Genomic DNA, 57,671 nt, shown 5'->3' on the forward strand with positions numbered 1-57,671 from the left:
GAAACTGCTGGATTTTGTGGCCTTGTATGGCTTGCTTTTGATGCCGATGGGAGCGGTGATTTTTGCGGATTTCTATTTTTCCAAAAAGATGGGCTTCCAATACGAAGGGGCATTGAATTCCAAGTCTGATTTCAGTGTTCCTGCCTTGCTGAGCTGGGTTTTGACTTTGGTCTTCTGTTTGGGATTGAATTTCTTCTACGGGGTGGAAATCTTCTTTCTAGGGCTTCCTGGTTGGTTTGTGGCAGTTGCCATCTTTGTTGTTTTATCCAGAATGAAATATCCACTTGCCAAATCACTTGCGTAATGAAAAATCTGTTGAAAATAGGTTCGCTTTTAGGCTTACTGCTGACTATTGTACCCCCGATTATCTTTTTTATGGGGAATTCGGATTTGAGTCAAATGAAATGGACCATGGGTTTCGGTATGGTGCTTTGGTTTGTGACCGCTCCGTTTTGGATAAATAAAACCAGTCAGCAGTAGGCAGTCCCAGTCAGCAGTAGATAAAGCCAAAATGTAAATTACCAATTCTCAATGCCCATTGAATCGGAATACCTTGAAAATTGTCCCGATAACTACGTGATGAAGTTGATTATTGCTCATTTAACCAATAACTCAATAACCAATAACTCAATAACCCATTTCCAATAACCCATTACCAATAACCTAATTACTCATGCCTACCGACTTCCACCAAAAATCACTTCAGCTTCTTTCCGAGCAACTCGCAGAAAAGGGAATCGATGCCTCAAAATTGATTTCCCAGATATCCGCCTTTCAAATCGCGGTACCAAGCTGGGCGCTTGGGGCGGGTGGAACTAGGTTTGGTCGATTTTCGATCGGAGGCGAACCCAGAAATTTGGATGAAAAGCTGGAGGATATCGGGCTTTTGGCCAAGCTGACCAAACGGACGGATGCCGTTTCCCTCCATATTCCATGGGATATTCCGCAGGATGTACAAGCGATCAGGCAAAAGGCCGCCGATCTTCAGATCAGCTTCGATGCAATGAATTCAAATACCTTTCAGGACTATGGTCAGCCATTATCCTATAAAAAGGGTTCGCTGAGCAATGCCGATTCGGCAATCCGAAAGCAGGCAGTGGAGCATAATCTTCAGGTAATTGAGATTGGAAAAAGCCTGGGAAGTAAAGGGCTGACGGTTTGGCTTGCAGATGGAAGTAATTTTCCGGGACAGGCGCATATAAGAAAGGCATTGCAATGGACTACCGAATCCCTGCAGGAAATCTATGCCGGTTTGCCGGCTGATTGGAAGCTTTTACTGGAGTACAAGCCTTACGAGCCCAATTTTTATCACACGGTGATTCCGGACTGGGGCACCTCGGCCTTGATCTGTAAGCAACTCGGCGATCAGGCAAAAGTGCTGGTGGATTTGGGTCACCACCTTCCCAATACCAATATCGAGCAGATCGTGGCGACGCTGATGCATCAAAACCTGCTGGCAGGATTTCACTTCAATGACAGCAAATACGGAGATGATGACCTGAGTACCGGAAGCATCAAGCCGTATCAGTTGTTTTTGATCTTCTGCGAATTGATTGGTGGTGCTGAAGAAAGGGCACAGGCTTGGGAAAGTATTTCCTGGATGATCGATGCGAGTCATAACACCAAAGACCCACTGGAAGATTTGATTCAGGCTTTAGAAACCATTTCTCAGGCATATGCTAAAGCGCTGTTGGTGGACAGAAAGAAGTTAGCTCAATGTCAAAATGAAGGAGATGTAGTCGGAGCGCAGGAAGTGCTACAGGATGCATTTTTGACAGATGTGAGGACATTGGTTTGCGAGGCGAGAATCCAAAGTGGGGGAGAGGCCGATCCCTTGGCTTTTTACAGAAAAGAAAAAATCCGCGCTAAGCTTATCGCTCAACGCGGAAAAGATGCCCAAGCGAGTGGGTTGTAACTCATTGATATAGCTCGATTTGGTTCAAGTCTCCTGACTTGGACCAGACAAGTCTATTTATATAACTCAAAGAAATTCGCTGGTTTAATCACCTTGAAGCTTGAATTGGGATAGGTTTCGGAAAACTCTGCCGGAAACTTACCTGGAGCTCCTTCCGAATACTTGAACTCGAAGCAGGTCAGATGTCCGTCTTTTTCTTCGATGTAGTCAATCTCCTTTTGGTCATAAGTTCTCCAAAAATAAGTATTGACAAATCTTCGGTGGTTCTGGTTGAATTTGATCCTTTCAGTAATGCAAAAGTTTTCCCAAAGGCCTCCTACATCTGTTCTTAGGTTCATTTCATTGAAATTGCGGATCACTGCATTACGGATTCCCACGTCGTAGAAGTAGATTTTTTGACTTTTGGCAAGTTCTTTTCTTAGATTTCGGCTGAATGAGTTCAGTCGGAAAATCACAAAGGATTTCTCCAGCAGCTCCAGATAACGCTTGACCGTATGCACATTTGTTCCTGTGATTTGAGCGAGCTCATTCAGTGAGGACTCGCTTCCGGTCTGCAAGGCAATGGCAGCCAAAAGCTTGAACAGCAAGTTAGGCTTTTTGATTTGCTCAAACTGGAAAAGGTCTTTGTACAGGTAGTTGGAAGAAATCTCAGCGAGTTCTTCGATTTTTTCATCTCCAATACTGTTGAACACCTGCGGATAAAGTCCAAATCTCAGGAAGTTGGGCAGGTTGGCTTTGATCTGAATGGGGTTGAGTATCTGACCGATTTCTTCCAGGGAAAAAGGAAGCAGCAGAAACTGACGGGATCTTCCGGTCAGTGGTTCGGAGACCATTCCTGAAAGCTCAAAGCTGGAAGAACTAGTTGCAATAAACTGAACCTGTGGAAAGGTGTCAACAAGTACCTTTAACACCAAGCCGATATTCGAAATGTGTTGTGCTTCATCAAAAATAATCAGCTCACGATTTCCAATAAATTCTGCTAAAAGCCCCGAATTAGTCGTAGAAAGGGCGTCTTTGTATTCCTGAAGCTCACAGTTGATGTAGGCTGATTTTTCTGAAAACTTCGTCAGCAGGTGTTTTACCAAGGTTGTTTTCCCGGTTCGTCTGGCACCATATAGGATCAGAACTTTCCCTTTGAAAAGCTGGTATTCGAGTTGGGAGTTGATGGTTCGGGATACTTGCACGAGTTCGTTTGATCTAAATACATGAGTCTAACTTCACAAATTTACGCAAATTTATGAGCTCAACTTCACAAATTTAGCTAAATTTATGAAGTTGACTTCACAGATTTCAATGAATTTGTGAAGTTGTACCTATTAAGTTTTGCAATAAAGCCGCAATTCGGTCTTTTAAACGGAATGGATTATCTTCCTTTTTTCAAACCCAAAAGATCATGAAGCAATCCATTTACTTGGCTGTTTTTCTGCTTACAGCCTGCTCTGCTCCTAAAATTCAAGAGGAAGTTGAAACCTCCAAGTTTGAGACCATCGGTTCGGTCGAGCGACTTGATTCGGCTATTAATTCGCTGATTGCTGCAGATGCAAAAATTGAAGTGTTGACTTCGGGCTTTGAATGGGCAGAGGGTCCGCTTTGGCTGGAGGATCAAAAGGCGCTGATTTTTACGGATGTGCCTACCAACAAAATCTGGAAATGGACGGAGCAAGACAGCCTTTCGGTTTACTTGAGTCCTTCGGGCTACTTAGGTGATCGCACGGATAAGCGCGAACCCGGAGCAAATGGTTTGACTTTGGACTCTGAAGGAAATCTGATTCTTTGCCAGCATGGAGAGCGGCAAATTGGGAGAATGTTGGCATCGCTGGATTCCCCAAAATCAGAGTTTGAAACTTTAGTAGGCGAATATGAAGGCAAGCGATTCAACAGTCCCAATGACTTGGTCTTTAATTCCAAAGGGCAACTCTTTTTCACCGATCCGCCTTATGGGATGGATCCTTGGGATGAGAAGCAACTGGATTTTCAGGGCGTTTATCGTTTGGATCTTGACGGAAAAGTCAATTTGCTGGTGGACACCCTTTCGCGACCCAATGGAATCGCGCTGAGTCCGGATCAAAAGATACTCTATATCGCCCAGTCTGATCCGGAGAAAGCGCGCTATTATGCCTTTGATTTGGATGAAAATGGAAATGTGATTTCCGGAAAAGTGCTTTTTGATGCTACTTCAATTCAAGGTCCAAATCGAAAAGGTCTTCCTGACGGTTTAAAAGTGCATTCCAACGGAACCCTCTTCGCCACCGGGCCCGGTGGAGTTTTGGTCATCAGTTCGGATGGGAAACATTTAGGATCGATCCTTACTGAAAACGGGACGGCAAACTGTGCCTTTGATTCGGTTGAAAAGTACTTGTATATGACAGCGGATGGGTATTTGATGAGGATAGGGTTGAAGTAGGGAAGAAGGGAGGTATGGGAGTTGGTAAGTGGTAATGCGATGTCAGGCTGAGCGGAGTCGAAGCCGGATGGTATGGATTTTAAAACTTAAAATACAGGGTCATCCTGAGTCTTAAATATTCTGCGAACATACAAAATGGAAATGACAGGGTTTTGCACACCAAGTAAGTCAATAAATGTAAAACCACGTTTGATTTAGTCTGCGTAAACAAAACATCGATCGGAAGGGCGCGGTGGGAGGATTTGCCCCTGCCTGCAGCAGGCAGGAGCGAGCCAGCGTTCGGCCTTGTGCGTTGGGAGCTTTGGCAAATCTTGACCTTTTGGTTCTTTTGGGTTAAGCCAAAAGAACGAAGAAAACGAATAACCTAACCTAAATTTAAAACCAGAATTAACAGATTCCTGGCGAGAAATCACACTTCATGAAGTCGGAATATAATTTTGAATAATTAGAAAAAACAAAATTTAACACAATCTGTCATCGGTAGCGGAGTCGAAGGGTCCTCGAACCTTCAGACTCCCGTCTGTCGGGTACTCGGACTGACACAGCATTAATATCCTTTTTTAATTTCCGTCATTAATAATGGGGTCGAAGCCTAGATTTTCGGCAAAACCCAAGGTTTCCGATACTCCGGAAAGATCAATTCATTTGCTTCTTTATTTCCGACAAACTCTCGTTTAGCATCTTCCCAAATCAAGCTTTCTGCCCCAACTCTCGCGGCGATATTGGGAATGTGCGCATGGAGTGCAGCGATTCTTCCGGCTTCGGGTGGACAATTTGGCTGACTGCGCGTTTTGATGCATTCCACAAAGTTGGCAACATGTGCATTGTGGGATTCGGTGGTTCCTTCCAGTTTTTTCGCTTCGATTTTATTGGTTTTGGCTGTTGGGTCCCATTCCGGATAGATCTCATAGCCGCTTCGGTTGACGACCAAAGTGCCCAAATCTCCCACATAAGCGATTCCATAGGGCTTACCATAAGGTCCGGTCTGCAAGCCCCCATTCATGTCATAGTTGATCAGAAAGTCCTTTTTAGAGAATAGCACATTCATCGTATCAAAAGTGTCCCGATCCCGGTTTTCCATATTTACATTATTCGCATAGGTCATCACATGACCCGGTGCACTGGGATTATCCTCAACCCAAATCGCCATGTCCAGTAAATGCACGCCCCAGTCTGACATCAATCCTCCGCCGTAATCCCAAAAGTGCCGCCAACTTCCGTGAAAGCGGTTTGGATTAAACTCCCGCTTTGGGGCCGGACCCAACCAAAAGTCGTAATCCACTCCTTGAGGAACGGGGGTCGCGGGTTTAATTTCACTCCCCAAACCGTAATTGAAATTTGACCAGATATTCACTTTGCGGATTTTGCCCAAGTAGCCACTTTTCACCAAATCCCTAGACTCGATAAATGCCTGTCCTGCCCGCTGCTGCTGTCCCACTTGCATGATTCTATTGTATTTGCCGGAAGCCTGAGCCATGAGATCACATTCGCCGATGGAATTGGCCATGGGTTTTTCCACATAGACATCCTTTCCGGCTTGGCAGGCTGCCACGGCTATCAGGCAATGCCAATGATCCGGAGTTCCGATGATGACGGCATCGAGGTCTTTTAATTCGAGGAGCTTTCTGAAATCTGTAAATCGCTGGGGTTTCTTTCCTGTTGCAGTTTCCACCTCTGCGATTCGCTTGTCCAGGATGTTTTGATCCACATCGCAGATCGCGACGCATTCCACTTCCGGAAGGGCGATGTGATGACGTAGAATTCCGAAGCCCATATTGTTGCAGCCGATAAGTGCCACCCGAATGCGGGCGCTTGGAGCTATTTTTTGTTTTGCCTGAATTAGAGATGGAGCAAGCCAAAGGCCTCCTGCAATTAAACTTGATTGTTTTAGAAAGGATCTTCGATGAGTCATTTTGGGAGGAAGTCTTGATACGATGGATTTAAGTTAAGGGAAAAATCAAGGAAGGAAAATCAGCTGAAATAAATTAGCTGATGACAATCAGTTTTTTGATAAAAAATTCTGCAAAATGTTTATAACCTATGTAAAAATTGTGGAAATCTTGTGATTTCACCATCTTTAATTTGGGGAAAAATTGTGGAGAAAAAATAGATTAAAAAATTGGAATCTGTATGTAAATCAAGCAACTTTAAATCATCAAGTAAGAGATAAAAAGGCCGAAAATAAGATTTCGGACCGTTGTTTGAAAGGTTGAGATCGGGCGCAAAGGGGGATTTTTCTTTGGAAAAATTTCTGAGACGGGTAACCGCAGAAGTGCCAAAAACGATGAGCTGAGTTTGAGTTTCTCTTCGGAGTAATTCAAATTTCCGGGCATGAAGGAAAGGACAAGCAATTGACCTTTTGAGAGAGGCAACTCCAGAAATGCGACAAACGGATTAATCAGTGCTAAAATCCTTCGGGATGATGGCGCATATCATCTGGCACAAAGGAACGACTGCTTAAACGCAGGAGTTTGAGACGGACCACCGCAGAAGTGCATTTAAGATCGGCCCAAGATGGAGTCTTCGGACAAAATCAGGATACTGGGTATGAAGGAGCTTTTCGCAAGAAAGGTTTGAGACGGGCAACCGCAGAAATACAACAAGGTATCTGAAAACTGGGACATGCTCTTCGGAGCTACTTCAGACATTCGGTTTTGACCTGGGCAACTGGGAATAGCCTACTAACGGTAGCTTGAAGTGAATTGAGGACTATGGTTTTCAACTCATTAAACGGGAAGATTTTCGCAAGAATTTCTTCCCGTTTCTGTTTTTAGGCAACCTTATTTTTATCGGGGATCACATTTTTTGTCCCACTGAAACCATTCTTCCGGCGCTTTGGCTACAAATTTCCCTTGGGTAAATTTAATTCGATCAGGAGCATTGGGTTCACTTGAACTTTTAGATGAAAGAAAAAACTCCAATTCAAATACTCCGTGGATTTCTTTTTTGTCAGAATCATAATGCGTTAACTGGAAATAGCTTTCCCTTAATTCGGAATCCAATAGGTAAACTGTACTTATCGCATCATAACCTATCGTAGTGATGTAGCCGGGTCGTGGAGGTTGACCTACTGTATTTGCGAAATTTGGATTGTTTTGAGCTGTATTTTTGAGTAATTCTTGAGCTGACTGGATTTCAGTGGTGGGAAGAATAAAACCCAAATCTAATATCCGTTGAAAGTAACCACTTTCGTCATAAGCAGCAAAGCCGAATCCAAGCGGGATAATTGAATTACCAGGCGAACAGGTTATTTGTTTTTGCAAATAAAACCTTATTGGAGATTTCCATTCTTCTCCGTTGAAAAGCACGGTCATTTCTCCATTAAAGTTCCTGATATCAGGTTCACCGTCTTCTTGATTACAAGAAAAAAAGGCACCTGCTATGAATAGTACAATAATTAACTTTTTCATAATTAGTTTTTAATAAATCGCAGGTGAATAATTTCATTTAAGGAGTTTTGATAGCTGAATAAATATACTCCTGGTTTTAATTTATCGACAGAAAGCGTTATTTGTCGTTCATTTTGTGATTCAATACGGATTGTAGGGGTTACGATTGTTCCTTTTCTCTCACCGAAAATACTTGCCAAGGCTGGTAATGGAGGAACTTGAAAAATGATTTCCGAAATATTTTTCATTATTTTGACCTATTCAAAAGTTTGTTCAAATAATTTAAGATGGTTCTAGTTACATTTTTTTTTTTTCAAACCAAAAAATAAATTCTCTTTTCAAAAATTATCCTCCTCTGGATCAGCGGGTTTTAATTAATCATTTTATCTCCCTACTCCAATAATTCAACTAGTAAATCAATTTAAATTTATGATCATTGCGCCAAGTTGATCGTTTTAAAAACGTTCAAAGTTTTGTCGCTACAAAAAATGACTCCTGTGAGGATTTTTTTTATTGAAAAATCAGTGAGGCGGGCTGGTGTTTTGGCTTGTCTTTCCTAATTTCTGGAAAAATTCATTACTATGCCCGCTCGCTTACTGATAATCTTAATTCTTTTTGGAAGTATATCTTGCAAAAAAACAGAACAAAAATCGTTTGATCTGCCACCTAACGTGATTTTTATCCTTGCCGATGATTTAGGTTACGGAGATGTGGGTTTTCTGGGACAGCAGTATACCGAGACGCCAAACATAGATCAACTTGCCGCGGATGGAATGTTTTTCTCACATCATTATGCCGGTTCGACCGTATGTGCACCCTCCCGATCTGCACTGCTGACTGGTTTGCATACTGGTCATACGCCCATCCGAGGCAATAGCGAAGTTCAGCCAGAGGGACAATTTCCCATGGCTGATACGCTGATGACACTTAGTAAAGTGTTTCAGGAGGCAGGCTATTCCACTGGTGCTTTTGGCAAATGGGGTTTGGGGATGAATGAAACATCCGGCCATCCTTCCAAGCAGGGCTTCGATACATTTTATGGATATTTATGTCAGCGCTATGCACATCGCTATTATCCAGCTTACCTCTGGGAAAATCAGGAAAAAGTGGCCCTTCCAGGTAATGATTGGACAAATAAAGTAACCTATGCGCCTGATGTGATTCAAACAAAAACACTCGAATTCATTGATCAGAATCAGTCGAAGCCGTTCTTTCTCTTTATGCCCATTGTGCTGCCTCATGCGGAATTGGCAGCTCCGGATGATGAGATCTTTCAGAAATACCGAAATAAATTTGGTGATGAAATACCGCACCTAGGCTCAAAGGGCGCCGATTATGGTCCGGAAATGAATATTCCCGCTTATCAATCCCAACGGTATCCTCATGCCACACATGCCGCAATGGTGGAGCGAATTGATGAAATAGTGGGGGAGGTTGTGGCCAAATTGGAAGCTTTGGGGCTGACTGAGAATACGCTGATTATATTTTCCTCCGACAATGGCCCTCATCGGGAAGGTGGGGCGGATCCTGATTTTTTTGACAGCAATGGGATCTTCCGTGGATACAAAAGAGACCTTTATGAGGGGGGTATTCGGGTTCCGACTATTGTCAAATGGCCGGGAAAAGTAAAGGCAGGTAGCACATCCAATCATGTTTCAGCTTTTTGGGATTGGTTGCCGACTTTTGCTGACTTGGTAGGGAAAATCGGGCCTTCAGAGATTGACGGGATATCGCTCTTGCCTACGCTTATGGGAGAAAAAGAGCAATCTAAACACGATCATCTGTACTGGGAATTCCATGAATTGGGAGGAAGGCAAGCGGTGCAGAAGGAGGGTTGGAAACTGGTCAAATATCAAATCAAAGACACTGAAAAAATGACAGTTGAACTCTTTAATCTTTCAGTAGATCCTGGAGAAACCAAAAATCTTTCAGCGGAAAATCCTGAGAAGGTGAAGGAGTTGGAGGAATTGATCCGAAAAGCGCATCGGCCTAATCCGGTCTTTAGGCTTTTCGAAAACTAAAAAACGGGAATCCGCAGATCCCCGTTCTCATTACCCAATCATTTTACTTATTTACCCTATAAGTTTCAGAAAATTACAATCTTGATTAGGCCTCACTATCCTTCTCTGACCTGCTTTTATCAAAGCTCCAATCGAGTAGGACGATTGCCCACGTTTGAGTGGCGTCCTCAAACTCATGAATTATCCGAAACCCAACCCGCTCATGTGCTTTTAATGAGCGAATATTAGTCAGGGCTATCTCAGTAATAGCGAAATCATACCGTCCGGAAAACGTACTTCGATAGATTCCATACATTTTGTCAAAAATCCCCTGACCCCGATAGGCTTTGTCCACGCAGATTTGACCGATGACCATATAGTCATAGGCGGAGAGTAATTTTTCTACATAAATCAAACGATCGAACTGCTCAAACATCGGAACCAATACCGGAACCAAGTCCCTGGATTCCTTTGTCATGGCCAAAATGTAACCGATTACCTTGCCCCCTTCTTTGGCGACCACATGAGGTTCAAGGTTATGCATCAGTCTGAGTTGATCCAGACTATGTTGGACAGTGACAAATCCCTGTTCTGATTTCTCAGAATCAGAAAGCTCACTCAATAAGTTTATCTTTTGAAGCTCAAGAATTCCCTGAAGCTCAGATTCCGTTTCAGTCAATTTGATTTGAATCATCCAAATGAAAGTAGAAGTGGTTTGGTGCCGAAAATACTACGAAATTCTGTTCAAAAACTTCTTCCTGACCATTTATCCCAAGCCTGATGGATTGATTTTGAAATTGCTTAGTTTTAAAGCAATCAACCCGAAAGATCTATGAAATTCAACAAATTCTATTTTGGCCTATGGCTGATTCTTTTTGCGCTCTTCGCCTATTGGCAATTTAATGATCCTGATCCTGAAGTTTGGGTAAGTATCTATGCGGCAGCGATGATTTTCTGTTTATTCGGAATCCGTGGAATTTTCCCGAAAATCCCGCTGACGGTGGTCGTGATTCTATGTGTTTTGGGAGCCATATACATGTTTCCAGGTGGTGTTGGAGATTGGATAGCAGACGAGTGGGCCCAAAAAGACCTGACTATGAAAACACCTCAAATGGAGGAGAATCGGGAGACCTTCGGGCTTTTGACCATTGCTTTGGCATTGAGTCCAGCGCTTTATAAGGCCTGGAAAAAATAATATCATGTACAGAAATACCATAGAAATAAGACAGAAATACACCTCGATACGCTTGGTGAACTAGACTTCGAAAATTATTTCAATTGTATTTCAACCTCTGCAGGAGGTTATATTTCGACCGTATTTCAATTAAACATCAATTAACATCAAACCCTTAAACCTTATGAAGAACCTATTAACATTTCTTGTAGCTATGCTAATTTCTGCAGGCCTGTTTGCCCAGCAGGGTATCAAATCCAAGTATTTTGAAATGCGGACTTATACAGCTGCTGAAGGGAAAATGCCCGACTTGATCAAGCGCTTTGAAAATCATACACTTAAACTTTTCAAGAAGCACAAAATCGAAAACGTTGCCTATTTCATCAATGAAGAGCATCCAGATCATCAATTGACTTTTATCCTCGGCTATCCGGACGAGGCTTCAAGAGATGTACTTTGGAATAAGTTTGCGAATGATCCGGAGTGGATCACCGCCAAAAATGCCTCTGAGGCAAAGGGTTCCTTGGTATCGAAGGTAGATCAAACGTTTATGGTTTGGGCAAATGATCTAAATGATCACAAAAAACCCAAGCCAAGTGGGATACTCCAGATGAGAACTTACCATTGTTTGCCGGGAAGAATTGAGAATATCCAGACTCGCTTCCGTGATCATACTCGTGTTTTATTCGCAAGACAAGGCCTCAAAAACTATCCATATTGGTTGACAGTGGAAAAAAACGGTGCCCAGCCTAAGTTGGTCTATATCCTAGGTCATGACTCTAAGGAAGCTTACAATGATGCCTTCAAGCGCTTTGTTGCTGATCCTGATTGGATAAAAGCACGCGATGCTTCGGAAGCTGATGGAAAGATCGTGGAAAAAATTGATGCAGTATTTTATAAAGCATTACCATTTTCTCCAATGAAGTAAAGGAGAATTTGAGCATTTGAAAATTCGAAAATATGGAGGGCAGCAAATGAGCTGCCTTTTTATTTTTCCATTGGAGAAAAGCTGGGGTTCAACTTAAACTGCCAATTTGCAAGATCTTTTAGGGGTGAAAATCTTCTGATTTTAGAGAAAAGTTTCTAGCCACATCCGTTTTTTTGGGGGTATGGCCTTGCTTTTTGATGCAATACTCAGGAGTTTCGGATCCTTTTCTTTGGCATGGACCAACTGAAAAAGATCAGCGACAGATAAGGTGCTTTCCGGACGGTCCTCCAATGTAAATTTTTGATTGACTTCGACATAGCCCTCCTCCAGGATACTTAGATAAGTACCTCCATATCCATGGGCTATGAATTGTCTGATCACTTGCTGGGTGCCAAATTTTACCCCCAGTTTGTAACAGGGCTCCCGATATTGGGACACTTGTACCAAAGCCTCACCTACCCGATAGATGTCTCCGAGACATACCAGTTTTTCATCAAATCCGGCAAGGGTGAGGTTTTCGCCAAACATCCCCCAATTCCAGTCTAATTTAGGATATAAATTTTTCCAATAGGGATATTGTTCGGCTGAGAAAACGTAGCAGGCTTTGTAATAGCCCCCATGATTGAGCCGATTGGAGATCTCATCGCTCATCACATCATTTTTGGTCAGGTAGATGGCTTGGTTTGTCGGTACTTTGTAGATGCCAGTTTTTTCCTCTTTTCCATTCCATAGGAAAGGAGTAGGCTTGCCAATATTAGTCGAGATGATTTCCATAAATGATAAACGAGGGAGTGTGTTTTTTCTTGAATAGATTTCTGAAAACGAAGAATTTATGTAGTAAGTAGAACTAAGACTCAACTATTTAATAAAAAAAGCCATCCCGAAAAATTCAGGATGGCTTTTTTGATTTAAGTATCTTCCAAGATTTACTTTGGATTGAAAGTCATACTTGCCAGAATAAATGTCCCGGCTTCACCTTCGCCGTTTTGCTTTGACACAATGTAAAGCGTTTTAAGTTTGCCGTCCGCAGCTCCTGTGATCGCAATATTTACAGGCGTGTAATAAGGGATTGGTTCTCCTTCTACGATTGGTCGCTGTTTGAAAGTGCCTTCACCAACCTTGGTGCCACTTGGACTATCTAGATATACTTCAAAGGAGAAAGTCTGGGCAACCGGGGCAATAGTAGCGGTGATCATCGTAATCGATCCGATACCAGTAAGGTCAATGCTTGGAATCGCAAAGCTTCCCTGACCAGAAGGTACGGTCAGCAGGTTGGCGCCATTGTAATTCATTGAGCCAAATCTCACCAATTCCTTGGCTACGCCCATATCCAGATTATTATTGCTAAGAATGTATGAACCCGAACCGGTCAATGGCTTGATGTTTTCTCCTCCTTTGTCGGTATAGGTTGCTGAGATTACAAGGACTCCATTAGGTACAGCGGCTTTTCCCTGAGTTGGATCTACGGATCCTTTTGCAGGTAGTGTTTCTTTCGCTGCGTTTCTAAGTGAAAGGATGTATGTCACCAGTGCATTTGCATCGGATGTCGATAGATCAGGGTTGGCAGGCATCACCGTTTCACCCCAGACACCGCCACCACCAACTTTGATTTTATTCAACAGGTAGGCACGGTCTCTTTCACGGTATTTTTTAGCCACATCCGCATAAGCCGGACCAATGGAGGCTTCGTTTTCCTTGTGACATGTCTTGCAGGTCAGGGATTGAACCAAGGCTTTGCCGTTCATCGCCTCACTCATGATTTTATGGCCAAGGTCTGCCTGAGCTTTATCCACGCCCTGCAAGTAATCTGCCGAGACAAAAAGCGTGCTTAGGTCAGATGATGCATCGGGATGATCAGCATCCGACACGGACACCGAATAGGCTACCTTTTTTCCGGGGAAATAGAAGGACTTATTGCCTTCGATCTGGATGCTCACCACCGGAGCAATATTGCCTGAATAAACTGAAACCGGTGCGCTGACACCTGTCAATCCTGCCGGGTCAGCAGCCGTTACTCTGATTTCGTATTGTCCCACTCCGTTAAATGTATGAGTCAGGGTAGGTTCAGTTGTGGATTTGGATTCACCATTTCCAAGATCCCAAGTATAGGTAATGGCATCCTTTTCAGGGTCTGAAGCCGTTGCAGTCAATGTCACTGTCAATGGATTACTTCCTGAGGTTTTGTCTACTGAAAGTCCTGTTACTACAGGCGCCCGATTGCCACTGTTGAAGTCAATTCTGGATAAGCCGGAGTCAGGGTTTTTACTAAACCAACCATTTCCATATTCCAAAATGTAAATTTTGCCATCTGGCCCCATTTCCATGTCGATCAGTCCATTGAATTTGGTGCCTGGCATAAATGCTTCCATTTTGTCAAAATCACCATTTTCCTTCATGGTTACTGCTTTGATCCAACCTCTGATCCAATCATAGATAAAAAGTTTGCCGTCGTAATAATCCGGGAATCTGGTTTTGGAAGGATACAAATCAGAATAGTAAACCGGACCTGCCATTGCATTTCTTCCGCCGGTCCCTAATTGTGGGAAATCAGGAGAAGCCCCATAAGGATACCAAATAAATGCCGGCTGTACCGCGGGCAGTTCCTTCAGTCCGGTGTTGTTTGGTGAATTATTAACAGGTTTGGTGGCATCAAAAGTAACACCTGTTTGAGCTGTCGCGTAATTGAATTCACGATACATGTAATTATTGCCAATGGAGTAGGGCCATCCGAAGTTTCCGGCTTTTCTTGCTTGATTCACTTCATCATATCCTCTTGGTCCTTTTACGTCGAGGGAATCATTGCTCGCATCAGGTCCCACCTCACCCCAATAGAGGAAGCCGGTTTTTTGATCTATTGCGATTCGATATGGGTTTCTGTTACCCTGAACATAGATTTCGGGGCGAGTTCCTTCAGTTCCTTCAGGATATAAGTTTCCTGTCGGGATCGTGTAAGATCCATCTTCGGCTACTTTGATTCTGAGGATTTTACCTCTCAGGTCATTGGAGTTGCCGGAGCTTCTGCGTGCATCCCATTGCTTGTTTCCCTCTCGTCCGTCCAGTGGAGCGTAGGAGTTTAAGGTAGTTGGGGTGTTAGGCTGATTGAATGGGGTTGAATTGTCACCCGTAGAGAGGAAAAGGTTTCCGTCTTTATCGAAGGCAATGGATCCTCCGGTGTGGCAGCAAATATCCCGTTGAGAATAAAGCTCCAAAATCACTTTTTCTGAAGCCATGTCCCACACACCGTCTTTGAATACGAATCTGGAAAGACGGTTTATTTCTTTGTCTCCGGTAGGAGCATAAAAGGCAAATACGAAGTTATTTTTTGCATAGTTCGGGTCTTTTTGTATCCCCATTAATCCTTCTTCGGCATTGACACCTTTTACTTCTGTTTTCCAGTAGACGTCGAGCTTGGCAACTTCTTTCAACTCCTGAGTCTCATTGTCAAAAAGAAGTATTTCACCTCTTCGCTGTGCAATCAGAATGTCCAAATCCGGAAGGATTGTCATCTCAGTCGGCTCGGTGAATTCTCCAAGTGAAAGATTGGTTTTCGTGAATCTGTTTTCTTCAGGCACCCGCTTGGACTTTGCTTTCGAATAATCCAATTGGTTGTTTTCACCGATTGCATATTGGATGCCACCCAAAAGGTGTTTCAAAAAGTCAGCTTCCTCAAAAGATTCCTTGGTATGCCCACCACCGGTGTAGTAAGCTCTGCCTCCATCAAAATCATGGTACCAAGCAATAGGGTGCTCCCCCATGTCGATACCTCCCTGATAGGAGGCTTCATCCAACATGAGGAGTTTTTTGGTGTCAGGGTTTACTTGCTTGTAGCTATACCACTCGTCCGTTCTTTCCCAGCTTTCCGGCAAAAAGTCTACAGAAGGATGCTTTTCGCCGGTTTTCGTGATTATTCCCGGCTGTACATTCGGATGCGGGTCGTTGATTCCAGGATGGTCTGAAAAATACCCACCTACCAGTCGATTGTACCATCCCCACTCGTATTCGGTATCAGCGGCGGCGTGGATTCCAAGAAATCCACCACCTGACTGGATGTAGCGCTCAAAATCAGCTTCCTGATAGTTATTGAGCACATCGCCTGTGGTACTGAGGAAAATCACAGCGGCATATTGTGCTAAATTTTCCTCGTTGATGTTTTCTGCGTTTTTGGTGGTGTCGACCTGAAAGCCATTTTCGGCACCGAGCTTTTGTATGGCAGCGATTCCGGCAGGGATAGATTCATGGTAGAATCCCGCTGTCTTGCTGAAAATCAGGATTTTTGGATCGCCTTCACGCTTTTTGCTGCAGCCGGTTAATCCAAGGACAAGTACTCCGATGAAAAAGAGTAGACTACGTAGGTTTTTGGGTAAATGCATAGGGTTTGAAATTTTGGGGAAATTAGGGAAATTCCGTATTAAGTGGGCTAAACGCTTGAAAATAGGCCTCTCTAATAGACCAACGGTACTATTCTATCGACGAAATCCATTAGAGATTAAACCAGTTGGGTGCCTGATCCAATTTTCACAGGAATGAATCCTGGAGAAATTCCGAACTGCTTAACATAGGAGCTTTTGATTTGGTCCTGAAACAATTCGGTTTCTGATTTTTGTATTAGGTTGATGGTGCAACCACCAAAGCCTCCACCCATCATTCGGGATCCTAAAACTCCCTTAAGCTTCCATGATTCCTCGGCAAGGAAATCCAACTCGGGACAACTCACCTCAAAATCTTGGCTTAGACTCTGGTGCGAAGCCTTTAGCAGGGAACCGAAATTTTCCAAATCACCCGATTTTAATGCATTTGCTGCCTCATGTACGCGATGACACTCCGTGATGACATGTTTGGCTTTGGGGAAAAGCGCAGGAGAGAGTAACCTTTCAACTTTTGGTAAATCAGAAACGGAAAGATCTCTCAGTGTTTTAATATCTGGAAATGCCGATTGAACAATTTTCACGCTTTCTTCACAGGAAGCTCTTCTTTTGTTGTAGGCTGAATCGGCGAGTGAGTGCTTTACTTTGGAATTGATGAGAATAAGTGAGAAATCACCCAAGGCTACCGGGATTTCTTCATGTGTGTTTGACCTGCAGTCGAGTAACAGCGCTTTGTCTTTTACTCCAAAGGCAGAGGCATAAGGATCCATAATCCCACAGTTGACTCCCGCATAGAGGTGCTCGGACTTTTGGGCATAGAGCGCAATGTTTTTCTTTGGAATCTGAAAATCAAAAAGTCCGGAGATCGCCGTTCCGATTGCTACAGACAAGGCGGCAGAAGAAGAAAGTCCTGATCCAACAGGGATATCTCCACCAATCACCATATCAAAACCCGTGACGGAATAGCCTGCTTGCTTAAGCAAGGCGCACATACCCATGGCGTAGGTTGCCCAGTGGCCTTTTTTAGGGGAAATAAAATCCAGCTCGAAGGTGAATTCCTGATTAAAATCTATAGAATATATGCGGCAGGCATTCAATTCGTTTTTTTGTATCCCAACCCAGATTCCCTGATTCACAGCTGCGGGAAAAACAAATCCTTCCTGATAGTCTGTGTGTTCGCCGATCAGATTGATTCTGCCCGGAGCAAAAGCGAGAAGGGGAGTAGTGGAGAAGTGAGAGTGGAAGGTTTGGTTGATCGAATCCTGCATGGGTGAGGTTAATTGGTGCTGAGTTGAGTAGTAAGTTGTAAATGGTAAGTAGTTCAAAGTCTACTTACAATTTACTTTTTACCACTTACTACCAGTATTATGAATTTGCTTGAAAATGTTGAGAGGACTTCCTTGGTACCAATGTCGTTTCTAAAACAATAGAAATGGGGTCTTCGGAGGCCAATCCGTCAAGTTGATCCAGGAGGTGAGTCACTGCCAATTTTCCCATTTCGTACCCCGGTTGGGAGACAGTGGTCAATGGTGGCTCGACAACTGCGGAAGTTGGATTATTGGTAAAGCCAGCCAAAGCCATGTCTTCAGGGATTTTGATTCCCATAGATTTCCATTGAGTTAAAACATCCACGGCCACAGGGTCTATCATACAGAATACTGCATCAGGACGTGGTTTCATTTCAGAAATTTCTTTGGCTATCCGCACATTGTCCTCCAATGTCAAATCTGATATTTTAATCAGGGACGGATCTTCCTGAATTCCATATTCGGCGAGCGCTTTTAGATAGCCCTCTTTTCTTTTTTTGGAAATGTACATGTCCTCGGGCCCGGATACATATACAATCCTTCTGTTGTTTCCTTCCAGAAGGTGATGTGTGACCTGATAAGCTCCTCCGGCGTCATTGAAGGTGACCTTTGAAACCGGAATATCTTCGTGGACTCTGTCAAATAGGACAAAATTAATTTCCCGGTTGTAGAGTTCATGAAGATGGTCAAACTGATTGGTTTCCCGGCTCAGTGATATCAACAGCCCATCCACCTGGCTGGAAACCAAAGCGCGGATATTCGCTTTTTCCTGATCCAAAGATTCATTGGACTGGCAGATCATGACATTGTATCCACGCTTGTTGGCAAAGTCCTGAATACCGCTGATACAGGATGCAAAAAAGTGAGAGGTGATCTCGGGAACAATCACTCCCAAGGTCTTGGAACGGCTGATCCGGAGACTTTGCGCCAGCAAATTAGGCTGGTAATTCATCTCCTTGGCCATTTCCACGATCTTTCGTTTGGTTTCAGGATGTAATTCTGGTGAATCCTTAAGCGCTCTTGAAATCGTCGAAACAGACACGCCAAGTTTCTTGGCAATCTCCTTCATCGTAATCTGATGACCTCTTTTCATGTTTGACCTTTTCCTAATCTGTAATCTGCAATCGTCTGCACAGGCACAAATTGCAAAAAACTTTATAAAAAATGCTATTCCTGATAAACTGTAAATAAAACTGTCTCGCCGACAGCTCTTAAAGATCTTATATCGATCAAGTCCATATTGTCCTTGTGGGTATGATGATAATGTCCAAAGCCATAATCCGGAGAAAACTCAATGATATCAATCATCGGGATTCCTGCAATGGCATTGACAAATGCATGGTCATCGAGGATTTCCGGGGCATCTTTTTGGATAAAAAAATCAGAATGGCCTAAGCTTGCTGCATTTCCCCATACTTTGGAAAGAATTCCTGAAGCATACTGTCTGGAATATCCCTCACGATAGAATTTGGCATTTTTTCCACCTACCAGATCCACCAAAATTCCATAGTAAGCGGAGTAATTGGGGATGTGTTTGTTTTTGGACCAATACTGGGAACCATGACACCACCAATATTCCTGCGCAGTGTTTCTTGTTCTGGTATTCTCCGGTTCCCCGTCATCTTCCCCGTCAAAGAAAATAATGTCAATTCCCACATCGGGTTTCAATTCCTGAGAAGCGATCGTTCGTGCGATTTCTATCAAAACCCCAACTCCAGATCCCCCGTCATTTGCCCCATCGATGGGTTCGTTCAAACGCTCCGTGTCTTTATCGGCTATTCTACGGGTGTCCCAATGTGCTGCCAAAAGGATTCGCTTGGTCGCCTGGGGATTATAGGATGCAATGATATTGCTGAGATTCCAGGTAAGTCCATCGTAGGTTTTGGCTTGGAAATCCTGGGTTTGGACACTCCAACCATAGCTTTTGAGCTTGGAAATTATCCAGTTTTTAGTGGCTGCGTGCCCTTTTGTGCCTGGAACCCGTGGTCCGAAATCCACTTGCTGTTGGATGAAAGCATAGGCAGAATCTGCGTTGAAAGTGGGATAGGGCTTGACAATGACTTCTTCAACAGCTGTTTCGGTTGTTTTAGTCCCGTTACAGGCCCATGTAAAAATCAGAAGTCCTATAAGCCAAAATCTATTCTTCATATGCCCAATCAATTTTATCTTTCATATCCTTCACCACAAATCCCATACGCTTGAGACCTGCACGGATTTCATCCACTTTGGTGTAATCTCTTGCAGTTTTTGCCTCTGTGTATAACTTTAAAAGAAGGTCAAGCATCGGGGCTTGCACATCACTTTTCTCCTCAATCAATCCCAGAATGTCCACTACGAAAGTTTCGAAGGTCTCTTTCATTTTTGAAAACACTTCTTCGCCCAAAGCAGCCGATTGAAGTTGTCCGGTGAAGATGGAGTTGATTTTCTTCAATAGATTAAACAAATGCCCAATGGCTTGCGCGGTATTAAAATCATCGTCCATGGCACGGTATGCAGCAGCAATGCTTTGCTCAATCTGCTTGATCTGATCCTGATCCAGTTCAAGTTCCTGATTTGGTACAAATTCAATTGATCGAGCGATACGGAGTCCATTGATGATCTTTTTGTAGCCTTTTTGCGCAGCTTTCAATGCCTCGTTTGAAAAGTCAAGGGTAGATCGATAATGTGCCGTCAACATAAAGTAACGGATGGTCATGGGGCTGTATGCCTGCTCCAGAAGTTTGTGATTGCCGGTGAAAAGCTCCTGCAGGTTGATGAAATTGCCCAGTGACTTGCCCATCTTCTGACCGTTGATGGTAATCATATTGTTGTGCATCCAGTATTTGGCCGGATCATGGTGATTGCAGGCGTTTCCCTGGGCAATCTCGCATTCGTGATGTGGAAACATCAGATCCATTCCACCTCCGTGAATGTCAAATTGCGTCCCTAGATATTTAGAACTCATGGCAGTACACTCCAGATGCCAACCCGGAAAACCAAGGCCCCAAGGGGATTCCCATTTCATCAGGTGCTCCGGAGAAGCATTTTTCCAAAGTGCAAAATCCACCGCATTTCGCTTTTCTCCCTGCCCATCCAGATCCCGACTCCCACTCATGAGTTCATCCAGAATTCGACCGGAAAGCTTACCATATTGATAAGTATTGTTGTATTTCAATACATCGAAATAGACCGAACCATTGACTTCATAGGCCAAGCCTTCCTTTAGAATCGCTTCAACCAAAGCGATCTGTTCCGGAATATGCCCTGTTGCACGAGGTTCAATGCTTGGCTTCCAGGTATTGAGCAAGGCCATGTCCCGATGGTAGGTGTCTGTGTATTGCTGCGCCACTTCCATGGGTTCCAGCTTTTCGAGTCTGGCTTTTTTTGCGATTTTGTCCTCCCCCTCGTCAGCATCTCCCTGCAAGTGACCTACATCGGTGATATTTCTAACATATCTCACTCGATAACCAAGGTGAGTCAAATAGCGATTGACGGTGTCAAAAGTAACGGCTGGTCGCCCATGTCCAAGGTGGGCATCACCGTAAACCGTTGGTCCGCAGACATACATTCCTACAAAGGGAGGGCTGAGTGGTGCAAAATCTTCCTTTTGACGGGAAAGGGTGTTGTATAGCTTGAGCTGATGTGATTTCATAGGATGTACGAAGTACGAAGTACAAAGTACCAAGTACGGGATTTATCCGGTTTTGATTTGCGGTGCAAAATAGGGGATTCGGGCGGGTAAATGAAAGGAAATCGAAATGTGTGGTTGGTTAACTTTTCCAAAGTTTCAGACTTTGGAAAAGTTAAGGAGTGTTTTACAGCTATGCTGCTACTATAGAAGCAGTACTAAATAAAAAGGTCAGTATCAATAATGGCAGTCCAAAAAAATAAATAATTAATATTCCAGTTCATTCTGATGGGTTAACGTTGAACAAGAATAATCAATTATATCATCTAACTCTTTTCAGAATATGGGATTATTTTCATTTATCAAAAGTGCCGGTTCAAAAATTTTTGGATCCAAAAAGGAAACAGAAACGGTAGAAGAAACAAAAACTTTGCAGGCAAGCGCCTTGCTAAATCATGTAAATAAGCTGGGATTGGCATACAAAACGATCACAATTGAAATTTCGGGGGAAAAGGTAAAAGTCCTTGGAGAAGTCGAGACTCAGGAAGATGCGGATAAAATTATTTTAGCCATCGGGAACGTGGAGGGGGTGGAATCAGTAGATAATTTTTTAAGAGTTGTGTTACCTACTCCTCAGGCCCAGTTTCATACCGTAGTCAGCGGAGATAACCTTTCAAAAATCGCCTTGAAATTTTATGGTTCTGCCAATAAATATCCTGAAATATTTGAAGCGAATAAGCCAATGCTTTCTCATCCGGATAAGATTTATCCCGGACAGGTTTTGAGGATACCGACTCAGAAATAAATTCGCGAATTAAAAACCTTGGAGGAATTCAAGGTTTTTTATTTTTATTTCGAAATAAAATTTAAAATCTTCTGTAGGGATTGCTACATAGATCACTTAAAAAATCCTTTCCAAGTTTTTCCGCTTTCACCTTTTGGATTTTTTTTAAACTTGTGAAAGGCTTGATTCCATTACTTTTATAATTCGATGATACCCTCTTTTTCCTTTATCTCAATTTCAATCCTGAAAATTAATTCAGGCAGAATCCAGCAGAAGTAAAATGCTGATTTTATCAGATTTAAAGTCTAAGAAGGGTTAATAAAGCGCAACAAAAAAGACCTTCGAGGTTTTTGAAACCTCAAAGGTCTTGTATCTAAAATCCAGCTTCTTGTATCTAGGCTCTTGCCTCCGAAATCAGTGCTTGAAATGTCTCACTCCAGTCATCACCATCGACATGCCATGCGCATCACAGAAAGCGATACTGTCCTGATCTTTGATTGACCCACCCGGCTGTACGACAGCCGTGATTCCTGCTTCGTGGGCAATCTCTACGCAATCCGGGAAAGGGAAGAAGGCATCTGATGCCATCACCGCACCTTTCAAATCAAAACCAAATTCTTTTGCCTTAGCGATTGCCTGACGTAATGCATCCACGCGGGAAGTTTGTCCTACTCCGCTGGAGAATAATTGGGTTTCATTGCTCAGGATGATCGTATTGGACTTGGTGTGCTTACAGACTTTTGCAGCGAATACCAAGGCGTCCAATTCCTTCTCAGTTGGAGCGACTTGGGTTACGACTTTAAAATCCGCTTTCGTTTCAGTTGCCAGATCCTTGTCCTGCTCGATGATCCCGTTGAGCAGGGTTTTGATCATTTTGGTGCCAGGCAACGCCATTTTTTGTCTCAAAAGGATTCTGTTTTTCTTTCCTTTCAGAAGATTCAAAGCATCCTCGGTGAACTGTGGCGCGATCAAAACCTCAAAAAACAAGCTATGCATCTCTTCAGCCGCAGCCTTATCCACTGTTTGATTGGTTACCAAAACTCCACCAAAAGCAGAGGTCGTGTCAGCTTCGAAAGCCTTTTTGTAAGCTTCCTGCACCGTTGGTGCCAAAGCTACCCCACAGGCATTGGTGTGTTTGAGAATGGCAAAAGCAGTCTCACCTTCAAACTCAGCAATTAAGTTTACCGCAGCATCGACATCCACAAGGTTGTTGTAGGAAAGTTCCTTGCCGTTCAGTTGGTCAAAAAGTGCTTCCATGTCCCCGTAGAAATGTGCTGCTTGATGCGGGTTTTCGCCATAGCGAAGTGATTTGGCTTTCGTTTCGGATATTTTCAGGGCTGGGATATTTTCAGTTTGATTGAAATAGTTGAAAATATGGGTGTCGTAATTGGATGAAACCTGAAATGCCTGTGCAGCGAAGTATCTACGATCTTCGATTGTTGTTCCTCCGTCTTGCTCGGAAAGTTTTGCTTCAAGTTCACCGTACTGCGCTTTGGAAGCGATGATGATTACATCTTTAAAGTTTTTTGCAGCGGCTCGGATTAAAGAAATACCTCCTATGTCGATTTTTTCTATGATTTCAGCCTCTTCAGCTCCTGAAGCCACAGTCTCCTCAAATGGATATAAATCCACTATGACCAAATCGATGGCAGGAATATCATATTCTATGGCCTGGTCAAGGTCACCATCATGGTCACGTCTTTGTAAAATTCCACCAAATATTTTAGGATGAAGGGTTTTTACTCTTCCTCCGAAAATAGATGGATAGCTGGTCAGCTCCTCAACGGGTATGACCTCAGCGCCTTGTTCCTCAATGAACTTTTGCGTCCCGCCGGTAGAGTAGATTTTAACTCCGTGTTGTTTGAGGAGTGCGACAATGGGTTCGAGGTTGTCTTTGTAATAAACTGAAAGTAGGGCAGATTGTATTTTTTTGATTGCCATTTGGGAATGGATTTGGATGAAATCGATGGAAGTCCCAAAGGTAGGAAAAAAGGGGAGGTGGCGAAAAGTAGGATTTATGATTTACGAAATACAAGTTGTCGAGGAACCTTTAAAGTATTAAAAACATCGAATGTTTGAGGGAAATGATAGGATAATTTCAAATACAGAATGTAGAACTAAGAATGATAAATGTCGAAATTTTGGAAATCAAATTAAGCTGTCGATCACCTCAGCAAAATACCGATGCTCCAAAGTGTGAACTTTTTGGGCGATGGACTCTGGAGTGTCTTCTGGTGTCAGGGGTGTGGCCGCTTGAAAAATAATTTTTCCCTCGTCATAATGCTCATTGACCAAGTGAATAGTAATGCCGGTTTGGGTGTCTCCGGCAGCTTTTACTGCTTCGTGAACGTGGTGTCCATACATTCCTTTTCCCCCATAGTTTGGAAGTAAAGCCGGGTGGATATTGATCATCCGCTCTGGGAAAGCCCGAATCAACTCAGCAGGGATTTTCAGTAGAAAACCTGCCAAAATCACCCAGTCGATCTTTTCGGCCTGAAGTTTTTCAAGCAATTTTCCTGCATCCATTTCCTTCCGGGTGAAAGTATAGGTGGGGACTCCAAACTTTTTTGCCCGCTCAAGCACAAAAGCATCGGTATTGTTGGAGGCAACCAAGGCGATCGCCGCTTTGTCGGAATTTTGAAAGTGCTCCATGATTTTTTCGGCATTGGAGCCGCTGCCTGAGGCAAGGATGGCGAGTCTTGTCACTTAGATGAGAGACGTTAGATTTTAGATATAAGATAGCAAGTTAGTCATGGATTAAACTTGTGTCAAAGTTTATGAGAGATTTCAAAATGAAGCTCACTGATAATTTGAATGGGCACTGGATTTTATCGGTGTGCTTATCCGTGCAATCTGTGAGAAATAAATTAGTCAATTCAAGTTTAAGCTTTCGTCTCTTGCCTCTTGTATCTTGCTTCTTGCCTCTCTTTTCTTGATACTTAAATCTTGATACTTAAGTCTAATGCCTACTCTTCCCCTCCCTGTAGATCATAATTCACCATCCAGCCGATTCCAAATTTGTCTTCGAAGCTGCCGAAATAGGCTCCCCAAAAGGTTTTTTGATAGTCCATTTCTACTTTCCCTCCTTCAGCGAGACCCGAGAAAATACGCGCGCCTTCAGCTTTGGAATCAGCGTTGATTGAGATGTAGTTGTGATTTCCTTTGATCCAAACATTCCCCATGCTTGGACTGGTATCGCTCGCCATGATTTTCAGCCCCTCAGAGAGCTTGAGGCTGATATGCATCACGCGCATTTTTTCTTCCTCGGGAATCTCCATGCCTGGCGCCTCGCCAAAATAGCTGATTCCCCCCTCGAATTCTCCACCGAGGATTGATTGATAAAACGTCATGGCTTCTTCGGCCTGGCCATCGAAGTTGAGATAAGGATAGATGTTCATAGTTTATGGGTTTTGACTGGAAGACTAATTTACGGATGGGTTTCAATCTTTCTAGTAAAACGGGTATCAACTTTGAAGCTCAGAATCGCCAGGATAAGTCCAATAGCGGCTGTGGAAAAGGCTATGGTAAGGTTTTGGAAAGAAATGGGTATGGATATCAATTGAAGCGACCAACCTGCAAGCCAAACCAGGTGGCCTTGCCGGGATTTTTCCTTCCGGGTATTGAGTTTGCCACCGTTTTTTCCCTCATCTACCAAAGGCCCAAAAAAGTCACGGTATTGCCAAAGAATGTACAAATTCATAAGTAAAAGCACGGCGAGAACATAGGGCGTTCCAGCCCAATTTTGAGAGACGGTTACCATCAGAATATTCAGAATCATTGGAATCATCATGATGCTTCCCAAAAGTTTGAATCTTGTGCTAAGTAGCATAAATCCGATAGTGATTTGACTGACAGCAATGAATTCGGCAAATAGTCCCAATTCATATTCCTGTAGCCGCTCGACTAGCCAAGGAGGCCCAATCCACCCGATAAATTGATGGCCTGCATAGAGTTTGACCATGCCTGCACCCCAAAAGGTGAAACCGAGAAAAATGGAAGTCAACTGAGGAAATATTTTTTTCATAGGATTGTAATTTTTTCTTGAAAGCCATACCTGCCTGCCAAAGGGCAGGGAATCTCGTTTGAGAGATAAGCATCCCCTTGCGTGGCTTTAAGTCTGGGCATTCTGCCGAATGGCAGGCTCGATTTCATTGGAAGAATGGTTTGATGGGTTTAAGTGCGAAAAATCTATAGAAAGTAATGCCTGAATTTTGCAAAAGTTACAGACTTCTGATTCTTTCGGTTGAATATTCAAATCCAAAATTGATACAATGCCCACTTTGTCTTTATTTTGGTCGTCGTAAAACCCTTTTTGAAAAGATACTATGTCAGCAAGTCAACTTGGAGTAGGAAGTCGAATTGGTCACCCAAAATTTGGAACCGGGGTTATTGTCTCCGTCGATGAGACCTTTTATAAAATATACTTTTCTTCTTTGGAAGAAGTAAAGACGCTCGCAAGAGATTACGAAGGATTTACCGTAGAGGAAGCCAAGGTGCCTGACTTCCCGATGCTCACGATGAAGGATGTGGAACGGGCCATCCGGGAAGCTTTGATTGCGACTTCGGAACGCGCCCCGCTAGTGCCACTTGGAGGGAAATGGATGGGCGGAACTTTAGTCATTGAGCCCTCAGACAAAACTTTACAGACTAAGGAGATACCTGTTGAAACTTTCTTTCGAAAAATCGTCATGGTACGGGAAAAACTCCGTGTACTGGAGCAAAATATTAATAATCATCCCAAACTTGATGATGAAGATCGTGTCAACTTACAGCAATACATCACCCGATGCTATGGTTCGCTGACCACGTTCAACGTGCTATTTGCCTACAAGGAGGACCAATTTAAAGGAAGCGGAAAAGATTAGAACTGGAGGGCATTCCCAGAGGGAATGCTGGATATTTGTCAAAAAAAAATGAGATCAATACGATCTCATTTTGAATTTCTTTTTGAGCTCATTGACCGAGTTTTTGAAGCTCGAGTCGGTCTCAATCATATCATTTACCGTCTGTACCGCGTGAATTACCGTACTGTGATCGCGACCACCAAAGTGGTACCCGATAGACTTGAGGGAGTGATTGGTGAATTCCTTGGAAAAATACATCGCCACCTGTCTGGCAATAACAATCTCTTTCTTACGGGTTTTGGCTTTGAGGTCATCAAGATGAATACCGAAATATTCGGAAACTGACTTTTGGATAAAGTCAATTCCTACTTCTGTTTCAATATCTTTTATGAAGTTTTTGATCACAGTTTTTGCCAGTTCCAGGCTGATTTCAACCCGGTTGAGTGAAGCATGTGCAATCAGGGAAATTAAAATCCCTTCCAATTCACGGACATTGGTGTCTACCGAATAAGCTAAGTATTCCACCACTTCATCCGGGATGAAAATTCCCTCAGATTCCATTTTGCGTCGAATGATGGCCACGCGGGTCTCGAAATCAGGCATTTGCAAATCCGCAGTCAGCCCCCACTTAAACCGGGAAAGTAATCGCTCTTCCAAGCCTTTCAGATCTCTGGGAGGACAATCTGAAGTCATGATGATCTGCTTCTTATTCTGATGGAGGTGATTGAAAATGTGGAAAAACATCTCCTGTGTACGATCCTTCCCAGCCAAGAACTGAATGTCATCGATGATCAGCACATCCACCTGCATGTAAAAATTGGTGAAGCTTTTTACATTGCCATCCTTGATGGAATCCATGAACTGGTTCACGAATTTTTCTGAAGAAACATAAAGCACAAACTTGTCTTCTGGGCCGTTTTTGATCTCGTTTCCAATGGCCTGAACCAAGTGGGTTTTTCCCAACCCAACTCCACCATAGACCATCAAAGGGTTGAAGGATGTAATTCCCGGCTTAGTAGCCACTGCAAAGCCCGCAGACCTGGCAAGCCGGTTGCAATCACCCTCAATGTAAGTACTGAAAGAGTAGGTCGGGTTCAGATTGCTTTGGGTAAGCATGTCTGCATTCAGGGATTGCATTTCAAAAGGAGTCCTTACCTCAGCCTGCGGATTCGGCTTTTTGCCCGAGGTATTACCCTGCGGGAAAGAAACCACATAGGGTTGATTATTAGAATTCCCTTTGTCCACCACCACTGCATATTCCAAACGTCCATTTTGGCCTAGCGTACTTTTGATGGCAAGCTTGAGGACTTGTACATAGTTGTCCTCCAGCCATTCGTAGAAAAATTGACTTGGAACTTGAATTGTCAAGCTGGAACCCTCCAATTTGACTGGATTGATTGGTTTAAACCAAGTCGAAAAGCTCTGCTCGTTTACGTGTTGTTCTATCACACGCAAACACTCATTCCATACGGCGCTAGCTTCCAAACTCATTTAGAAAAGTATTAGATTGTATTCTTGGATTTCCCGGCGATTGCAAGGGGACCAAATTTGTGGAAAATTAACTTAAATAAAAAATCGAATTAAGCTTGAAAAAGTCAATTTTTGTAGATTTTGTACAGGCTTCAGAATTATATTTTGCTTGTGGATTAAAATTTGACACTTTCACAAATCCAAGTTTGAATTTTTGATATTTTTCTATTGTGTAAATAGTGAAAGCATTTTCTATAACACTATTAATTGACAGTTAGGCATTTAGAATTTGAGGCCTACGAATCTCTTTACTTATGCATTTCTTTCTGGCAATTCACTCGTCATTCCTTATTTTTGAACTTGTCCTAAATCAGGAACTGACCCAATCCAAATATGACCCAAGATCTTTTTTACGACTTTCCTCCCTCAAGCAAAGAAGCTTGGAAAAATCAGGCTGCCAAAGATTTGAGAGGACAGGATTTTGATCAAGCCTTGAAATCCCTGCTTTGGGAGAAAATACAAATTCAACCTTTCTATACCCGGGAGGATGTATTGGATCTCCCAAGATTGCCTGAAAATAGCTTTGAAGACAAACCGTTTTTACAGGATTTTTCTGCCAGGTCCTGGTCCAATTTTTTAGCTGTTTATCCAAGTACACCGATTCAGGAAATTATGGATTTCCTTGAAAATGGAGGAGAAGGGTTGGTTTTGCATTTGAAGGGAGATGAAAACCTAAATGAGCTTTTGAAAGATGTGATTCCGGATTACATCAGTATCATGTTAAAACCCCTTGGCGATCCAGCCCAAGTTTTAGAGCACTTTATGACTTGGGTACATGAGATGGGGGTGGAGGAATCTGGGCTTACCGGGGGCTTGCTTTGGTCACCCATTGATATGCTTTTTGAGCAAGGTAAAAGTTGGGAAGAGGCTATCTCAGCTTTTAGAAGAGTTTTTTCTTGTTTCCCCAATGAGCGCTGTTTTCATGCATGTATGTTCAATTTTAGCAGATATGCTGATGCCGGTGCCTCTGGTTTGGATGAGCTGATTTTTGGATTCGGAGAAATCATAGAGCTCATCGACAAATCGGGGATTGACCCAATAACTATTTTCGAAAAAAGCGGATTTTATACTTCGGTTGGAGATTTGCATTTCCCCGAAATCGCCAAACTTAAAACAATTCGTTTTTTTTACGCCGAGCTTGCCCTGCAATATAATGTGGAGTTGAGGCTGGAAAACACCTGTATTTTTGCGCAAACTTCCGGTTGGTCCAAATCTACGCTCGATTCAAATACAAATCTTATTCGGCAAACCTATGAAGCAATGGCTTCAATTTTAGGCGGAGCAAATGGTCTGTGGGTGCGTCCTATTTCCGGACAAAAAGCCACTGAATTGGAGCTTCGTGTCGCCAGAAATGTTTCATTTATTTTAAATTATGAATCGTATTTCGGCAAGGTTGGTGATCCTGCCGCAGGATCTTATTACTTGGACACGCTGATAACTCAACTCATGGATGAAGTGAAAAGCGGGCTTCAGGAATTAGAAAAAAATGGAGGCTGGCTTGTTGCTTTTGAGTCCAGAATGCTTCACAAAAAAATCAGAGAACATCGACAGAAACAACAAAATTCGATCCTTTCCGGGGAGATTTCCAAGATTGGAGTAAACAAATATCCCGCCTCAGATTCCTTGAAAAATAACCTGGAATTTTCTCCGATTTTGGAGAAAGAATATGAACTGAAGCCAAGCCGGGCTTCTTATCTGGTGGAACTTCAAAACCAAACTGGAGCATGAGACCTGACTTTGACAATTGGAAGAATAGGAAACAGACTTCTCCTGACGAAGAGGTTTCCTCTGTTTGGGAGTCGCCGGAGCAGATTTCGATCCCGGATCGCTTTGATACTCAAAATATAGGCTTGATTCCTCATTTAGAATTTGTAGCTGGAATCCCCCCATTTCTCCGAGGGCCCTACAGCACGATGTATGTTCAGCGCCCTTGGACGATCCGTCAGTATGCAGGCTTTTCCACCGCTGAGGAATCCAACTCCTTCTATCGGAAAAATCTTGCAGGAGGACAAAAAGGGCTTTCTGTTGCCTTTGATTTGGCAACTCATCGTGGCTATGATTCTGACCACCCTCGTGTTCAGGGTGATGTGGGCAAAGCCGGGGTTGCGATTGATACTGTCGAAGACATGAAACTTCTTTTTGACCAGATTCCGCTGGACCAAATGTCAGTTTCTATGACGATGAATGGTGCTGTGATTCCGATTTTGGCATTTTTCATTGTAGCGGCCGAAGAACAGGGAGTTATGCCTGCACAACTTTCCGGCACGATTCAGAATGATATTCTGAAGGAGTTTATGGTACGAAATACCTACATCTATCCACCGCAGCCCAGCATGAAGTTGATTGCGGATATTTTTGAGTTTACTTCCCAAAAGATGCCTAAATTCAATTCGATCTCAATCTCAGGCTACCACATGCAGGAGGCAGGTGCTACAGCTGATTTGGAGTTAGCCTACACGCTTGCCGACGGTTTGGAATACCTCAGAACAGGAATTAAAGCGGGATTGGATATTGATGATTTTGCACCAAGGCTTTCTTTCTTTTGGGCAATAGGCATGAATTACTTTATGGAGATTGCCAAGCTGCGAGCAGGTCGCCTTATTTGGGCGAAGATTGTGAAGCAGTTTAATCCCAAAGACCCAAAATCACTCGCGCTGCGAACGCATTGTCAGACATCGGGATGGTCCCTGACAGAGCAGGATCCATTTAATAACGTGACCCGTACAGCCATAGAAGCTTTGGCCGCTGTCATGGGCCATACCCAGTCGCTTCACACCAATTCCTTGGATGAGGCAATCGCTTTGCCCACTGATTTCTCGGCAAGAATCGCGAGGAATACACAATTGGTTTTACAAGAGGAAACGGGGATCACCCAAGTTGTAGATCCTTGGGGAGGTTCTTATTATGTAGAATACCTTACCGATCAGCTGGTCCAAAAAGCCTGGAAATTGATCGAGGAAGTGGAGGAATTGGGAGGGATGGCAAAAGCGATTGAAACAGGTCTTCCAAAACTCCGAATCGAAGAGGCTGCTGCCAAAAAGCAAGCTCGCATAGACAGCGGTCGTGACATAATCGTAGGAGTTAACCGGTATCAGATCAAAGAAGAAAGCCAAATTGAAGTGCGAGATGTGGATAATCAGGTCGTGAGAGATTCACAAATTGCCCGATTGAAAGCTGTGAAATCCGCTCGAAATTCCCAAGAGGTTGAAAAAAGTCTGGAAATCATCACTCAGGCGGCTAAAACAGGAGAGGGTAATTTACTCGCCCTGGCGGTAGAAGCAGCGCGAAAAAGAGCTACTTTAGGCGAAATCTCCGATGCGATGGAAAAAGTATTTGGGCGACACAAAGCCCAGACACAAACGATCTCCGGAGTATATGCGGCAGAAGTGAAAGACCAGAATTCATTTAAAAAAGCTCAGGAATTATCCGACCGTTTTGCGGAACTTGAAGGCCGTCGTCCTCGTATCCTCGTTGCTAAAATGGGGCAGGACGGACATGACCGTGGTGCCAAAGTTATAGCAACTGGTTTTGCGGATTTGGGATTTGACGTGGACATCGGGCCACTTTTTCAGACACCTCGGGAAGTAGCCGAGCAGGCGATTGAAAATGATGTGCATATCGTAGGAGCATCTTCTCTGGCAGCTGGTCATAAGACTTTGGTTCCTCAGCTGATTCAGGCCCTGAGAGAACTTGGGCGTCCTGATATCATGGTGGTTGCGGGTGGTGTCATACCACAAAAAGATTATCAATTCCTTTTTGATTCAGGAGTATCGGCAGTTTTTGGACCGGGGACGGTGCTATCGGAGGCTGCGATTGAAGTATTGGAAAAGTTGATGAAGGAGTAAAGCCCAATAGAATCATCAATTTCCATTTCCAGCAAGGCATAACTCAAGCTTTTTCCATGAGCGTCTAAGGCAAGAGATGTGGTTACACCACTTGTCAATGCTTCAAAGCAGGTAAATTGAAGTGCTTTCAGTTCGGGCAAAACGTGGCGGATGATTTCACCTTTAACTTGGTGTCGGAAGTGAGCTTTTACTTTTTCAACTGAGACTTCTTTGACCAACAAGTTGAAATCACTCTCTTGGAATGGAATCAGGGAAAGAATTAGGGTGTTTCCCTTGTCTCCTGCTCGACTATGGGCGATTTCGCAAAGTTTCTGACTCATGATTCCAGGACTTGAATACTTGAATTGACATTGTTTCGGTCCATCAGAATTGAAACTACCCCTATAACTTCATGGGTGTATTTTCTGGCTCCGCCACCTCCTGCCGGACCGTTGGTGTAGAGCGCTTCTATTTCTTCGCCGACAAGTTGGGCGAATGATCTGTCTTTTGTTTTACCGGCTATCCGAAGGCGTATTTCGTAAGGCACCGAATTTTTGGAAAGTTCCTGACCATGCATTGAACTCAAGCCAATATAATCTACCCTAAATTCCTCAAACCTGTCCCCGATTCGCTTTTCAATAATTTCGGCTGCGAGTTTAGCCCGTTCAATGGCGTGTGCCCCGGCATAAGAGATTTCTCCCTCACCAATGAATCCAGCCTCGTAGCCAACACTGACTTTAAGGGTTTTGGGCATTGCCTTCCCGGAACCTCCCTCTACCCGGATTTCGTCTTTATTTTGCCCGGAAAATTTGACACTTGTGAAATCCGCTATTACATCTGGGGTAAAGTAATTTCCAGGATCGATTACCTCATAGAGCAGCTGCTCCTTCGCCGTCTGGACCGTGATGGACCCACCGGTACCACTTACTTTTGATATAATGGCTGAACCATCACTGAAGATATCCACAAAAGGATGTCCGAGAATATGCATGTCGGGAATAGGCTTGCTCACGGGATCGGCAAAATAACCTCCGGTAATCTGCCCAGCACACTCCAATAAATGTCCGATCACGGTTCCTTTTCCCATCAGCTCAAAATCCGATGTACTCCAATTCAATTCATGAATCATCGGAGCCAAAAACAAGGAGGGATCTGCAACTCTCCCCGTCAGAATGATATTGGCATCGGTTTTCAAAGCAGGTAGAATCGCATCGACTCCGAGATAAGCATTGGCAGAAACTAAATTCCCATAGGATTGGAGGGGTTCGCTTCCTTCCATAGAAAGCTCCGTACCGGAAATCCTGTCAAAAACATCATCTCCGAGAACTACCGCTACTTTTAATTTCAAACCTAGTTTTTGGGCGATATCGATTATTTTTTCAGCACCTGCCAGAGGATTTGCCGCACCCATATTGGTGATTAAGCGGGTCTTGTTTTTGAGCAAAAGCGGAAGCAAGCCTACAATCCGGCGCTCCAAAAGAACATCGTATCCGGCCTTTGGATCTTGTTTTTTTCGCTTTTGTGCCAAAGCAATCGTCCGTTCAGCAAGGCACTCTAATACCAGATAATCCAGGTTTCCTTTTTCGGTAAGGATCATAGCAGGCTCAATTCGATCTCCCGAAAATCCCGCACCACAACCGATTCTTAGTTTTTCTTGCATGTCATACTGAAATAATCCCCATTAAGACTGATACAGTCAATATTACCAAAGTCACCAAAAATGCCAGTGGGATGGTTTTTTTCTGATGATCTCCCAAATCAACGCCGGCAAGCCCGATTAAAAGAAAGGTGGCACCAGTCAGTGGGCTTACCGGAAATCCGGTGGTCATCTGACCCATAATTGCAGCCTGACCTACCTCCAAAGCACTTACTTGGAAGTGTCCTGCGGTGGAAGCCAAAAGTGGCAGGATTCCAAAATAAAATGAATCGGGATCAAACAGCATGCTCGCAGGCATTGCCAATAGGCCAGTGATCAAGGGTAACTGTGCTCCCAATTGCGCTGGCATTAAAGTCTCGACTTTTGCTGCCATGGCATCCATCATTCCTGTGCCCTTGATAATTCCTGTAAAACAACCAGCGGCAAAAAGGATACTTGCCATCAGCATAGCTTCCTTTGCATGAGCGTCTATGCGGGTTTTCTGGTCTTCAATTTTTGGAAAATTGATCAGCATAGCAATAGCAAAGGCTACCATGAATATGACATACGGCGGGGCCCATCCTAAAATTAAGACGGTGATTGCCAGTATAATCAAGAAAATGTTAATCCAGAAGAGCTTGGGCATTTCAAGATCATTGGATAGTTGAAGGTCCACCTTATCAACAGGAAGAACAACTGCACCGATTCTGTTTTTTTCACTTTTCCCCAAGAAAAATGCAATAAGCAATACAGTGGCAAGCCCAAAAAGAAAAGGTATAAAAATTGGGTTGAACAGCTCGGTGACTGAAACATTCAAGGCTGTGGCAGCACGAATGGTAGGTCCACCCCAAGGGAGAATGTTCATGGTGCCGGCAGCCAAAGCCACAATGCAGGCTAGGTTTAGACGCTTCATTCCCAATTGATCATAAACAGGAACCATCGCGGGAACTACCACCAAGAAGGTGACAGCTCCCGAACCGTCCAAATGAACTAGCATGGCCAAAATAGCTGTGGATAAGGCAATTTTTATTGGGTCATTCCCGGCAATTTTCAGCAGGTGATGAATGATAGGCCGGAAAGTACCTGCATCCAGTAATATCCCAAAAAATAAAATAGCAAAAACAAACATGACTCCTGTAGGAGCAATTGACTGGATACCATCACCGATCATCACCGGAAGTTCAATGACTTTTCCGGCGGCAATTCCAGTCAGTATCGGAACCAAAATTAAGGCAATTACTGGCGATGCCTTTTTGGTAATGACAAGATAAAGAAGCAGCAATATGGTGACGAGACCGAGGGTAGCCAGCATTAGTTATTTGTTTAGGCTTTCCATAAACTTCATCTGCTCCCAAAAAGGTAAGGCTCTTAATTTGACATCCGTACCAAGCTCTATGACCAAGGGGTTTTCCGGATCGAAAACAGGCCAATTAGGGAGGTTATCACCATTAGGATTGCCTGTTTTCACAAAATTCACCCAATAGTCCGACATGGTTTTCTCCAACTCATAATCTGCCTTCTCAAAAGGACGATTCCAATTTCTTAAAGTGTGGAGTGCATAACTGAACTCCGCAGAATGGAAGGCTCCGAAATTGGGTTCGCCGGGTGGAACACGCGTGAAATAGTAAAGATAGGCGTCGTTTTGTCCTTTTTCGGTTTGCATTTTTGCCCAAGTATAATTCTGAAAGCCAAAGCCTAAAACTCCGATAGTTTTTAGGGTCTCTTCCAGTTCTACTTCATTTCCCGACGGAAAAAGTTGCAAGTATTCACCAGCCCGACCTCCATATTGCTTTTTGGCATTCTGTTTAAATTCTTCCGGTGAGGTCGGTTGATTTCCGGAAACTCTGTCATCGGCGTTCCATCCCGTCAAAAGTGGAACATCAGAAAATTTACCTTCTTCAAATGCTTTTCTCACACTTGGAAGAACCTTTCCATCGAATACAGGGCCGAATCTTCCGGGAATTTTGATGAGGCTGTCAGGAGAGATTTTCCTTAGATCAGCAAGTGATAATTTCATTTGATCTGTAAGTTCTTTTCCCCTTTCTTCTGCCCCTTTAATCCCAGAAACCAAGCCATTATTTCTTGTAAATATTCCTCCACTTTGGGCGATTGCTTTGTGGAAAAGTCCTTTCGCTTTAGGCGAAACCACCAGGGCGTTGACACTAAAAGCGCCGGCGGATTGACCAGCTATAGTGACATTTTTAGGATCTCCACCGAATGCTGCAATGTTCTTTTTTACCCATTCTAAAGCTGCAATCTGATCCAAAATCCCATAGTTTCCAGAGGTCTGATCCGGATTTTCGGCGCTGAGTTCTGGATGTGCTAAAAAGCCTAAAATGCCTACCCGGTAATTAATGGTCACGACGACGATCCCTTTTTTTGCCAGATCTTCTCCATCATAAAGTGGAACAGTGCTTCCGCCCGATCCAAAACCACCCCCATAGATCCACACCATCACCGGACGCTTTTCGTCTGATTTTTCTGCTGCTGTCCACACATTGAGGTAGAGGCAATCTTCCGAAATCGGCTCGGCTGGTATCAAAAATTCAGATGACCAGGCAAAAAATGGAACAGGAGGATTTTGCATCGGAGAAGGAGGATTTTCTGTGCAGGTTTTAATCCCTTCCCATGGCTGTACGGGTTGAGGAGCTTTCCAGCGTAAATCTCCAAGGGGTGGTGCCGCAAAGGGAATTCCTTTAAAGATTTTGATCTGACCGCTTGAGTCCAATTTCCCTGATATCAAGCCACCTTCCGTAGCTACAGAATTGATCGATAAGCTGGATGAGGTTTCTTTTTTTTCGCAGGAAAAAAGAAGGATACCAACCACAAGGAAAGGTAAAAGTCTATATTTCATGGTTTAGCGGGTTTTAAAGCTGTAGAGATAAGGAGCTTTGTGGCTTTTGCCGGTAAAGAGTTTTTCGTGCCGGTCGAGAATATCCATGCTGAGCATTTTTCGCTGAAAACTGGTACGGCGGAGTTTTTCGCCCAAAATCGCTTCATAGACAGCCTGGAGTTCATTCATGGTAAAGCGGTCAGGGAGGAGATTGCCGCCGATCAGTTTCCGGTCCAGGTTTTCTCGAAGGGTTTGAAGTGCTTTTTGGACAATTTGCCCATGATCAAAAATTAATTCCGGAAGTTGCTCGATCTCATACCAATCAATGGAATCGGATATTGCGTCGGGTTGTAAAGTCACTTTTTCGTGGTCGATGAGTGCATAATAGGCGATCGAGAAAAATCGATCCAACATCCAATATTCAGGTGGTACGGAATAGTCGTTGGCTTCCAAAATTCGCTTCATTACCTCTGGCTTAAATCGGTTGACTTCCCCAAACGTATGAAACTGCTCCAGGTAAATTTCTTTTAATCCGGTACGCTCAAATAAGCCACGCTTAACGGCATCTTCCAGGTTTTCGGTTTTTCCTATAAATCCTCCGGGAAGCGCATGCCAACCCGTAGCGTGGTATTCCATAAGGAGAATTTTGAGTTTGCCCCTCGAAAAACCAAAGACTACAGAATCGTAAGCAAGGTGGGGAATAAACTGGGAGAGTTCAGGAAGTGGCATATCGGGACTTAATTCTGGTCCAAGTAACTAGGTTTTTTCGGCAGAACCAAGTATTATTGTCTCATAATGATACAATAGAAATCAAAAACACATCATTTTATGAAACTGACGATAGCCTGTTGTGCGATTTTCTTTTTTGGTTTTCTTCCTGTCTACGCTCAAAGTAATAATTCCATGCCTGTCCAGATTATACTGAAAAATGGAATTATCGAAGGTAATTACGACGTGACCAATGGAATTTCGACCTATTTTGGGATTCCTTTTGCCAAGCCTCCAGTAGGAGAATTACGCTGGAGGGCTCCAATACCGGCAGATAAATGGATAGGGGTTAAGGAAACCAAGAAATTTAGCGCTAGACCTGTTCAAGGGCTGGTTTTTGGGGATATGAACTCTTTTTCTGACGGAGTTTCTGAGGATTGCCTTTATTTAAATGTCTGGACACCAGCCAAGCGAAATTCTAAGGATTTACCTGTTTTGGTGTATTTCTACGGTGGGGGATTTGTGGCGGGAGATGCTTCCGAACCGCGATATAATGGAGAATCCATGGCGAAGGAGGGAGTTGTTGTAGTTACTGTCAATTATCGTTTGGGGATTTTTGGGTTTTTAGCCCATCCTGAACTCAGCGCTGAAACATCTTATAAAGGTTCGGGTAATTATGGCTTGCTTGATCAGACTTTAGCGCTTCAATGGGTGAAAGATAATATTGCCGCATTCGGAGGTAATCCCAATCAAGTGACAATCGCAGGTGAATCTGCGGGTTCTATTTCAGTCTCATATCAAATGGCCTCCCCACTTGCAAAAAATCTCATTCATGGGGCAATTGGCGAAAGCGGCGCAGGAATTAATCCAACTTTAGCTCCTGTAGGTCTCGCTGAAGCCGAAAAAACCGGCAAGGAGTTTATCGAATTGGCGGGATATACGACCATCTCGGAATTGAGAAAGATGTCTGCCAAGGATGTATTTGAAATCTATCAGGAGTCCAAAAGATTCGGTTTTCCTGTGGTGATTGACAATTACTTTTTACCCAAATCTCTTCCTGAAATCTTCAGGGCGGGAGAACAAGCTCAGGTTCCTTTACTTTTGGGCTGGAATTCGGCTGAGATTCCCGGACAGGCTTTTATGCAGGGTCAACCCTATACTAAACAGGCATTCATTGCCAAAGTTAAGGAAACTTATTCCAGTGATTGGGAGCAAGTATTGATGCTTCATCCACACGAAACCGCCGAAGAAGTTGAATATGCCGCGACGGATTTAGCCTCTGACCGATTTATATCCTACAGTACATGGAAGTGGTTTGACTTGCACAGAAATCACAGCAAGCAAGCGGTATATCGCTATTTGTTTAGCAAACTTTCACCGCCTTTGGTAGACAAAAGCTTAACAGCCGGATTGGCTGGAGGTACGGTAAGGAGTGAGAATCCTATCCCGGCACCAAAGCAAATCGGAGCCCGCCATGCTGCGGAGATCGAATATGCAATGGCTAATCTGCATTTAGTTAAAGAATTCCAATGGAGTCAGGAGGATTTTAAAGTCTCCAATACGATGTTTAACTATTTTACTAATTTTGTGAAAAGTGGTAATCCAAATGGGGGGGAGCTTCCTGCTTGGTCCGCTGCTAAATCAGGAGAATCTAATCCTCCGGTGATGGTAATTGATACCGAATCCAAAGAAATCAAAGCGACAAATGATATCCGTTATCAGTTCCACGATCGGTTTTATAGAAACAGCAATTGACAGGTGTTGCTTACTCCATTAGCAGATTTAAACTTAACACCCTTTTCTGTTAATTCTAAAAGGCCGGCATTTCGGCCTTTTTTTTATTTTTTGTAAAATCCAGCGTATGCCTTAGGTAGGTACGGAAAATATGTTGATCCAAAAATCCTCCTGAATTTCTGGTTTGATGCCAGTATACATACCCTAGCTCCAATTGGATATTCCGGGACAATTCCAGACTTAAGTCTGCACTTATCCTGTTTTGATCAAAAGTAAATTTAGAATAATCCCCACCAATCATTCCCATTATTTCTTCGGCCAGTTTGAGGTTTAATGTCTTTTCTCCCCAGGGTTTAGCCAATAAAATGCTTGCCTGGAGTCGATATCGGCTCCGATAAGCCCGAAAGAAGAAGCCATCAAGAAGCACTGTGTGATTTGAATCGAAATTTTGGAAAAAGCGGATTTCTCCACGAAATCGTTGGTCGAGAGTGAGTTTGCGTAGTTTTGTTTTAAGGCTTATATCCAAGTGAGGGCGGATCTCAGGCCAATTAATATCATCGTTTTCAAGTTCCCCGATTTTATGGTGAAGGAAAAGACTAAGCCCTGTGGAGGCGTCGAGATTCTTGCCTAAATTCCTGTGAAATCGGGTACGTACCATGAACTGATTCTGTTGGATGGGTCTTACTAGATGTCGTTCCTGCAATTCAGTGACGTTGTGCCACTTTTGGGAAAGCGGAATTGTAAAGAAATACCCATACCATACAGCTTGCTCCTTGATCGATTGACCAAAGGATAGAAGGCCAAGGTTGATAAAACAGAACGTAAGGAAAAGTGAAAATTTAAATTTTATGCTCATTCTCAGGGAGGATGGGCAAAAGTAAATAAAACCCTATAAAATCTATAGGGTAATTTATTTAATTTCCTGTAAATATTGGCTTTCCACTTTCACACACAACACCCCGAGGTTCTGCCACCAAGGCGCAATCAGAAACGATATTATTTTTTTTGTTATACTCCGCTTGCAGCTTTGTGTATTGTGTTACCAAATCCAAAAAACGGGATTCGACACTTTGATGGTAAGCGATGTAACGTGTAGGACCACCACAGGCTTTGCTTCCCATTGGGGTGATCTTCCATTCTGCAGAATTCGTGCATGAAACAGATTCTGACAAGGCCACAATTTCATTGTATAGTTCCTGGATTTCTTCAAGTTCATAGGTTTTGGATTTATCATCAAAAAGCTCGCATGAACTCAAGAACGAAACAGCAATTAAAATCACAAATCTTTTCATTGTTATAGGGTTTTGTCATTTAATACGATGGAAAGAAAAAAAATGCTACAGTTATTTTCTTTCGAATATCACTTTGCCATCGATAATTGTTGTTTTTACCTTCACTTCATGGATTTTCATCGGGTCTATAGTAAAAAGATCCTCAGATAAAACAATAAAGTCAGCCAAGTAACCTTCTCTGATCAGACCTTTTTGGTTTTCTTCAAATGAAGAAAAGGCACCTTGGGAGGTATAGGCTTTCAAAGCCTCATATATGCTGATTTTTTCTTTAGGAATCCAAGCGCTCTCCGGAAAACCGAAAGGATCGCGTCGGTTGACAGCCACATGAATGCCTCGGATAGGATCCAGGCTTATGCATGCAGGCCAGTCAGAACTAAAGACGAGTTTTGCACCACTGCTCAAAATCGAATTCCAAGCAAAGGACCAAGGTATCCGCTCCTCACCGATTGCTTTAGACCAGACACCCACCGTGGCAGGGTCTGCATGAATGGGTTGCATACTGGCTACTATCCCAGATGCTGCGAATCGCGGAATATCATCCGGAGATAAGGTTTCGATGTGCTCAATGCGATGCCTTCTTTCCCGGAAGGAATTCTCCTGTACTGCCTTTTCATAAGCGGAAAAGACCTCTCTCACTCCCCGGTCTCCGATGGCATGCGTGTAAAGACGGAAGCCTTTAGCATCTAATTCCTTAACCAAGTTCTGATACTTTACAGAGGAAATGTTGAGCATGCCAAGGGCTAGTTCGTCATCGGGTAATAGGTCGGAATAGTGGTCGAGCATCGCTGCGGTGTGTGATTCGATCACTCCATCGATCATAAACTTGATGGCATCGGCACGTATCCATGGATTTTTAGCCCCAAGACTATCTTTTAGAAAATTGAATCGTGTCAGTTCTTCAGCTGTAGATTTTTCTCCCACCGAAAAAGCGGCAGCATAGCGGACATTCAGTTCTCCTTTTTTCATCAAATCAAGATAGAGCTTCAATTCCTCTTCACTTCCGCTGGCATTCTGAATGCTGGTGATTCCAAGGGAAGCTGCGAGTTCCATCCCCTTTTTGAGGGCATTCATTTTGTCATCGTAGCTGGGTTCCGGCACTAAGTCTCCGACCAATCCCATAGCGCCTTCTTTGAGTGCGCCCGTTGGATTTCCTTTGGAATCTTTTACCACTTCGCCAAAGCCTTCAAAAACTGAGGAAGAAGTGATTCCTGCCAGTTCCAATGCTTTTGGGTTGGCATACGCGCTGTGTCCGTCATAGGCACGGAGGAAAATCGGTTTACCGATATCCAAAGCTTTCATGCTCTGATGATCCGGTAAGCCTGAACTGTAGTAGGTATATTGCCAGCCTCGGCCAGTGATCCAGTCTTTTTCGGGATTTTTTTCAATAAACGCTTCCGTAATGGAAATGACTTGCTCCAGAGAAGTGGTTGCTAATAAATCCACTTGGGTTAAACCCAGTGAACCTCCAAGAAAATGAATATGGGCATCGTTAAAGCCGGCAGTGACAAGCTTGCCATGTAGATCGATAATTTCTGTGCTCGACCCGGCAAGTTCCAAAATCGATTTTGAATCGCCGATTTTTGAGATGGTGTTTCCTGAAATTGCCACAGCTTCCGCAAAGGTGTCCGGTCCTTCTCCGGTCCAGATTTTGCCATTGGCAAGGATTAGAGTGGGTGGATCAGTTTGGGATTTGCAATTCCAAAATAAGAGTGGGATTAGCGTAAAAAGGAAAAGGATTCGCATGGACTAAAAGGTGGTATGGTTTTGAATTACTCAAAAAGTATGGGACTCCCACACTTTTTGAGTAAAAATAAAATTATTCGGCCGTGACAGGATCTATCATTGTTTTGACTTCCGCAACGGAATTGGAAGGAAATCCACCTTGTCTGGCATGTTCTCTTATCATTTTTTCATTTGGGGCAATGTATACGCAGTAAATTTTATCCCCGGTGACATAGCTGTGAAGCCATTGAATCTCCGGACCCATTTTGCTTAGCACACCACAGGAGGTCTGTGATATACCTTTCAATTGCGCAGCGCTGAGATTTCCCGCTCCGGGGATTTCTCGCTCGATGACATACTTTGGCATATTAGAGGGATTTTGGGAATACCTACTCGTCAGGCTTTTCGGTTTCGCCCCGTTTTTTTAAGTGGTTTCTGGTTTCCACTTTATTGGATATCCGAATTTATATAATTAAAAATCAATAAGTTAAAAGTTTATGATTCTAGTTTCCTCCTGTAGGGTTCATATTTCGGATAGCTGTGATTTTCCACTGGTTTTTCTGAAAAAGTACTGTAAAACTACTCCACATGTTTCGCTTGGTCCCATTGGGACTTTCAATGGTATAGCGGCAGTCTACCAAGGCGATTTCTTCCGATAGAAACTTGATTTTTTCCACTTTAAGCCTACGACTTCCAGGATTGGATTGGGTGCTGCTTTGCATTCCTTTGAGAGACTCTGCTATTCCAATTCTCCATTCTCCGCTTGATACCAATTGGTCAATGTCTTCGGTCAAAATACGTTTGAGTAAAACAGTATCCTGCGTTTCTCTTGCTTGAGAATATTGGTCGATCAGTTGGTTAATTTTGACTGCATCTTCTTTTTGTCCTGTTGTGATTTGGGAGAAAACCAGATTGGGGATAAAAAACAGAAAGAGGAGTAGGGTTTTCATTTTATATAAATTGAGCGAGAGGTAAGTTAATAAAAAATCAGTGGAAGTTTTTGAGGTCGTTTTTCTCCGTTTCCATGTGTTAGAATACAAAATTGAAAAGAACTCAGAGGCTTAAAATAAATACTTATCGTTATAAAAAAAGTAAATCAGCCTACATAAACAGCGTAATTAATGTAAATTAGGCTGGCTAGACGTTGTAATTAATGTAAATTAGGCGGTTTTATTAACTTAATTTACGTAAATTGCGCCGGTCAAAGAAATTATTTCCTTGATTATTTGTCAAAATTGACCCTTAGAATTATGGAAATCCCAAGATTTGTCGCAAAAAAGATCCTAAGCCAGATCGGAAAACAGAAAGTTCTCATGCTTTACGGAAGCCGTAGAACAGGGAAAACAACGATCATTGAGGAGATTCAGCGGCAGTATGAAAGTCAAACTTTATTTTTATTGGGAGAGGATGCTCAAGTAGCAGAAGTACTGCAAAACCGAACCGTTGCAAATTATAAGCAACTGATTGGTGAAAATAAGTTGGTGATCATCGATGAAGCACAGGCAGTTTCCAACATTGGGAAAATCCTAAAACTCATGATTGATTCCATTCCAGGAATCACCATCATTGCGACAGGTAGTAGTAGTTTGGATTTGGTAAATGATGCAGGCGAACCTTTAGTAGGAAGGCAACTTGTTCATCAGCTTTTTCCGCTGGCTCAAGTCGAATTTTCTAAAAAAGAAAATATGCTGGAAAGTCTTGGTCAATTAGAAACACGACTGATTTATGGAGGATATCCGGAGTTAACTCAGTTGCCTAGTTTGGAAGAGAAGGAAGAGTACCTTAAATCTTTGATCAATTCCTACTTGCTTAAAGATCTCTTGGCACTCACCAATATCAAAGGGGCAGATGTGCTCTTTCGCCTTCTGAAATTACTGGCATTTCAGGTGGGCAGCCAAGTCAGTACAGTTGAGTTGGGGAATAGTTTACAGTTGAATAAGGAGACGGTGGATCGATATTTGGATTTGCTTTCAAAAGTATTTGTCATTTTTCCGCTTTCAGGTTTCAGTCAAAATCTCAGAAAAGAAGTCAGCAAGTCTAAAAAGTGGTATTTCTACGACAATGGAATTCGTAATGCCTTAATCAACAATTTCAGCCCGATCAGTTTTAGAAATGATTTGGGTCAGCTATGGGAGCAGTGGATGATTATCGAGCGAATGAAGTTTAATTCCTCAAAGAATTACTTTCCTCAGTATTATTTCTGGAGAACCTATGACGGTCAGGAGATTGATTTGTTGGAAGTCAACAGTCAACAGGAGATTCAGGGCTTGGAATTTAAGTGGGGAAATAAAAAGTCCAAAGTTCCGGTAGCTTTTGCCAAAGGATATCCTGAAGCCAAATGGGATCTGGTGACTAAGGCAGATTTCTGGGTGTGGGTGAGTTAAGCTTCTCGCCTCTAAAATCTTGATACTAGTGTCTTACTACCTGACACTAAGTGTTGATTTTATCGTATAGCAGTTTGAAATCAAAAAACCACCCGTCTCCGAGTGGTTTCTTCAATCTTGTTTCTTGTCTCTCGTTCTAAGTCTTGATACTAATGTCTAGCTACTTGATACTTTTCAAACCACATCTTCCCCTCTCAGCTTCACCACAGCTCCTTCGAGGATTTCTCCGATTCGGATTTGGCAGGCTAGTCGGGAAGTAGGATAATATTCCGGCAGGTTTTCGAGTTGGTCGAGTTCTACGTCAGTAGCATCTCCCAAACCGTCTTTTCCCTCCAAAATCTCAACATGGCAAGTTGCACAAAGTGCCATTCCACCGCAGGTGGCCAACACAGGATATTCGGAAGCCTTTAGGATTTCCATTAGGCTGAATCCCATGTCATCAGGTGCTTCGACTTCCTGTCTGTTGCCGTCGTGGTCTTCTACGGTAAATTTGATCATGGCTGGGGTGGGGTTAGAATGCGTTGACTCCGTTTACAGTGGTATATTTAAAGCTAAGTTTTTGATCTGGGTAGACATATTTGAACGCGGAGTGCATCATAATCGCAGCTTCGTGAAATCCACAAAGAATCAGTTTCAATTTGCCCGGATAGGTGTTGATATCGCCGATGGCATAGATCCGCTCTACTCCTGTGGAATAATCTCGGGTATCGACTTCAATTGCGTTTTTGTCAATACTGAGTCCCCAATCAGCAATTGGTCCAAGCTTTGGACTCAATCCGAATAATGGAATCAGGTAATCTGCTTCCAAGGTCATATCATGCTTCCATTTGTCTTCAAGGATCACTTTTTCGAGTTTTCCATTTCCGGTAACTTCCTTCAGGTTCGCTGAAAGGATCAGGTCTATCTTTCCCCGGTTTGCAAGATCAAATACCTTTGCTGCCGAGTCCGGAGCACCACGGAAAGTCTCGTTTCTATGTACCAGTGTCACACGTTTTGCTACCTTAGCTAAGTAGATTGACCAATCCAAAGCGGAATCTCCCCCTCCTGCAATGACTACATTTTTGTCACGGAATGTTTCAGGATTTTTGACCATATAAGTAATACCCTTTCCCTCATAGGCTTCCAAATTAGTCAAAACGGGCTTGCGTGGCTCAAAACAACCCAAACCACCGGCAATGATGACCACTTGACAATGTACATGGGTTTTGTCACTGGTAGTCACAATAAAACTCCCGTCAGTTTGCCTGTCCAAATGATCCACACGCTCACCTAGGGTAAAAGTAGGTTGGAAAGGCTTGGCCTGTTCCATCAAATTATCCACGAGATCTTGAGCTTTTACCTCTGGATATCCAGGGATATCATAAATCGGTTTTTGGGGGTAGATCTCAGATAGCTGACCTCCCACCTGTGGAAGGGCATCGATCAGATGACAACGCATCTTAAGCAATCCTGCTTCAAAAACAGCAAAAAGCCCCACAGGGCCAGCTCCTATGATGCAAAGGTCGGTATGGATTGTGTTTGTATTCATGGCTTTTCGGGTTTAACCCATGTAAATTCCAAAATGTTCGTACAAATATAATTAGTGCACTAAATACTTTTACTCTTCTCCAATCTGACCATCCAAATTTTGATAAATGGTATCAAGGATTCGTTTGAACTCCTCAAAATCTCTGGTGGTAAGGTTTTCCCAAGCCTTTTCTCGAATTTCGAGGATTTTAGGTTTGAGCTCCGAGACCTTAGCTGATCCAGACTCAGTGAGTAGAAGTTGAAAGCTCCTCCGGTCTTGAGGATGTGGAACGCGTTCTACATATCCTTTTTTACAAAGAAGATCAATGATACGTGTGAGGGTAGGATGATCTTTGAATACCAGATTAGCCAATTCCGTTTGGCTTAACAGTTCGTTTTCAGAAAGGTTTTTCAATACTAACCATTGATCCACAGTGACGTCAAACTCCCCTGTTTTGAACTGATGCTGGGCATATTGCTTAACCTTTCGAGCCGTACGGTCGAGAAGGAAAGAGTATTTCGCGAAAAGTTCTTGTGTCATACCAATAGTTAGTATGACAAATATAAAAATTATTCTTTCAGAAATAATAAAAACCTATAAAAACTATAGGGTATGAATATTATGTGAGTGGCCGCAATTCTGCCAGTTAATTAAAAATGAATATGGGAATTGGCAGATAATCTTCGATTGAAAACCTCCTACACTTTACCCCCTAGCGCGTAGCCTTTGGCTCGTTTTATCGAGTTTCGAACCTTATACTCTTTTGCTACTGATAAGAATGCGGATAAATAGAAATATTAAATAGGATTTCGTTAAAAACATCCCGGTATGATAATGACTGGAAGAATTTGAACGGCTGCAAAAAGAAAGAATCAAATAGATGCTTTGAAGCAGGAAACTTTTATCGAAAAAAAAGGCGACCATTGGCCGCCTTCATATCTTTTAAAAGACTGTTAATTACTTAGCAAATGAAGCTTTAAGAGCCTCAACGTCTACGTTTTTGATTACAGGCTTCGCACACAACTGCTTGATTTTGATCACGCGAGCGGTCTGACCTTGTCTTTTTCTTTTAAGTTTTCTTTTGAGTGTAGTTACAGCCATGGACGTATATGTTTAATATTTTTGATTCAAAACGAAGCGCAAAAGTAAGGAAACAATTCTTTTCTGCCTACAAATCTTCTTATTTTATTCCATAGTAAATTAAGCAATCGGGCAGTGCTTTACTGATTTTTAAATAAATTTGACATCCAATCACCTGAATTCACTCATGCAAAAACCGAGTTTGCCAAAAGGAACCCGAGATTTTGGACCATTGCAGATGGCCCGTAGAACCTTCATTTTGGACACCATAAGGGATACTTTCAAATTATTTGGCTACCAGCAAATCGAGACTCCGGCCATGGAAAATCTCAATACACTGACCGGTAAGTATGGTGATGAGGGAGATCAGTTACTTTTCAAAATCCTGAACAGTGGTGATTTTTTGAAAGATGTAACTACAGCTGATTTAGACAAGGGACCCGGAGCAGTTTTGAATAAAGTTTCGGAAAAAGGACTTAGATACGATCTGACGGTTCCTTTTGCAAGATATGTGGTGATGAATAGAAATGAGTTGACATTCCCTTTCAAGCGCTATCAAATTCAGCCAGTCTGGAGAGCAGATCGTCCTCAGAAAGGCCGTTACCGCGAATTTTATCAGTGCGACGCTGATGTGGTGGGAACAGACAGCTTGGTGTGCGAAGCAGAGATCGTCTTGATGATCCGTCGTGTTTTTGAAAACCTGGGACTCAGGGAATATAGTATCAAAATCAACAACCGGAAAATCCTGACCGGTATAGCTGAAGCCATCGGTGAGGAAGGAAAAGAAGGGCCGCTCTGTGTGGCTATTGATAAATTGGATAAGATTGGCTGGGAAAAAGTAAAGGAAGAACTCTTACAACGAGGTTTCGGACAAAAATCAATCGAAAGTTTAGCCCCTTTGGTTTCCCTGGAAAGTGATCTGAAGAGTAAGCTGAATTTTTTGAAACGCTTTCTGAAAAACTCAGAAGTAGGATTGAAAGGGGTGGAGGAATTGGAAGGGGCCTTCGGGATTCTCTCTCAAATGGGAGAAAATCTGGATCATATTGACTTTGATATCATGCTTGCCCGGGGTCTCTCTTATTATACGGGAGCAATTTTCGAGGTGAAAGTTCACCATGTTTCCATAGGATCTGTGAGTGGTGGTGGAAGATATGATAATCTGACCGGAGTATTTGGGCTTCCGGGTGTTTCAGGCGTGGGTTTCTCCTTTGGGGTGGATCGATTGTATGATGTGCTGGATGAGTTGAAGGCATTCCCAAAAGAGAGTCATACCAGTACCCGAATACTGTTGACCTATTTTGACCATAAGGGTTTTGAATATGCTTTGGGTTTGCTCAGTCAATTCCGTAACGCAGGGATTAAGACTGAGATTTACCCCAACCAAATGAAAATTCAAAAGCAGTTTGAATTTGCCAATAAAAAAGAAATCCCATTTGTGGGAATTTGCGGTGAAGAGGAACTTAAAGCTGGAATAATCTCCGTAAAAAATATGGTTACAGGGGAGCAGCAAAAGTTGGATATTTCTCAAGCTATAGTTTTACTGTCCTAATCGACCTGAAGAATGGATCGGATAGGTAGAAAAACACCGCCTTTCAATGACACAAAACTATTACCAACAGCCCAAACTGTTGTGTCAACCATGTAAATCTGCTGGTCCGCAGCTTCAAATGTGATTTTGACTTTAGTGTGAAGTAAATTTCCCAAGGTTTGAGATCTGTAGAGGTCTGCCATGCGTTTTTTCTGCCCATCAGGATCAGGAATTACTTCGGCTTTTGAAAAACTCAAGTTTAAAATATTTTCTTTCTCGATGGTGAGTATGGTTTTCATGGCTTTGTCCGGGTTAGTCACTTATTTGTACTTGATAAGTATTATAAAAGTTACCCAAGAAATCTAAATGAAATTGAAAAACAATGAGTTATAGTTTTTGAAATAGCGTTATTTAACTTGTGGAGTCAAACTTGGTATAAAGAACAGTAAATAAAAGAGTTGTAAATCCATTAAAAATAAAATTGAAAAGATATGTTTGATATCATGGGAATGATGGGTAAAGTAAAGGAAGCCCAAGCGAAGATTAAAGAAACTCAGGCGCGGTTGGTGCATTTGACTGCCGAAGGAGAGGCCGGTGCAGGGATGGTCAAGGTCCTGGTCAATGGGGACCGAAAAGTGATGAAAATCGAGATGGATGAATCCCTAGTGACACCGAATGACAAAGAAATGCTGAGCGATTTGATCGTAGCAGCGACCAATAAAGCCATGGAGGCGATAGACGCGAAGATCAAAGCTGAAATGAAAGTGGCAACCGAGGGAATGATCCCTAACATACCCGGAATGGACTTGGGCAGCATGTTCGGATGAAAGGTCAATTAGAAAACGTTCTCACATAGGAGCATAATTAACCAGGACTTTCCACCTGCCTGCCGGCAGGTATGACCAACCAATTAAGAAAAAACACAAATCCATTTAATTCGAGCCTGCCTGGGCTAATAGCCATTGTTAAGTAAATTTGATCCTATGAATAAGGCAGCAATAGTTATTCTGAATTTCAACGGCAAAGAGGTTTTATCCACCTTTTTACCTTCTGTGGTTAACCACAGTTCCTATGATATTTGGATCATTGATAATGCCAGCATTGATGATTCAGTCGAGCTTTTCACAGCCAATTATCCTCAAATCAATCTTATTTCGCTGGGTTCCAACTTTGGCTATGCCGGGGGGTACAATTGGGGATTAGAAGAACTTCGGGGAAAATATGAATTTTTCATTTTATTAAATTCAGATGTTGAAGTCACCGCGGCTTGGGATCGGGATTTGGTTGACTGCTTGGATGGCAAACCGGAATACGCGGCTCTTCAGCCGAAAATCCTTTCCTGGCAAGACCGAAAAATGTTTGATTATGCAGGAGCAGGTGGTGGGTATTTGGATGTACTGGGCTACCCTTATTGTCGAGGGAGGATATGGAATACGCTCGAGTCTGACCATGGGCAATACAATGATGAGGTGCAGGTGGATTGGGCTTCAGGCGCCTGTCTGGTAATTCGCGCAGCCGATTTTTTTATGCAGGAGGGTTTTGACGCGCATTTTTTTGCACACATGGAGGAGATTGATTTGTGTTGGAGACTGAGGCGGTCGGGAAAAAAAATTGGGTATTTAGGTGCGGTCACTGTTTTTCATCAGGGTGGTGCGACTCTAGACCGGTCCAGTCCAAAAAAGCTTTACCTCAATATCCGAAACAACCTCAGTATGATTTATAAAAATGTGAATCCACTCCGTTTTTTTGGAATAATTGTAGCTAAGAGCATCATGGAAATGGCTGCGGCAGTGGGATATTTGATGTCTGGCAAAAAAGAGCATGCCTTGGGAGTATTTCGGGGATATCGGGACTTTTTTTCAGGAATTGAAAATTTAGAAAGACCCATAAAAAAGCCCGAGGTAGACAGTTCAACCTCAGGCCCTGTTAAGTTTATCTTTTGGAATTATCTGGTTTTGAGAAAACGGGTATTTACTCAACTTTAATCAAAAAGCACCGGGTTGTTCATTTTGCGGAAATACTTTCGGATTTTCATCATCATTGCCATGCTCACGTAAAGGATAATTGGAGATCCCATCGTTACAAATGAAGAATAAATAAAGAATAGCCGGATGCTATCGATCGGAAAATTGAGTTTTTCTCCAAGTCTTGAGCAAACCCCAAAGGCATGCTCTTCGAAGAATATTTTCAGTTTTTCCATATATTAATCTGTTTACAGTGTAAAAATAAGATAAAATGATTTTTAATTTTATAAATCAACTCACTCTCAAAATGTTTAGGGTTTTGATAGTTTTGTTTTTGCTTTCAACTCATTGTTTATCTGCGGGTTCAATAATAATGCCCGAAAATAAATTTTTAAAAGACATTCAACTCGTACCTGCGAAACTTAAACTTGAAGGGGACTCAATCCGCTTTACAGTCAAAGGTTCAATACCAATTGAATCGGTGCTGACACCAAATAATCCAAGATTGAGTCTCTTATTTAAAGCAGATCAAAACTATGTAGATCTTGGAGAAATTAATTTGAAGAAGAATGTCGCTAATTATTCCTATGAAAGGAAGTTTTCCTTAAAGTACGAACCTTGGATGTCAGGTGCTACTTTGGAAATATTTTTTTTCCAGGGGAAAAGGGAAAGTAAATCTCCTTTCGAAAAGAAAGTACTGGCAAAAGGGGTAATTGCCCCACAGCTGATGGTCAAACTTGGAGCCGTCTATCCTGATGAGCCAATTCCTTCGGTTGGCTTGTTTATTCCCACAGGAATTGAAAGGGGAGTTACGCAAAAAGAGGAGTTCACTTTTGTTTATGAATTGGGGTCTTCAGCTTTCAAATTAAGTGTGGCAAATCAGGAGACACTTCGGAAAATCGATGCTTTTTTGGAAAACAATCCCAGCATTCAGGAATTCAAAATTACCGGAATACAATCTCCTGAACCTGCGGAAGGAAAAAACAGCGCCCTGGGTGCTAATCGTGCTGAATCCGCAAAAAAGGCCCTTAAAACGAGAATGCAGACCTTATCGGATTCTCAAATCAGAATGGATTCCCGTCGTAATGATTGGTTTGATCTCAGGCTACTATTAGGGGATTACAAGGGAATATCAACAAATCGTAAAGAGGAACTCTATACGATCTTGACCAATCAGGAGACGTATCTTGAGCAAACCGATCGATTAAAAAAAGTTCCAGGATTTTCCCAAATTGTACAGGATCTGTATCCAAAACTCCGGGTTGCCAAAATTGAAATCTCCGCTACCTCCAGAACAGGCCTCGATATGCGGCAGTCAATCAGACTGAAGGAGTCACTTTTGAGCTCAGATGGTACAAATTCATTATCCTTTGCAGAATGGTCCTTGGCTGCCGAAGCGAGTCAGAGTCTAGAAGAAAAGGCAGTCATCTATTCTAAGATGACGGAATTTTTTCGCTCAGCCTTACCATATAACAATATGGCTGTAGTCCGAATGCGGCAAGCCCAACGCACCCTTGATCAGGAATCCAAAGAAGTTCTTTGGGAAGAAGCGCTCAGACTACTCCAACAGGCGATTCGGATTGAACCAAATCCTTATACCCTTCATAATCAAGGACAGATTTTGGCACTTGAGGGAAAATACTGGGATTCTTACCTGAAATTATCTGAAGCCGCATCCTTGACACAAAATCCCGAATTTCTTCAACAGAATGAGGCCTTGAGAGGAGCATTGGATATTCTAAGGGGTGATTATAAACTTGCTACACTTAGATTTGACTTCAAGTTTTCAGACCCGAAAGACTATTTCAACAAGGGGCTTGCTTATTATATGATTAATGACTTTGCAACTGCATCCACTGCTTTTGAAGAATCAGTTGTGCATGGAAGAGTATTTGGATATGGGTATTATGGACTTGCTATGATAGCTGCTGCCAGCGGACAACATGAAGTGGCAATGATTCATTTAAAAAAGGCTATCGAAGCAAATAAACAGTTAGCTAATTTGGCATTTCAAGATCCGGCCTTTGAAGAGCTTCGTAGCAGCAAAGATTTTTTTTCCGGAAGCACTCAAAATTGAATTTTCTGATTTTTCTAATTTTCGATTAATCAGGTCTTTTTTTGATAATTTCTTAATTTAATGGGGTTTATTTTGATTTTTTGCATTTAGACTTTCTTTTTTAATGACTTTTATTAGGAAAACATGTTTTTAATAAAGCTGGTGTTGAAAAATTCAAAATTTAATTTACTCAAGTGGGTTTGAAATTTGTTTTAGATTATTTAACATTGAGGCATTAGAATTAACAATTAAACCTAAAATTCAAGCCTATGATCTATTTTACTTAGCATTTTTCCTTCTCTCAATCCGCATCAGCCGATGCATTCAAACCTAGAGGTTTCTATTAAGCAGGTCTTTTGACCACGGTAAATCGCAATAAAATCTTGAAAATCAAGCTCTTTCTATTGACGTTATTTTGAGGATAATCGCAAACGATTGCATAATCAATTAACAAACAAGTTTTTGAGATTAATCTTGTTACCCAATCTATCTATGTTTATGAAAAAAGTTTACAAAATTCTAAGTGTGTGCCTTACGCTCTTAGTCCTATCCGCCAGTGCTACCTTTGCGCAAAAGACTGTGACGGGTACGGTTCTGGACGAGTATGGTTTAGGCCTTCCGGGTGTTTCGATCCTGGTTAAGGGAACTACCACAGGTACGGCAACTGACATTGACGGGAAATACTCCCTCAGCGTCCCAAGTGACCAGTCGACACTGGTTTTTTCTTTTATTGGATACACCGCCCTTGAACAGGTGGTGGGATCTCGTAGCGTCATCAATGTTTCGATGAAGCCGGATGAAAGAACACTAACTGAACTAGTCGTTACCGGTTACTCTATCGATTCGAGAAGAGAAACAACCGGAGCTATTTCCACAGTAAATCCGAAAGATTTGACTGTTATCCCTACTGGTAATATTGAGCAGACTCTTCAGGGTCGTGTGGCCGGGGTAACAGTAATTACAAACGGTCAGCCTGGTACTTCTTCAATCATCCGTGTTCGTGGTTTTGGTGCCTTTGGTGGTAACGAGCCCCTGTACATTGTGGATGGTCTTCCTACAGGATCTACTGATTTCCTGAATCCTGATGATATCGAGTCTACTACTGTATTGAAAGATGCGGCAGCTGCCTCTATCTATGGTGCTCGTGCTGCCAACGGTGTAATTGTTTACACTACCAAGCGTGGAGCAAGAAATAAAAAGCTTCGAGTGGATTACAATGGCATGTTTGGTGTTACTGATCCTGGTACTGGCATTAGCATGATGAATCCTCAGGATTATGCAGACTACACATGGTTGGCAGAACGAAATACTGCACAATTACAGAATAGAGCTCCTGCTTATGGGCATCCTCAATTCGGTACGGGTTCTTCACCTGTAATGCCCTACTATTTGAGTTTGATCACCAGAAGCCCAACGGGTGCATTTGGTGTTGCTTCAGGTCAGCCAGGTCCACTTTCAGCCGCTCAAATTGAGCAGCAGAGAGAGTGGTATAACGTTGATCCTTCAAAGGGATCTATAAGACAGCTCACTAGAGCGGCCACAGGAGAAGGTACTGATTGGTATGCCGCATTGACCCGCCCAGCCGTATTACAGCGTCATTCACTTGGTTTCAATGGAGGTTCTGCAACTTCGAGATTCTATGTTGGTTTAGGTGTTCAGGAGCAAGAGGGTATCATGATTGGTAATTCATTCAAAAGATATTCCTTGAGAACGAACTCAGAATTTGATGTTACTAAACGCATTAGAATCGGTCAAAACTTTCAGGGAACATATCGTCAGGTTCTAGGTCAAACAGGTGGAGCCGGTGGACGAGGTATTTCGGATGATGAAAATGACATTCTTCAGGCATTCCGTATGCCATCGATTATACCGGTTTATGACGAGTTTGGCGGATATGCAGGTACTGCTTCTAGAGGATTCAATAACCCAAGAAGCCCAATAGCGTCCCGTGAAGGTCAATTAGATAATAGAAACTTCAATGCCAATGCATTTGGTAACGTCTATGGAGAGTGGGATATTATTGATAATTTGACTTTTAGAACCTCTATCGGTGGTCAATACAATAACAACTACTTCTGGAATTATTCACGTCTTCAGTATGAAAACTCCGAAAACAATTCTGCTTTTGGATATGGTGAAGGTGGAGGGTTCGTATTTGGTTGGACTTTCACCAACACAGTTTCATATAAGAAGAAGATTGACAAGCATGACTTCAATGTTTTGTTAGGTCAGGAAGCTTTGAATTCCGGTGCAGGGAGAGGTATGGATGCTGTAGGACAGAATCCCTTCTCTACCGATCCTGATTTTATTACTATCTCTAACCTGCCAGTAAGTACCCGTCAGGTTAATTCCTTCCAATTTAAGGGCGTAAACTTTAACTCTTATTTTGGTCAGTTGAGATACACTTACAACGATAAATATATTGTAAGTGCTGTGGTTAGACGTGACGGTTCTTCTCGATTTGGTGAAAATGCGAGATATGGTGTATTCCCTGCATTCTCTGCGGCTTGGAGACTTTCTTCAGAGCCCTTTATGCAAAGTGCTACTTGGATCGATGATTTGAAAATCAGAGGTGGATACGGTGAAATGGGTAATTCCAACAACGTGGATCCTAACAACCAATTCTCGCTATATTCTGGTAATATCGGTGCTTCTTCTTATGATATCACGGGCTCCAACTCAGGCGCTCAGATTGGTTTCAGGAGGTCAAGAATTGGTAACCCTAATGCACAGTGGGAGACAGCTGTAACACAGAACATTGGTTTTGACGGTACGTTCTTCAATGGTCGTTTGGATGTGATTTTTGACTGGTGGAGAAAGGATACCAAGGACTTGTTGTTTACAGTTCCAATTCCATTGACTGCAGGTAGCCCTCAAAACGTTTCCCCTCCAGCTGTGAATATTGGTGAAATGCTCAATAGAGGTTTGGATCTCATGGTAAGTACAAGAGGTAATTTAACTGGTGATTTGACTTATGAATTGACTTTTACTGGTTCAACATTGAAGAATGAGATCGTTTCTCTTGCACCGGGATTGAACTTTATCACCTCAGTTAACCCTAGTTACAGAGGTATACAGCCAATCCGTAATGCAGTAGGGCAGCCTCTTTCTTCTTTCTTTGGCTATAATGTGCTTGGTTTGTTCAAAAATCAGGAAGATGTCAATTCTCATGCAGTTCAGGATGGTAAAGCTCCCGGCCGATTCAAGTTTGAAGATGTAGATGGTGATGGCAGAATTACGCCGAACGATCGTGTATTCCTTGGAAATCCAGTACCGGACTTTACTGGAGGTATGAACTTCACCATTGGGTTCAAAGGATTTGATCTATCTGCCTACTTATATGCTTCTATCGGTAACGAAATCTGGAATCAGTCTAAGTGGTTTACTGACTTCTTCCAGACATTTGAAGGAGCTGCAATATCCAACAGATTGAAGAATGCTTGGACTCCAGAGAATTTAGGTGCTACCACACCGATAGTAGAAAGAGTATCTAATTTCTCAACTTCAAACGTGGCCAATTCTTTCTACATTGAAGATGGTTCATATTTGAGATTTCAGAACTTGACTCTTGGCTACTCTGCACCAGCAAGCGTTCTTACTAAGTTGAAAATGGAAAGAGCCAGAGTTTTTGCCTCAGTTAACAATTTGGCAACAATCACTGGATATAGTGGATTGGATCCTGCGGTCGGTGGTGACGCTGACTTGACATTTGGTATCGACGTAGGAAACTACCCGGTTACACGTGGTTGGACCTTTGGTTTGAACCTTAGCTTCTAATCCAAACAAATTAAAATGAATCGAGTTATAGAAACTATAATTGATTATAAACAGATGAACAATTTTAAATTAAAAATCGTAGCCCTACTAGCATCGACCGCGATGCTGGTAGCAGTGAGTTGTAGCGATGATTTCTTGAATGTTCCGCCTGTAGGACAGTTGTCTGAAAATCAACTTTCTTCCCTGGCTGGAATAGATGCTTCTTTGATAGCAGCATATTCCCAAGTAAATGGTCGTGGTAACAGATTAGGGTCTCCTTCCAATTGGGTTTGGGGGAGTATTAGAGGGGGAGAGGCTAATAAAGGTACTGATCCCGGTGATTTCACATCAATAAATCCAATTCAGCGATTTGAAAATGACGCTGCAGGTGGAGATATTGGTGCAAAATACAACGTGGCTTATGAGGGTATTGCTAGAGCTAACTCTGTATTGAGGTTATTGGCAAAAGCGGGTCCCGATGTAACAGCAAATGACAAAGTAAGGTTATCTTCTCAGGCTAAATTCCTAAGAGCTCACTACTATTTTGAATTGGCTCGTGATTACGACAAAACTCCTTATGTAGATGAGACCGTGGACTATGGAAGTGGATTGGAGAAAGTGAAAAATGATAAGCCACTTTGGCCGTTCATTGAAAAGGATCTTCAAGATGCTGTCAAAGATCTCCCAGCTACTCAAGCTCAGGTGGGTCGCGTAAATCAGTGGGCAGCAAAAGCGTATTTAGCCAAAGTGTATTTGTATCAGAAAAAGTTTGCTGAAGCCAAAGCGCTATTCACTGACGTGATTCAAAATGGAGTTACCTCCAATGGCCTAAAGTATGGCTTGGTACCTTATTATGATGATGCTTTCCGTGGTAAAAATGACAACCACCAGGAATCTGTTTGGGCGTATCAGTCAGCAGCAGGTACAGGTTCTGTGAACAATGCTAACCCTGAATTTGACTTGAACTTCCCTTACAACACAGGTCCTGCTGGTCCGGGCAACTGTTGCGGATTCTTCCAGCCTAGCTTTACTTTTGTAAATGCATTCAGAACTGCTAACGGTTTGCCTTTATTAGACAAATCTTACAATTCTCCTGCTAACGAAGTAAAGAATGACATGGGTGTCGCTTCCGGTGCAGCTTTCACTCCAGATGCAGGTCCACTTGATCCTCGCTTGGATCATACCGTAGGTAGAAGAGGCCTTCCTTATTTGGATTGGCAAGATCATCCTGGTCAAGCTTGGATTCGAAACCAACCCAATGGTGGACCTTATTCTCCTAAAAAGTATGTTTATCAGAGAGCTGAGCAGGGTACCTTCCAGGATAACTCTTCTTGGACTCCTGGTTATACTGGAATCAACTTCATGATCATCAGATTTGCAGATGTATTGTTGATGGCTGCT

Annotated in this window: 51 protein-coding genes (2 of these 51 cut by a window edge); 20 read left to right on the top strand and 31 right to left on the bottom strand. The window is 42.8% G+C overall.

Translation table 11 applies throughout. The features are described 5' to 3' along the window. The 3 genes from Q8M62_RS06100 to Q8M62_RS06110 all read left to right on the top strand — a co-directional run. On the top strand, positions 1-304 hold the final stretch of the coding sequence (locus tag Q8M62_RS06100) for a cytosine permease (RefSeq protein WP_305351414.1). Its footprint begins 1,097 nt before the window's first position; the window shows 304 of its 1,401 coding nt (coding positions 1,098-1,401); the start codon falls outside the window, past its left edge; it ends in the stop codon at positions 302-304. After that, on the top strand, positions 304-480 hold the full coding sequence (locus Q8M62_RS06105) for a hypothetical protein (RefSeq protein WP_304900890.1): 177 nt from the start codon (positions 304-306) through the stop codon (positions 478-480). Before Q8M62_RS06100 ends, Q8M62_RS06105 begins: the two co-directional genes overlap by 1 nt. Before the next feature lie 193 nt (positions 481-673). Further along, positions 674-1,915 (top strand): TIM barrel protein, encoded by a 1,242-nt coding sequence (locus Q8M62_RS06110; protein WP_304900889.1) that lies wholly within the window; start codon positions 674-676, stop codon positions 1,913-1,915. A gap of 53 nt (positions 1,916-1,968) precedes the next feature. Here Q8M62_RS06110 and Q8M62_RS06115 read toward each other — a convergent pair whose 3' ends face one another. After that, on the bottom strand, positions 1,969-3,099 hold the full coding sequence (locus Q8M62_RS06115; protein ID WP_304900888.1) for an ATP-binding protein: 1,131 nt from the start codon (positions 3,097-3,099) through the stop codon (positions 1,969-1,971). A 209-nt stretch (positions 3,100-3,308) separates the two neighbouring features. Between Q8M62_RS06115 and Q8M62_RS06120 the strand changes: the two genes are divergently transcribed. Beyond that, complete coding sequence (locus Q8M62_RS06120) at positions 3,309-4,319, top strand: SMP-30/gluconolactonase/LRE family protein (protein ID WP_304900887.1); 1,011 nt, start codon at positions 3,309-3,311, stop codon at positions 4,317-4,319. A gap of 592 nt (positions 4,320-4,911) precedes the next feature. Here Q8M62_RS06120 and Q8M62_RS06125 read toward each other — a convergent pair. Next, positions 4,912-6,231, bottom strand: a complete 1,320-nt coding sequence (locus Q8M62_RS06125; RefSeq protein WP_304900886.1) for a Gfo/Idh/MocA family protein — start codon at positions 6,229-6,231, stop codon at positions 4,912-4,914. Between the two features lie 559 nt (positions 6,232-6,790). Here Q8M62_RS06125 and Q8M62_RS06130 point away from each other — a divergent pair. Next, positions 6,791-6,931 (top strand): hypothetical protein, encoded by a 141-nt coding sequence (locus Q8M62_RS06130; RefSeq protein ID WP_304900885.1) that lies wholly within the window; start codon positions 6,791-6,793, stop codon positions 6,929-6,931. 174 nt (positions 6,932-7,105) lie between these two features. Here Q8M62_RS06130 and Q8M62_RS06135 read toward each other — a convergent pair whose 3' ends face one another. Continuing rightward, positions 7,106-7,729, bottom strand: coding sequence for a hypothetical protein (locus tag Q8M62_RS06135; protein WP_304900884.1), 624 nt, complete (start codon positions 7,727-7,729; stop codon positions 7,106-7,108). A 2-nt stretch (positions 7,730-7,731) separates the two neighbouring features. Continuing rightward, entirely contained in the window at positions 7,732-7,956 is a 225-nt protein-coding gene (locus Q8M62_RS06140) for a hypothetical protein (RefSeq protein WP_304900883.1), read from the bottom strand. Positions 7,957-8,289: 333 nt separating this feature from the next. Here Q8M62_RS06140 and Q8M62_RS06145 point away from each other — a divergent pair, with 333 nt between their 5' ends. Next, on the top strand, positions 8,290-9,729 hold the full coding sequence (locus Q8M62_RS06145; RefSeq protein ID WP_304900882.1) for an arylsulfatase: 1,440 nt from the start codon (positions 8,290-8,292) through the stop codon (positions 9,727-9,729). An 85-nt stretch (positions 9,730-9,814) separates the two neighbouring features. On the opposite strand, the gene Q8M62_RS06150 is transcribed toward Q8M62_RS06145, so the two are convergent. After that, a complete protein-coding gene (locus tag Q8M62_RS06150) occupies positions 9,815-10,402 on the bottom strand; it encodes a GNAT family N-acetyltransferase (RefSeq protein WP_304900881.1) in 588 nt (195 codons plus the stop codon). A 138-nt stretch (positions 10,403-10,540) separates the two neighbouring features. On the opposite strand from Q8M62_RS06150, the gene Q8M62_RS06155 reads away from it, so the two are divergent. Together Q8M62_RS06155 and Q8M62_RS06160 are read left to right on the top strand one after the other, a co-directional pair. Beyond that, entirely contained in the window at positions 10,541-10,903 is a 363-nt protein-coding gene (locus tag Q8M62_RS06155; protein ID WP_304900880.1) for a transmembrane 220 family protein, read from the top strand. Positions 10,904-11,066: 163 nt separating this feature from the next. Continuing rightward, positions 11,067-11,810 (top strand): NIPSNAP family protein, encoded by a 744-nt coding sequence (locus Q8M62_RS06160; RefSeq protein ID WP_304900879.1) that lies wholly within the window; start codon positions 11,067-11,069, stop codon positions 11,808-11,810. A 141-nt stretch (positions 11,811-11,951) separates the two neighbouring features. Here Q8M62_RS06160 and Q8M62_RS06165 read toward each other — a convergent pair whose 3' ends face one another. The 6 genes from Q8M62_RS06165 to cysS all read right to left on the bottom strand — a co-directional run bounded on the left by Q8M62_RS06165 (position 11,952) and on the right by cysS (position 21,112). After that, positions 11,952-12,584: an MOSC domain-containing protein gene (locus tag Q8M62_RS06165; RefSeq protein WP_304900878.1), complete on the bottom strand. Its 633-nt coding sequence runs from the start codon at positions 12,582-12,584 to the stop codon at positions 11,952-11,954. Positions 12,585-12,736: 152 nt separating this feature from the next. Next, positions 12,737-16,180: a ThuA domain-containing protein gene (locus Q8M62_RS06170; RefSeq protein WP_304900877.1), complete on the bottom strand. Its 3,444-nt coding sequence runs from the start codon at positions 16,178-16,180 to the stop codon at positions 12,737-12,739. Between the two features lie 116 nt (positions 16,181-16,296). Beyond that, entirely contained in the window at positions 16,297-17,442 is a 1,146-nt protein-coding gene (galK, locus tag Q8M62_RS06175; protein WP_304900876.1) for a galactokinase, read from the bottom strand. A gap of 97 nt (positions 17,443-17,539) precedes the next feature. Beyond that, the gene (locus Q8M62_RS06180) at positions 17,540-18,574 is read right to left on the bottom strand and encodes a LacI family DNA-binding transcriptional regulator (RefSeq protein WP_371134623.1); all 1,035 of its coding nucleotides are present in this window, start codon (positions 18,572-18,574) and stop codon (positions 17,540-17,542) included. A gap of 74 nt (positions 18,575-18,648) precedes the next feature. Then, complete coding sequence (locus Q8M62_RS06185) at positions 18,649-19,629, bottom strand: M28 family peptidase (RefSeq protein ID WP_304900875.1); 981 nt, start codon at positions 19,627-19,629, stop codon at positions 18,649-18,651. Continuing rightward, positions 19,619-21,112: a cysteine--tRNA ligase gene (cysS, locus tag Q8M62_RS06190; RefSeq protein WP_304900874.1), complete on the bottom strand. Its 1,494-nt coding sequence runs from the start codon at positions 21,110-21,112 to the stop codon at positions 19,619-19,621. Before cysS ends, Q8M62_RS06185 begins: the two co-directional genes overlap by 11 nt. 319 nt (positions 21,113-21,431) lie before the next feature. Between cysS and lysM the strand changes: the two genes are divergently transcribed. Beyond that, entirely contained in the window at positions 21,432-21,893 is a 462-nt protein-coding gene (lysM, locus tag Q8M62_RS06195) for a peptidoglycan-binding protein LysM (RefSeq protein WP_304900873.1), read from the top strand. A 393-nt stretch (positions 21,894-22,286) separates the two neighbouring features. Here lysM and purH read toward each other — a convergent pair whose 3' ends face one another. The 4 genes from purH to Q8M62_RS06215 all read right to left on the bottom strand — a co-directional run bounded on the left by purH (position 22,287) and on the right by Q8M62_RS06215 (position 25,896). After that, positions 22,287-23,813, bottom strand: coding sequence for a bifunctional phosphoribosylaminoimidazolecarboxamide formyltransferase/IMP cyclohydrolase (gene purH, locus Q8M62_RS06200; protein ID WP_304900872.1), 1,527 nt, complete (start codon positions 23,811-23,813; stop codon positions 22,287-22,289). A gap of 207 nt (positions 23,814-24,020) precedes the next feature. Beyond that, positions 24,021-24,578, bottom strand: coding sequence for a phosphoribosylglycinamide formyltransferase (purN, locus tag Q8M62_RS06205; protein ID WP_304900871.1), 558 nt, complete (start codon positions 24,576-24,578; stop codon positions 24,021-24,023). A 260-nt stretch (positions 24,579-24,838) separates the two neighbouring features. Further along, on the bottom strand, positions 24,839-25,270 hold the full coding sequence (locus Q8M62_RS06210; RefSeq protein WP_304900870.1) for a VOC family protein: 432 nt from the start codon (positions 25,268-25,270) through the stop codon (positions 24,839-24,841). Between the two features lie 29 nt (positions 25,271-25,299). Beyond that, complete coding sequence (locus tag Q8M62_RS06215) at positions 25,300-25,896, bottom strand: hypothetical protein (protein WP_304900869.1); 597 nt, start codon at positions 25,894-25,896, stop codon at positions 25,300-25,302. Positions 25,897-26,197: 301 nt separating this feature from the next. Here Q8M62_RS06215 and Q8M62_RS06220 point away from each other — a divergent pair, with 301 nt between their 5' ends. Further along, positions 26,198-26,737, top strand: a complete 540-nt coding sequence (locus tag Q8M62_RS06220; protein ID WP_092729933.1) for a hypothetical protein — start codon at positions 26,198-26,200, stop codon at positions 26,735-26,737. A gap of 54 nt (positions 26,738-26,791) precedes the next feature. Here the strand turns inward: Q8M62_RS06220 and dnaA are convergent, their stop codons facing one another. Then, positions 26,792-28,207, bottom strand: coding sequence for a chromosomal replication initiator protein DnaA (dnaA, locus tag Q8M62_RS06225; protein WP_304900868.1), 1,416 nt, complete (start codon positions 28,205-28,207; stop codon positions 26,792-26,794). A gap of 372 nt (positions 28,208-28,579) precedes the next feature. On the opposite strand from dnaA, the gene Q8M62_RS06230 reads away from it, so the two are divergent. Beyond that, complete coding sequence (locus Q8M62_RS06230; protein ID WP_304900867.1) at positions 28,580-29,974, top strand: methylmalonyl-CoA mutase family protein; 1,395 nt, start codon at positions 28,580-28,582, stop codon at positions 29,972-29,974. After that, on the top strand, positions 29,971-32,091 hold the full coding sequence (gene scpA / locus Q8M62_RS06235) for a methylmalonyl-CoA mutase (protein ID WP_304900866.1): 2,121 nt from the start codon (positions 29,971-29,973) through the stop codon (positions 32,089-32,091). The genes Q8M62_RS06230 and scpA overlap by 4 nt, the downstream gene beginning before the upstream one ends. On the opposite strand, the gene Q8M62_RS06240 is transcribed toward scpA, so the two are convergent. Genes Q8M62_RS06240 through Q8M62_RS06260 form a run of 5 tightly spaced genes read right to left on the bottom strand, consistent with a single transcriptional unit; the run spans position 31,992 to position 37,268 of the window. Further along, the gene (locus Q8M62_RS06240; protein WP_370690555.1) at positions 31,992-32,411 is read right to left on the bottom strand and encodes a hypothetical protein; all 420 of its coding nucleotides are present in this window, start codon (positions 32,409-32,411) and stop codon (positions 31,992-31,994) included. The genes scpA and Q8M62_RS06240 overlap by 100 nt on opposite strands. Beyond that, positions 32,408-33,730 carry an acyclic terpene utilization AtuA family protein gene (locus tag Q8M62_RS06245; RefSeq protein ID WP_304900865.1) on the bottom strand — a complete coding sequence of 441 codons (1,323 nt, stop codon included), beginning with the start codon at positions 33,728-33,730 and terminating at the stop codon, positions 32,408-32,410. The genes Q8M62_RS06240 and Q8M62_RS06245 overlap by 4 nt, the downstream gene beginning before the upstream one ends. Position 33,731: 1 nt before the next feature. Further along, on the bottom strand, positions 33,732-35,018 hold the full coding sequence (locus Q8M62_RS06250; RefSeq protein ID WP_304900864.1) for a CitMHS family transporter: 1,287 nt from the start codon (positions 35,016-35,018) through the stop codon (positions 33,732-33,734). A gap of 3 nt (positions 35,019-35,021) precedes the next feature. Next, positions 35,022-36,560, bottom strand: a complete 1,539-nt coding sequence (locus Q8M62_RS06255) for a carboxylesterase/lipase family protein (RefSeq protein WP_304900863.1) — start codon at positions 36,558-36,560, stop codon at positions 35,022-35,024. Positions 36,561-36,563: 3 nt separating this feature from the next. Further along, complete coding sequence (locus tag Q8M62_RS06260) at positions 36,564-37,268, bottom strand: NUDIX domain-containing protein (protein WP_304900862.1); 705 nt, start codon at positions 37,266-37,268, stop codon at positions 36,564-36,566. Positions 37,269-37,367: 99 nt separating this feature from the next. Between Q8M62_RS06260 and Q8M62_RS06265 the strand changes: the two genes are divergently transcribed. After that, a complete protein-coding gene (locus tag Q8M62_RS06265) occupies positions 37,368-39,002 on the top strand; it encodes a carboxylesterase/lipase family protein (RefSeq protein ID WP_304900861.1) in 1,635 nt (544 codons plus the stop codon). A 55-nt stretch (positions 39,003-39,057) separates the two neighbouring features. On the opposite strand, the gene Q8M62_RS06270 is transcribed toward Q8M62_RS06265, so the two are convergent. The 5 genes from Q8M62_RS06270 to Q8M62_RS06290 form a co-directional block, all read right to left on the bottom strand. Further along, positions 39,058-39,837, bottom strand: coding sequence for a DUF2490 domain-containing protein (locus Q8M62_RS06270; RefSeq protein ID WP_304900860.1), 780 nt, complete (start codon positions 39,835-39,837; stop codon positions 39,058-39,060). A gap of 58 nt (positions 39,838-39,895) precedes the next feature. Continuing rightward, positions 39,896-40,273 carry a hypothetical protein gene (locus Q8M62_RS06275; protein WP_304900859.1) on the bottom strand — a complete coding sequence of 126 codons (378 nt, stop codon included), beginning with the start codon at positions 40,271-40,273 and terminating at the stop codon, positions 39,896-39,898. A gap of 51 nt (positions 40,274-40,324) precedes the next feature. Beyond that, positions 40,325-42,016 carry an amidohydrolase gene (locus Q8M62_RS06280; RefSeq protein ID WP_304900858.1) on the bottom strand — a complete coding sequence of 564 codons (1,692 nt, stop codon included), beginning with the start codon at positions 42,014-42,016 and terminating at the stop codon, positions 40,325-40,327. Between the two features lie 73 nt (positions 42,017-42,089). After that, entirely contained in the window at positions 42,090-42,362 is a 273-nt protein-coding gene (locus Q8M62_RS06285; protein WP_092729945.1) for a DUF4242 domain-containing protein, read from the bottom strand. Between the two features lie 136 nt (positions 42,363-42,498). Further along, positions 42,499-42,945, bottom strand: a complete 447-nt coding sequence (locus Q8M62_RS06290; protein WP_304900857.1) for a DUF4440 domain-containing protein — start codon at positions 42,943-42,945, stop codon at positions 42,499-42,501. A 300-nt stretch (positions 42,946-43,245) separates the two neighbouring features. Here Q8M62_RS06290 and Q8M62_RS06295 point away from each other — a divergent pair, with 300 nt between their 5' ends. Next, positions 43,246-44,379, top strand: coding sequence for an ATP-binding protein (locus tag Q8M62_RS06295; protein WP_304900856.1), 1,134 nt, complete (start codon positions 43,246-43,248; stop codon positions 44,377-44,379). 174 nt (positions 44,380-44,553) lie between these two features. Here Q8M62_RS06295 and Q8M62_RS06300 read toward each other — a convergent pair whose 3' ends face one another. From Q8M62_RS06300 to Q8M62_RS06310, 3 genes are all read right to left on the bottom strand, one after another. Further along, positions 44,554-44,877: a 2Fe-2S iron-sulfur cluster-binding protein gene (locus Q8M62_RS06300; protein WP_304900855.1), complete on the bottom strand. Its 324-nt coding sequence runs from the start codon at positions 44,875-44,877 to the stop codon at positions 44,554-44,556. A 13-nt stretch (positions 44,878-44,890) separates the two neighbouring features. Then, positions 44,891-45,907 carry an NAD(P)/FAD-dependent oxidoreductase gene (locus tag Q8M62_RS06305; protein WP_304900854.1) on the bottom strand — a complete coding sequence of 339 codons (1,017 nt, stop codon included), beginning with the start codon at positions 45,905-45,907 and terminating at the stop codon, positions 44,891-44,893. A 69-nt stretch (positions 45,908-45,976) separates the two neighbouring features. Further along, positions 45,977-46,426, bottom strand: coding sequence for a MarR family winged helix-turn-helix transcriptional regulator (locus Q8M62_RS06310; protein WP_304900853.1), 450 nt, complete (start codon positions 46,424-46,426; stop codon positions 45,977-45,979). A gap of 727 nt (positions 46,427-47,153) precedes the next feature. Here Q8M62_RS06310 and hisS point away from each other — a divergent pair. After that, a complete protein-coding gene (hisS, locus tag Q8M62_RS06315; protein ID WP_304900852.1) occupies positions 47,154-48,515 on the top strand; it encodes a histidine--tRNA ligase in 1,362 nt (453 codons plus the stop codon). Here the strand turns inward: hisS and Q8M62_RS06320 are convergent. Then, the gene (locus Q8M62_RS06320; RefSeq protein WP_304900851.1) at positions 48,512-48,793 is read right to left on the bottom strand and encodes a hypothetical protein; all 282 of its coding nucleotides are present in this window, start codon (positions 48,791-48,793) and stop codon (positions 48,512-48,514) included. The two genes, hisS and Q8M62_RS06320, sit on opposite strands and share 4 nt — an antisense overlap. 192 nt (positions 48,794-48,985) lie before the next feature. On the opposite strand from Q8M62_RS06320, the gene Q8M62_RS06325 reads away from it, so the two are divergent. After that, positions 48,986-49,321 (top strand): YbaB/EbfC family nucleoid-associated protein, encoded by a 336-nt coding sequence (locus tag Q8M62_RS06325; protein WP_304900850.1) that lies wholly within the window; start codon positions 48,986-48,988, stop codon positions 49,319-49,321. A 156-nt stretch (positions 49,322-49,477) separates the two neighbouring features. Next, the gene (locus Q8M62_RS06330; RefSeq protein WP_304900849.1) at positions 49,478-50,479 is read left to right on the top strand and encodes a glycosyltransferase family 2 protein; all 1,002 of its coding nucleotides are present in this window, start codon (positions 49,478-49,480) and stop codon (positions 50,477-50,479) included. Here the strand turns inward: Q8M62_RS06330 and Q8M62_RS06335 are convergent. Next, positions 50,476-50,694, bottom strand: a complete 219-nt coding sequence (locus Q8M62_RS06335) for a PspC domain-containing protein (RefSeq protein WP_092729955.1) — start codon at positions 50,692-50,694, stop codon at positions 50,476-50,478. The genes Q8M62_RS06330 and Q8M62_RS06335 overlap by 4 nt on opposite strands. Before the next feature lie 269 nt (positions 50,695-50,963). On the opposite strand from Q8M62_RS06335, the gene Q8M62_RS06340 reads away from it, so the two are divergent. From Q8M62_RS06340 to Q8M62_RS06350, 3 genes are all read left to right on the top strand, one after another. After that, the gene (locus Q8M62_RS06340) at positions 50,964-52,535 is read left to right on the top strand and encodes a tetratricopeptide repeat protein (RefSeq protein ID WP_304900848.1); all 1,572 of its coding nucleotides are present in this window, start codon (positions 50,964-50,966) and stop codon (positions 52,533-52,535) included. Between the two features lie 471 nt (positions 52,536-53,006). Beyond that, positions 53,007-56,291 carry a TonB-dependent receptor gene (locus tag Q8M62_RS06345; RefSeq protein WP_304900847.1) on the top strand — a complete coding sequence of 1,095 codons (3,285 nt, stop codon included), beginning with the start codon at positions 53,007-53,009 and terminating at the stop codon, positions 56,289-56,291. 54 nt (positions 56,292-56,345) lie between these two features. Next, positions 56,346-57,671: the 5' portion of a RagB/SusD family nutrient uptake outer membrane protein gene (locus Q8M62_RS06350; protein ID WP_304900892.1), read on the top strand. It continues 405 nt past the right edge of the window; the window shows 1,326 of its 1,731 coding nt (coding positions 1-1,326); the start codon lies at positions 56,346-56,348; the stop codon falls past the right edge of the window.

It is taken from the genome of Algoriphagus sp., from assembly GCF_030694375.1.
Taxonomy (GTDB): domain Bacteria; phylum Bacteroidota; class Bacteroidia; order Cytophagales; family Cyclobacteriaceae; genus Algoriphagus.

Bases quoted from the DNA above. Each gene is read 5' to 3' on its own strand.
- Q8M62_RS06250 (WP_304900864.1), bottom strand. From the start codon at position 35,018: ATGCTGGCTACCCTCGGTCTCGTCACCATATTGCTGCTTCTTTATCTT.
- Q8M62_RS06230 (WP_304900867.1), top strand. From the start codon at position 28,580: ATGACCCAAGATCTTTTTTACGACTTTCCTCCCTCAAGCAAAGAAGCT.
- Q8M62_RS06125 (WP_304900886.1), bottom strand. From the start codon at position 6,231: ATGACTCATCGAAGATCCTTTCTAAAACAATCAAGTTTAATTGCAGGA.
- Q8M62_RS06325 (WP_304900850.1), top strand. From the start codon at position 48,986: ATGTTTGATATCATGGGAATGATGGGTAAAGTAAAGGAAGCCCAAGCG.
- galK (WP_304900876.1), bottom strand. From the start codon at position 17,442: ATGCAGGATTCGATCAACCAAACCTTCCACTCTCACTTCTCCACTACT.
- Q8M62_RS06105 (WP_304900890.1), top strand. From the start codon at position 304: ATGAAAAATCTGTTGAAAATAGGTTCGCTTTTAGGCTTACTGCTGACT.
- Q8M62_RS06300 (WP_304900855.1), bottom strand. From the start codon at position 44,877: ATGATCAAATTTACCGTAGAAGACCACGACGGCAACAGACAGGAAGTC.
- Q8M62_RS06215 (WP_304900869.1), bottom strand. From the start codon at position 25,896: ATGAAAAAAATATTTCCTCAGTTGACTTCCATTTTTCTCGGTTTCACC.
- Q8M62_RS06135 (WP_304900884.1), bottom strand. From the start codon at position 7,729: ATGAAAAAGTTAATTATTGTACTATTCATAGCAGGTGCCTTTTTTTCT.
- Q8M62_RS06305 (WP_304900854.1), bottom strand. From the start codon at position 45,907: ATGAATACAAACACAATCCATACCGACCTTTGCATCATAGGAGCTGGC.
- Q8M62_RS06165 (WP_304900878.1), bottom strand. From the start codon at position 12,584: ATGGAAATCATCTCGACTAATATTGGCAAGCCTACTCCTTTCCTATGG.
- Q8M62_RS06220 (WP_092729933.1), top strand. From the start codon at position 26,198: ATGTCAGCAAGTCAACTTGGAGTAGGAAGTCGAATTGGTCACCCAAAA.
- Q8M62_RS06170 (WP_304900877.1), bottom strand. From the start codon at position 16,180: ATGCATTTACCCAAAAACCTACGTAGTCTACTCTTTTTCATCGGAGTA.
- Q8M62_RS06320 (WP_304900851.1), bottom strand. From the start codon at position 48,793: ATGAAAACCATACTCACCATCGAGAAAGAAAATATTTTAAACTTGAGT.
- Q8M62_RS06155 (WP_304900880.1), top strand. From the start codon at position 10,541: ATGAAATTCAACAAATTCTATTTTGGCCTATGGCTGATTCTTTTTGCG.
- Q8M62_RS06290 (WP_304900857.1), bottom strand. From the start codon at position 42,945: ATGAAAACCCTACTCCTCTTTCTGTTTTTTATCCCCAATCTGGTTTTC.
- Q8M62_RS06335 (WP_092729955.1), bottom strand. From the start codon at position 50,694: ATGGAAAAACTGAAAATATTCTTCGAAGAGCATGCCTTTGGGGTTTGC.
- Q8M62_RS06150 (WP_304900881.1), bottom strand. From the start codon at position 10,402: ATGATTCAAATCAAATTGACTGAAACGGAATCTGAGCTTCAGGGAATT.
- Q8M62_RS06295 (WP_304900856.1), top strand. From the start codon at position 43,246: ATGGAAATCCCAAGATTTGTCGCAAAAAAGATCCTAAGCCAGATCGGA.
- Q8M62_RS06180 (WP_371134623.1), bottom strand. From the start codon at position 18,574: ATGAAAAGAGGTCATCAGATTACGATGAAGGAGATTGCCAAGAAACTT.
- Q8M62_RS06285 (WP_092729945.1), bottom strand. From the start codon at position 42,362: ATGCCAAAGTATGTCATCGAGCGAGAAATCCCCGGAGCGGGAAATCTC.
- scpA (WP_304900866.1), top strand. From the start codon at position 29,971: ATGAGACCTGACTTTGACAATTGGAAGAATAGGAAACAGACTTCTCCT.
- Q8M62_RS06345 (WP_304900847.1), top strand. From the start codon at position 53,007: ATGTTTATGAAAAAAGTTTACAAAATTCTAAGTGTGTGCCTTACGCTC.
- Q8M62_RS06280 (WP_304900858.1), bottom strand. From the start codon at position 42,016: ATGCGAATCCTTTTCCTTTTTACGCTAATCCCACTCTTATTTTGGAAT.
- Q8M62_RS06120 (WP_304900887.1), top strand. From the start codon at position 3,309: ATGAAGCAATCCATTTACTTGGCTGTTTTTCTGCTTACAGCCTGCTCT.
- Q8M62_RS06210 (WP_304900870.1), bottom strand. From the start codon at position 25,270: ATGAACATCTATCCTTATCTCAACTTCGATGGCCAGGCCGAAGAAGCC.
- cysS (WP_304900874.1), bottom strand. From the start codon at position 21,112: ATGAAATCACATCAGCTCAAGCTATACAACACCCTTTCCCGTCAAAAG.
- dnaA (WP_304900868.1), bottom strand. From the start codon at position 28,207: ATGAGTTTGGAAGCTAGCGCCGTATGGAATGAGTGTTTGCGTGTGATA.
- Q8M62_RS06275 (WP_304900859.1), bottom strand. From the start codon at position 40,273: ATGAAAAGATTTGTGATTTTAATTGCTGTTTCGTTCTTGAGTTCATGC.
- Q8M62_RS06140 (WP_304900883.1), bottom strand. From the start codon at position 7,956: ATGAAAAATATTTCGGAAATCATTTTTCAAGTTCCTCCATTACCAGCC.
- Q8M62_RS06255 (WP_304900863.1), bottom strand. From the start codon at position 36,560: ATGAAATATAGACTTTTACCTTTCCTTGTGGTTGGTATCCTTCTTTTT.
- Q8M62_RS06145 (WP_304900882.1), top strand. From the start codon at position 8,290: ATGCCCGCTCGCTTACTGATAATCTTAATTCTTTTTGGAAGTATATCT.
- Q8M62_RS06160 (WP_304900879.1), top strand. From the start codon at position 11,067: ATGAAGAACCTATTAACATTTCTTGTAGCTATGCTAATTTCTGCAGGC.
- Q8M62_RS06330 (WP_304900849.1), top strand. From the start codon at position 49,478: ATGAATAAGGCAGCAATAGTTATTCTGAATTTCAACGGCAAAGAGGTT.
- Q8M62_RS06110 (WP_304900889.1), top strand. From the start codon at position 674: ATGCCTACCGACTTCCACCAAAAATCACTTCAGCTTCTTTCCGAGCAA.
- Q8M62_RS06270 (WP_304900860.1), bottom strand. From the start codon at position 39,837: ATGAGCATAAAATTTAAATTTTCACTTTTCCTTACGTTCTGTTTTATC.
- purH (WP_304900872.1), bottom strand. From the start codon at position 23,813: ATGGCAATCAAAAAAATACAATCTGCCCTACTTTCAGTTTATTACAAA.
- Q8M62_RS06245 (WP_304900865.1), bottom strand. From the start codon at position 33,730: ATGCAAGAAAAACTAAGAATCGGTTGTGGTGCGGGATTTTCGGGAGAT.
- Q8M62_RS06265 (WP_304900861.1), top strand. From the start codon at position 37,368: ATGAAACTGACGATAGCCTGTTGTGCGATTTTCTTTTTTGGTTTTCTT.
- Q8M62_RS06185 (WP_304900875.1), bottom strand. From the start codon at position 19,629: ATGAAGAATAGATTTTGGCTTATAGGACTTCTGATTTTTACATGGGCC.
- lysM (WP_304900873.1), top strand. From the start codon at position 21,432: ATGGGATTATTTTCATTTATCAAAAGTGCCGGTTCAAAAATTTTTGGA.
- Q8M62_RS06260 (WP_304900862.1), bottom strand. From the start codon at position 37,268: ATGCCACTTCCTGAACTCTCCCAGTTTATTCCCCACCTTGCTTACGAT.
- Q8M62_RS06240 (WP_370690555.1), bottom strand. From the start codon at position 32,411: ATGAGTCAGAAACTTTGCGAAATCGCCCATAGTCGAGCAGGAGACAAG.
- Q8M62_RS06310 (WP_304900853.1), bottom strand. From the start codon at position 46,426: ATGACACAAGAACTTTTCGCGAAATACTCTTTCCTTCTCGACCGTACG.
- hisS (WP_304900852.1), top strand. From the start codon at position 47,154: ATGCAAAAACCGAGTTTGCCAAAAGGAACCCGAGATTTTGGACCATTG.